Origin of the sequence: Radiobacillus sp. PE A8.2 (assembly GCF_045635475.1) — a bacterium.
In the GTDB taxonomy this organism is placed as follows: domain Bacteria; phylum Bacillota; class Bacilli; order Bacillales; family Amphibacillaceae; genus JBJGXI01.
The window spans coordinates 57,672-115,342 of sequence record NZ_JBJGXI010000003.1 but is presented as its reverse complement, the minus strand read 5'-3'; the positions used below and the strand labels follow the sequence as shown (position 1 = coordinate 115,342).

60 protein-coding genes, 1 tRNA gene, 1 pseudogene and 2 riboswitches (1 of these 64 only partly in view) are annotated in these 57,671 nt (G+C 37.5%); of the genes and pseudogenes, 47 read left to right on the top strand and 15 right to left on the bottom strand.

Going from position 1 to position 57,671, the window contains the following annotated elements; genetic code table 11:
* The first annotated feature begins 174 nt into the window (after positions 1-174).
* The gene (locus ACI6MV_RS02840; protein WP_407268384.1) at positions 175-2,064 is read left to right on the top strand and encodes an LTA synthase family protein; all 1,890 of its coding nucleotides are present in this window, start codon (positions 175-177) and stop codon (positions 2,062-2,064) included.
* 337 nt (positions 2,065-2,401) lie between these two features.
* Here ACI6MV_RS02840 and ACI6MV_RS02835 read toward each other — a convergent pair whose 3' ends face one another.
* Complete coding sequence (locus ACI6MV_RS02835) at positions 2,402-2,584, bottom strand: DUF2759 domain-containing protein (protein ID WP_407268383.1); 183 nt, start codon at positions 2,582-2,584, stop codon at positions 2,402-2,404.
* 148 nt (positions 2,585-2,732) lie between these two features.
* Between ACI6MV_RS02835 and ACI6MV_RS02830 the strand changes: the two genes are divergently transcribed.
* The gene (locus tag ACI6MV_RS02830; RefSeq protein WP_407268382.1) at positions 2,733-3,359 is read left to right on the top strand and encodes an MBL fold metallo-hydrolase; all 627 of its coding nucleotides are present in this window, start codon (positions 2,733-2,735) and stop codon (positions 3,357-3,359) included.
* Positions 3,360-3,632: 273 nt separating this feature from the next.
* Here ACI6MV_RS02830 and ACI6MV_RS02825 read toward each other — a convergent pair whose 3' ends face one another.
* The 9 genes from ACI6MV_RS02825 to comGA form a co-directional block, all read right to left on the bottom strand.
* Positions 3,633-3,875 carry a DUF2626 domain-containing protein gene (locus ACI6MV_RS02825; RefSeq protein WP_407268381.1) on the bottom strand — a complete coding sequence of 81 codons (243 nt, stop codon included), beginning with the start codon at positions 3,873-3,875 and terminating at the stop codon, positions 3,633-3,635.
* Between the two features lie 115 nt (positions 3,876-3,990).
* A tRNA-Gln gene (locus ACI6MV_RS02820) sits at positions 3,991-4,062 on the bottom strand.
* Between the two features lie 152 nt (positions 4,063-4,214).
* Positions 4,215-4,607, bottom strand: a complete 393-nt coding sequence (locus tag ACI6MV_RS02815; protein WP_407268380.1) for a hypothetical protein — start codon at positions 4,605-4,607, stop codon at positions 4,215-4,217.
* Positions 4,582-5,013 (bottom strand): competence type IV pilus minor pilin ComGF, encoded by a 432-nt coding sequence (locus ACI6MV_RS02810; protein ID WP_407268379.1) that lies wholly within the window; start codon positions 5,011-5,013, stop codon positions 4,582-4,584. The genes ACI6MV_RS02815 and ACI6MV_RS02810 overlap by 26 nt, the downstream gene beginning before the upstream one ends.
* Positions 4,979-5,335 carry a hypothetical protein gene (locus tag ACI6MV_RS02805; protein ID WP_407268378.1) on the bottom strand — a complete coding sequence of 119 codons (357 nt, stop codon included), beginning with the start codon at positions 5,333-5,335 and terminating at the stop codon, positions 4,979-4,981. The genes ACI6MV_RS02810 and ACI6MV_RS02805 overlap by 35 nt, the downstream gene beginning before the upstream one ends.
* Entirely contained in the window at positions 5,325-5,765 is a 441-nt protein-coding gene (gene comGD / locus ACI6MV_RS02800; protein ID WP_407268376.1) for a competence type IV pilus minor pilin ComGD, read from the bottom strand. Before comGD ends, ACI6MV_RS02805 begins: the two co-directional genes overlap by 11 nt.
* Positions 5,765-6,103: a competence type IV pilus major pilin ComGC gene (gene comGC / locus ACI6MV_RS02795; RefSeq protein WP_407268375.1), complete on the bottom strand. Its 339-nt coding sequence runs from the start codon at positions 6,101-6,103 to the stop codon at positions 5,765-5,767. Before comGC ends, comGD begins: the two co-directional genes overlap by 1 nt.
* A gap of 15 nt (positions 6,104-6,118) precedes the next feature.
* The gene (comGB, locus tag ACI6MV_RS02790) at positions 6,119-7,165 is read right to left on the bottom strand and encodes a competence type IV pilus assembly protein ComGB (RefSeq protein WP_407268374.1); all 1,047 of its coding nucleotides are present in this window, start codon (positions 7,163-7,165) and stop codon (positions 6,119-6,121) included.
* Complete coding sequence (gene comGA, locus ACI6MV_RS02785) at positions 7,149-8,150, bottom strand: competence type IV pilus ATPase ComGA (RefSeq protein WP_407268373.1); 1,002 nt, start codon at positions 8,148-8,150, stop codon at positions 7,149-7,151. Before comGA ends, comGB begins: the two co-directional genes overlap by 17 nt.
* Positions 8,151-8,267: 117 nt before the next feature.
* Here comGA and ACI6MV_RS02780 point away from each other — a divergent pair, with 117 nt between their 5' ends.
* Together ACI6MV_RS02780 and ACI6MV_RS02775 are read left to right on the top strand one after the other, a co-directional pair.
* Positions 8,268-8,765: a shikimate kinase gene (locus ACI6MV_RS02780; protein ID WP_407268372.1), complete on the top strand. Its 498-nt coding sequence runs from the start codon at positions 8,268-8,270 to the stop codon at positions 8,763-8,765.
* 44 nt (positions 8,766-8,809) lie between these two features.
* Positions 8,810-8,998 carry a YqzE family protein gene (locus ACI6MV_RS02775; RefSeq protein WP_407268371.1) on the top strand — a complete coding sequence of 63 codons (189 nt, stop codon included), beginning with the start codon at positions 8,810-8,812 and terminating at the stop codon, positions 8,996-8,998.
* A gap of 23 nt (positions 8,999-9,021) precedes the next feature.
* Here ACI6MV_RS02775 and ACI6MV_RS02770 read toward each other — a convergent pair whose 3' ends face one another.
* Positions 9,022-9,828: a YqhG family protein gene (locus tag ACI6MV_RS02770; RefSeq protein ID WP_407268369.1), complete on the bottom strand. Its 807-nt coding sequence runs from the start codon at positions 9,826-9,828 to the stop codon at positions 9,022-9,024.
* Complete coding sequence (locus tag ACI6MV_RS02765; RefSeq protein ID WP_407268368.1) at positions 9,806-11,476, bottom strand: DEAD/DEAH box helicase; 1,671 nt, start codon at positions 11,474-11,476, stop codon at positions 9,806-9,808. Before ACI6MV_RS02765 ends, ACI6MV_RS02770 begins: the two co-directional genes overlap by 23 nt.
* Positions 11,477-11,650: 174 nt before the next feature.
* Positions 11,651-11,740, top strand: a riboswitch (glycine riboswitch).
* A 3-nt stretch (positions 11,741-11,743) separates the two neighbouring features.
* Positions 11,744-11,831: riboswitch (glycine riboswitch) on the top strand.
* Positions 11,832-11,895: 64 nt separating this feature from the next.
* On the opposite strand from ACI6MV_RS02765, the gene gcvT reads away from it, so the two are divergent.
* The 4 genes from gcvT to ACI6MV_RS02745 all read left to right on the top strand — a co-directional run bounded on the left by gcvT (position 11,896) and on the right by ACI6MV_RS02745 (position 17,300).
* Positions 11,896-12,999, top strand: coding sequence for a glycine cleavage system aminomethyltransferase GcvT (gene gcvT / locus ACI6MV_RS02760; RefSeq protein ID WP_407268367.1), 1,104 nt, complete (start codon positions 11,896-11,898; stop codon positions 12,997-12,999).
* 27 nt (positions 13,000-13,026) lie between these two features.
* The gene (gcvPA, locus tag ACI6MV_RS02755; protein ID WP_407268366.1) at positions 13,027-14,376 is read left to right on the top strand and encodes an aminomethyl-transferring glycine dehydrogenase subunit GcvPA; all 1,350 of its coding nucleotides are present in this window, start codon (positions 13,027-13,029) and stop codon (positions 14,374-14,376) included.
* On the top strand, positions 14,369-15,829 hold the full coding sequence (gene gcvPB / locus ACI6MV_RS02750) for an aminomethyl-transferring glycine dehydrogenase subunit GcvPB (protein ID WP_407268364.1): 1,461 nt from the start codon (positions 14,369-14,371) through the stop codon (positions 15,827-15,829). The genes gcvPA and gcvPB overlap by 8 nt, the downstream gene beginning before the upstream one ends.
* 331 nt (positions 15,830-16,160) lie before the next feature.
* A complete protein-coding gene (locus tag ACI6MV_RS02745; RefSeq protein ID WP_407268362.1) occupies positions 16,161-17,300 on the top strand; it encodes an FtsW/RodA/SpoVE family cell cycle protein in 1,140 nt (379 codons plus the stop codon).
* A gap of 54 nt (positions 17,301-17,354) precedes the next feature.
* Here the strand turns inward: ACI6MV_RS02745 and ACI6MV_RS02740 are convergent, their stop codons facing one another.
* Entirely contained in the window at positions 17,355-17,747 is a 393-nt protein-coding gene (locus ACI6MV_RS02740) for a rhodanese-like domain-containing protein (RefSeq protein ID WP_407268361.1), read from the bottom strand.
* Positions 17,748-18,185: 438 nt separating this feature from the next.
* On the opposite strand from ACI6MV_RS02740, the pseudogene ACI6MV_RS02735 reads away from it, so the two are divergent.
* The 4 genes and pseudogenes from ACI6MV_RS02735 to ACI6MV_RS02720 all read left to right on the top strand — a co-directional run.
* Positions 18,186-18,980 (top strand): annotated as a pseudogene (locus tag ACI6MV_RS02735) (ribonucleotide reductase N-terminal alpha domain-containing protein); the annotation flags it as partial.
* 311 nt (positions 18,981-19,291) lie between these two features.
* Positions 19,292-21,070, top strand: coding sequence for a vitamin B12-dependent ribonucleotide reductase (locus tag ACI6MV_RS02730; RefSeq protein ID WP_407268456.1), 1,779 nt, complete (start codon positions 19,292-19,294; stop codon positions 21,068-21,070).
* A gap of 399 nt (positions 21,071-21,469) precedes the next feature.
* Entirely contained in the window at positions 21,470-21,886 is a 417-nt protein-coding gene (gene mntR / locus ACI6MV_RS02725; protein WP_407268359.1) for a transcriptional regulator MntR, read from the top strand.
* A gap of 110 nt (positions 21,887-21,996) precedes the next feature.
* On the top strand, positions 21,997-22,884 hold the full coding sequence (locus ACI6MV_RS02720) for a patatin-like phospholipase family protein (protein ID WP_407268358.1): 888 nt from the start codon (positions 21,997-21,999) through the stop codon (positions 22,882-22,884).
* Between the two features lie 323 nt (positions 22,885-23,207).
* Here the strand turns inward: ACI6MV_RS02720 and ACI6MV_RS02715 are convergent, their stop codons facing one another.
* Complete coding sequence (locus ACI6MV_RS02715) at positions 23,208-23,588, bottom strand: SA1362 family protein (protein ID WP_407268357.1); 381 nt, start codon at positions 23,586-23,588, stop codon at positions 23,208-23,210.
* A gap of 617 nt (positions 23,589-24,205) precedes the next feature.
* Between ACI6MV_RS02715 and ACI6MV_RS02710 the strand changes: the two genes are divergently transcribed.
* From ACI6MV_RS02710 to ACI6MV_RS02560, 31 genes are all read left to right on the top strand, one after another.
* Positions 24,206-24,700 (top strand): YqhR family membrane protein, encoded by a 495-nt coding sequence (locus tag ACI6MV_RS02710; RefSeq protein WP_407268355.1) that lies wholly within the window; start codon positions 24,206-24,208, stop codon positions 24,698-24,700.
* A 75-nt stretch (positions 24,701-24,775) separates the two neighbouring features.
* Entirely contained in the window at positions 24,776-25,207 is a 432-nt protein-coding gene (aroQ, locus tag ACI6MV_RS02705; RefSeq protein ID WP_407268354.1) for a type II 3-dehydroquinate dehydratase, read from the top strand.
* A gap of 21 nt (positions 25,208-25,228) precedes the next feature.
* On the top strand, positions 25,229-26,290 hold the full coding sequence (locus ACI6MV_RS02700) for a M24 family metallopeptidase (protein WP_407268353.1): 1,062 nt from the start codon (positions 25,229-25,231) through the stop codon (positions 26,288-26,290).
* Between the two features lie 50 nt (positions 26,291-26,340).
* A complete protein-coding gene (gene efp, locus ACI6MV_RS02695; protein ID WP_407268352.1) occupies positions 26,341-26,898 on the top strand; it encodes an elongation factor P in 558 nt (185 codons plus the stop codon).
* A 190-nt stretch (positions 26,899-27,088) separates the two neighbouring features.
* The gene (gene spoIIIAA, locus ACI6MV_RS02690; RefSeq protein WP_407268351.1) at positions 27,089-28,066 is read left to right on the top strand and encodes a stage III sporulation protein AA; all 978 of its coding nucleotides are present in this window, start codon (positions 27,089-27,091) and stop codon (positions 28,064-28,066) included.
* Positions 28,011-28,523: a stage III sporulation protein SpoIIIAB gene (gene spoIIIAB, locus ACI6MV_RS02685; protein WP_407268349.1), complete on the top strand. Its 513-nt coding sequence runs from the start codon at positions 28,011-28,013 to the stop codon at positions 28,521-28,523. Before spoIIIAA ends, spoIIIAB begins: the two co-directional genes overlap by 56 nt.
* Positions 28,524-28,544: 21 nt before the next feature.
* Positions 28,545-28,751, top strand: coding sequence for a stage III sporulation protein AC (gene spoIIIAC, locus ACI6MV_RS02680; RefSeq protein ID WP_407268348.1), 207 nt, complete (start codon positions 28,545-28,547; stop codon positions 28,749-28,751).
* 3 nt (positions 28,752-28,754) lie between these two features.
* The gene (spoIIIAD, locus tag ACI6MV_RS02675; RefSeq protein ID WP_407268347.1) at positions 28,755-29,144 is read left to right on the top strand and encodes a stage III sporulation protein AD; all 390 of its coding nucleotides are present in this window, start codon (positions 28,755-28,757) and stop codon (positions 29,142-29,144) included.
* Between the two features lie 26 nt (positions 29,145-29,170).
* Positions 29,171-30,355, top strand: a complete 1,185-nt coding sequence (spoIIIAE, locus tag ACI6MV_RS02670; protein ID WP_407268346.1) for a stage III sporulation protein AE — start codon at positions 29,171-29,173, stop codon at positions 30,353-30,355.
* 10 nt (positions 30,356-30,365) lie between these two features.
* Entirely contained in the window at positions 30,366-30,989 is a 624-nt protein-coding gene (gene spoIIIAF / locus ACI6MV_RS02665) for a stage III sporulation protein AF (protein WP_407268454.1), read from the top strand.
* The gene (spoIIIAG, locus tag ACI6MV_RS02660) at positions 30,989-31,636 is read left to right on the top strand and encodes a stage III sporulation protein AG (RefSeq protein ID WP_407268345.1); all 648 of its coding nucleotides are present in this window, start codon (positions 30,989-30,991) and stop codon (positions 31,634-31,636) included. Before spoIIIAF ends, spoIIIAG begins: the two co-directional genes overlap by 1 nt.
* A 12-nt stretch (positions 31,637-31,648) precedes the next feature.
* Entirely contained in the window at positions 31,649-32,263 is a 615-nt protein-coding gene (locus tag ACI6MV_RS02655) for a SpoIIIAH-like family protein (protein WP_407268344.1), read from the top strand.
* Between the two features lie 252 nt (positions 32,264-32,515).
* Entirely contained in the window at positions 32,516-32,998 is a 483-nt protein-coding gene (accB, locus tag ACI6MV_RS02650; RefSeq protein WP_407268343.1) for an acetyl-CoA carboxylase biotin carboxyl carrier protein, read from the top strand.
* A gap of 12 nt (positions 32,999-33,010) precedes the next feature.
* Positions 33,011-34,381, top strand: coding sequence for an acetyl-CoA carboxylase biotin carboxylase subunit (gene accC / locus ACI6MV_RS02645; protein WP_407268342.1), 1,371 nt, complete (start codon positions 33,011-33,013; stop codon positions 34,379-34,381).
* Positions 34,382-34,386: 5 nt separating this feature from the next.
* Entirely contained in the window at positions 34,387-34,785 is a 399-nt protein-coding gene (locus ACI6MV_RS02640; protein WP_407268341.1) for an Asp23/Gls24 family envelope stress response protein, read from the top strand.
* A 158-nt stretch (positions 34,786-34,943) separates the two neighbouring features.
* On the top strand, positions 34,944-35,324 hold the full coding sequence (nusB, locus tag ACI6MV_RS02635) for a transcription antitermination factor NusB (protein WP_407268340.1): 381 nt from the start codon (positions 34,944-34,946) through the stop codon (positions 35,322-35,324).
* A gap of 11 nt (positions 35,325-35,335) precedes the next feature.
* Positions 35,336-36,190, top strand: a complete 855-nt coding sequence (folD, locus tag ACI6MV_RS02630; RefSeq protein WP_407268339.1) for a bifunctional methylenetetrahydrofolate dehydrogenase/methenyltetrahydrofolate cyclohydrolase FolD — start codon at positions 35,336-35,338, stop codon at positions 36,188-36,190.
* 16 nt (positions 36,191-36,206) lie between these two features.
* Positions 36,207-37,550, top strand: a complete 1,344-nt coding sequence (xseA, locus tag ACI6MV_RS02625) for an exodeoxyribonuclease VII large subunit (protein ID WP_407268338.1) — start codon at positions 36,207-36,209, stop codon at positions 37,548-37,550.
* Between the two features lies 1 nt (position 37,551).
* Positions 37,552-37,782 (top strand): exodeoxyribonuclease VII small subunit, encoded by a 231-nt coding sequence (locus tag ACI6MV_RS02620; protein WP_407268336.1) that lies wholly within the window; start codon positions 37,552-37,554, stop codon positions 37,780-37,782.
* Positions 37,783-38,667, top strand: a complete 885-nt coding sequence (locus tag ACI6MV_RS02615) for a polyprenyl synthetase family protein (RefSeq protein WP_407268335.1) — start codon at positions 37,783-37,785, stop codon at positions 38,665-38,667.
* 686 nt (positions 38,668-39,353) lie between these two features.
* Complete coding sequence (locus tag ACI6MV_RS02610; protein ID WP_407268334.1) at positions 39,354-39,935, top strand: hypothetical protein; 582 nt, start codon at positions 39,354-39,356, stop codon at positions 39,933-39,935.
* A 34-nt stretch (positions 39,936-39,969) separates the two neighbouring features.
* On the top strand, positions 39,970-41,862 hold the full coding sequence (dxs, locus tag ACI6MV_RS02605; RefSeq protein WP_407268333.1) for a 1-deoxy-D-xylulose-5-phosphate synthase: 1,893 nt from the start codon (positions 39,970-39,972) through the stop codon (positions 41,860-41,862).
* A gap of 6 nt (positions 41,863-41,868) precedes the next feature.
* On the top strand, positions 41,869-42,693 hold the full coding sequence (locus tag ACI6MV_RS02600; protein WP_407268331.1) for a TlyA family RNA methyltransferase: 825 nt from the start codon (positions 41,869-41,871) through the stop codon (positions 42,691-42,693).
* 88 nt (positions 42,694-42,781) lie between these two features.
* The gene (gene ahrC, locus ACI6MV_RS02595) at positions 42,782-43,231 is read left to right on the top strand and encodes a transcriptional regulator AhrC/ArgR (protein ID WP_407268329.1); all 450 of its coding nucleotides are present in this window, start codon (positions 42,782-42,784) and stop codon (positions 43,229-43,231) included.
* A gap of 43 nt (positions 43,232-43,274) precedes the next feature.
* Positions 43,275-45,014 carry a DNA repair protein RecN gene (recN, locus tag ACI6MV_RS02590; RefSeq protein ID WP_407268327.1) on the top strand — a complete coding sequence of 580 codons (1,740 nt, stop codon included), beginning with the start codon at positions 43,275-43,277 and terminating at the stop codon, positions 45,012-45,014.
* 369 nt (positions 45,015-45,383) lie between these two features.
* Complete coding sequence (gene spoIVB, locus ACI6MV_RS02585; RefSeq protein WP_407268326.1) at positions 45,384-46,673, top strand: SpoIVB peptidase; 1,290 nt, start codon at positions 45,384-45,386, stop codon at positions 46,671-46,673.
* Between the two features lie 546 nt (positions 46,674-47,219).
* Positions 47,220-48,002: a sporulation transcription factor Spo0A gene (gene spo0A, locus ACI6MV_RS02580; RefSeq protein ID WP_407268324.1), complete on the top strand. Its 783-nt coding sequence runs from the start codon at positions 47,220-47,222 to the stop codon at positions 48,000-48,002.
* Between the two features lie 108 nt (positions 48,003-48,110).
* Positions 48,111-48,704: a SafA/ExsA family spore coat assembly protein gene (safA, locus tag ACI6MV_RS02575; RefSeq protein WP_407268321.1), complete on the top strand. Its 594-nt coding sequence runs from the start codon at positions 48,111-48,113 to the stop codon at positions 48,702-48,704.
* A 110-nt stretch (positions 48,705-48,814) separates the two neighbouring features.
* The gene (locus tag ACI6MV_RS02570; protein ID WP_407268319.1) at positions 48,815-50,161 is read left to right on the top strand and encodes an aspartate kinase; all 1,347 of its coding nucleotides are present in this window, start codon (positions 48,815-48,817) and stop codon (positions 50,159-50,161) included.
* Positions 50,162-50,405: 244 nt separating this feature from the next.
* Positions 50,406-50,645, top strand: a complete 240-nt coding sequence (locus ACI6MV_RS02565) for a hypothetical protein (RefSeq protein ID WP_407268317.1) — start codon at positions 50,406-50,408, stop codon at positions 50,643-50,645.
* Positions 50,646-51,033: 388 nt separating this feature from the next.
* On the top strand, positions 51,034-51,483 hold the full coding sequence (locus tag ACI6MV_RS02560; protein WP_407268314.1) for an NUDIX hydrolase: 450 nt from the start codon (positions 51,034-51,036) through the stop codon (positions 51,481-51,483).
* Between the two features lie 453 nt (positions 51,484-51,936).
* Here the strand turns inward: ACI6MV_RS02560 and ACI6MV_RS02555 are convergent, their stop codons facing one another.
* A complete protein-coding gene (locus ACI6MV_RS02555) occupies positions 51,937-52,170 on the bottom strand; it encodes a DUF2627 domain-containing protein (protein WP_407268312.1) in 234 nt (77 codons plus the stop codon).
* A gap of 134 nt (positions 52,171-52,304) precedes the next feature.
* On the opposite strand from ACI6MV_RS02555, the gene ACI6MV_RS02550 reads away from it, so the two are divergent.
* The 4 genes from ACI6MV_RS02550 to lpdA form a co-directional block, all read left to right on the top strand.
* A complete protein-coding gene (locus ACI6MV_RS02550) occupies positions 52,305-54,350 on the top strand; it encodes a sigma 54-interacting transcriptional regulator (RefSeq protein WP_407268453.1) in 2,046 nt (681 codons plus the stop codon).
* Positions 54,351-54,490: 140 nt separating this feature from the next.
* The gene (gene bcd, locus ACI6MV_RS02545; protein WP_407268309.1) at positions 54,491-55,585 is read left to right on the top strand and encodes a branched-chain amino acid dehydrogenase; all 1,095 of its coding nucleotides are present in this window, start codon (positions 54,491-54,493) and stop codon (positions 55,583-55,585) included.
* A 35-nt stretch (positions 55,586-55,620) separates the two neighbouring features.
* On the top strand, positions 55,621-56,739 hold the full coding sequence (gene buk / locus ACI6MV_RS02540; protein WP_407268308.1) for a butyrate kinase: 1,119 nt from the start codon (positions 55,621-55,623) through the stop codon (positions 56,737-56,739).
* On the top strand, positions 56,718-57,671 hold the 5' portion of the coding sequence (lpdA, locus tag ACI6MV_RS02535; protein ID WP_407268307.1) for a dihydrolipoyl dehydrogenase. 471 nt of this gene lie beyond the right edge of the window; the window shows 954 of its 1,425 coding nt (coding positions 1-954); the start codon lies at positions 56,718-56,720; its stop codon lies beyond the right edge, outside the window. Before buk ends, lpdA begins: the two co-directional genes overlap by 22 nt.

Below are 57,671 nucleotides of genomic sequence, written 5' to 3'. Positions count from 1 at the left end.
CTATTACAATAGAGCAATATTATAAACTACATGTAAATTATTTAAAGAAATTGTGAAACTTTTATTAAGCCTGTTACGTCATATTAGTAGTTAATTTAAATTAATTTATTGTAAATGTTGTTTGGTAGGAGTATAAATATATAGATAGTGTTTTATTTGGGGAGGATAAGAGTTATGTTAGCAAAGAAAATACATTTACCCTTGTATATAATAGCTAGTCTATTATTTGGGTTAAAAACGTATATTGTTTACCGATTTGTGTTTAATATTTCACTTGATAATGTTGTACAAGAGTTAATATTATTTATAAATCCTTTTGTATCAGCATTTCTTGTATTTGCTTTATGTGTATTGTTTAAAGAAAAGCGTCAGGCGAAATTTATACGCTATATCGCGCTGATTGGCTCAATTGTTATTTATTTTAATCTAGTATTCTATCGAAACTTTACCGATTTTATTACGATTCCTGTATTATTTCAAGGAAGTAATGCTGCCGATTTAGGCTCGAGTGTATTAGATTTAATAAGCATCACTGACATTTTGCTGTTTGCGGATGTAGCGATTATTTGGTATTTGAGCGTCAAGTTTAAATCGAAGTTAACCGTAAGTTACAATAAGCGTAATAAAGCTTTTGCAATTACGATGGCAATCACATTGTTAGTTGTCAATTATGCTTTAGCCGAAGCGGAGCGTCCACAGTTATTACAAAGAACATTTGATCGTGAATATTTAGTGAAAAATATTGGCTTGTTCAATTATCACATTTATGACATTGTCCTACATTCAAAAACAGAAGTTCAACGTGTTTTTGCAGACGGTAATGATGTGCCAGATATCAAAAATTATATTGATGAAAATATTAAAAGTGACGTACAATCGGATTTGTTTGGTGTAGCTAAAGGTAAAAACGTCATCTTCATCTCCTTAGAATCTTTGCAGAGCTTTGTTATTAATAATACAGTTAATGGGAAAGAAGTAACACCATTTTTGAATGACTTAATTGGTGATAGTTATTATTTTGAAAACTTCTACCATCAAACCGCTCAAGGGAAAACTTCTGATTCAGAGTTTCTAATCGAAAACTCTTTATATCCGTTGCCTAGAGGTGCAGTTTTCTTTACGCATGGTCAAAATGAATACAATGCAACTCCTGAATTACTAAAAGAAGAAGGATATTATTCATCGGTTTTCCATGCTAATAATAAAAGCTTCTGGAATCGGGATGTTATGTATCAATCGTTAGGTTATGATAATTTCTTTGATGTGGAATCGTATGAGGTCACTGAAGATAATTCGATTGGATGGGGACTAAAAGATAAACCATTCTTCGAGCAGTCGATTAAATATTTACAAACGATACCACAGCCTTTTTACTCTAAGTTTATTACACTTACGAACCATTATCCGTTCGAACTAGCGGAAGAAGATGCAACAATTGATCAATATGATTCAAATTCAAGAACATTAAATCAATATTTCCAAACAGCGCGTTACACAGATGAAGCTGTTGAACAATTTTTTGAACAGTTAAAGCAGTCTGGAATATATGAGGACTCTATTATTGTACTAATGGGTGATCACTACGGAATTAGTGAATTTCATAATAAAGCGATGAGTATGTATTTAGATAAAGATGAAATCAGCCCTTATGATCATATTCAGTTACAACGAGTTCCATTCTTTATTCATATCCCAGGCCAAGAAGGAAAAACTATTTCAGACATTGCCGGACAAATAGATGTGAAACCTACATTGTTACATTTGTTAGGGATAGAGGATAAGGGTGACATTACATTCGGTACCGATTTATTTTCGGATAATCAAAAGGATTTTATTGCTTTACGTAATGGTGATTTTGTAAGTGACAATTATATTTATAGTGATGGAATTTGTTATGATCGAGGGTCTGGAGAAGTACTTGAAGAATCATTAGATTCTGTTCCTGAAGATGAGTTAGAGGATAGTGTTTGTGAGCCAATCAAAGAACAGGTTAGAACAGAGCTATCTTATTCAGATCAAATAATTTATGGTGATTTATTACGTTTTTATGATTTTGGACAATAATCATTAACAAATACAGACGACTACTCATACAGATGAGTAGTCGTCTTTTTTGGAAGAAAGGATACAAATTTCCGGAAAGGATCCTAGCGTCTACTATAAATTGATTTATAGCCTTTGAATATAAAAATAGCATATCAGTGAATTATCCAAGAAAACAAAAAAATTGAATCCGAACTCTCACGTTCTGATCAAATAGTTTATGGCGATTTGTTACGTTTTCAAGGAGAAGATGATTAATACTAAATCTAAAGGCAGCTACTCATCCTTGAGAGTCGCTGCTTTTTAGACTCAAACAAAAAACCCTTGTATACCACAAGAGTTTTGTCATTTCGCTTATTTAAGCTTGTTGTGTAAACATTGCTACTATTTCTGAGTAGATAGTCGCAATAGAAAAGAACCCAAATACTAACGTGGAAATACCTGCAAAAGCAACGGCAAAGAAATTTTGTCTTTTGAATTCTCGAAGTACCGCAATCGCACAAAGGACTGCTACTACTAATAACATAATTGCTAATTCCATATTCCCAAACCTCCTTCTATTTCTCAACAGGGACTGTTATTATAATAATATGTAGAAGTTATATATTCCTCATACATTCTAAAACAAAAAAAGTGATTTGTCGAGATAAAATAGACAGTTTTATACTTTTTATAAGGGAGACAATAAGATGAATATTGCACAGCTTTCAGTTGGTCCATTAGGAACCAACTGCTATATTGTATCAAAAAATAATCAATCCGTTATCATTGACCCTGGTGGTGATAGCGATCAAATTGTACAGCTACTTGAAGCTAATCAATTCACACCACTAGCTATACTATTAACACATGCGCATTTTGATCATATTGGGGCTGTTGATGAGCTTCGTGGGCAGTATGGAATCCCAGTATATGTACATGAATTGGAGTCAGATTGGCTGCCGAATCCTAATTTGAACGGGTCATCGTTATTTCGTACCGGAGTTATTTCAGTCAAAGAAGCGGATCAATATATTGAAATAGGGAAGATGGAGATTGGGTCATTAGCATTTGAAGTTCGCCATACACCTGGACATTCACCAGGAAGTGTATCATATGTCTTTCATGAACAGCAGGTAGTAATTGATGGTGATACGTTATTTGACTCAGGAATTGGACGTACTGACCTACCAGGGGGAGAAACGGATCAATTATTAGCGAGCATCCGAACAGAATTGTTTTCATTAGCGGATGATTATGTAGTTTATCCCGGCCATGGACCATCTACTGAGATTGGTATAGAAAAACGAGACAATCCATTTTTAAAAACAAGATAAAAAGGTCCTTCCAATTGGAAAGACCTTTAGGTGCATGTGCTCTACTTAGTTAGATAGGGATTAAGTTAAGCTATTTCTATTATAGTCTGTGATAGCTTTTTGTTTGTTTAGTCAATTTCATAATAATTATTTTTAGCTATTTACATCTCGTTCCCAAACTGTATGTGGATGTAAATAGCTATGTAAGGAAATTATGAAATTGACTTCGTTATTAAGTATATGTTTGGCAATAAGGAAATTTATATGGGTGTCGTTCACAGCTTATCCTTTATGTTAATGTCCAAACCCTTGTACCATAATAAAGTTACTATAGTAAGTAAAGCCAACAAAGAATACAGTGCAATAGGCACCAAATAAGTACATGTACATTCGCTCAGATAAATTTAAGAAGCCAACTCCTAAGAAAAATACTGTTTGAGCTAAGAACAAGTAAGCCATATTTATCATATCCCCAGCGTAAAACATGACAGTGAAAATCCCTGTCCAAAACGCGAGTACTCGAAACATTCTGGCCATACTTTCCCCTCCTTCTAAAGTATGTATCATCGTTATTATATACGAGGTAAAAGAGAATGTAAATCCATGTAGTTACAGTAATTTTAGTCTATCTGTTTAACTGTAAAAATCAGAACTGGGCTAGCTGGATTCGAACCAACGAATAACGGTACCAAAAACCGCTGCCTTACCGCTTGGCTATAGCCCAAATTTATTACATGAACTAGTATAAGCTTTACGAGAGACATTATACGTAAAAAATTCAATTTCTCTCGCATGATGATTGTGCTTATTTGGTCGGATTTTGCGCTTTCCCGGGAAATAAAAGACTCTCACTATATCGCGAGAGTCTTTTACCGTTTAGTCACTTAAAATAAAGCGTAGTGGGATTGATGTTGTTTCCCGAGCACCATTATCAGTCAATGCTTGAAAATTAACAATTATCCACCCGATATCTTTTGGGAAATAGCTGACATAAACTATGCCATATGGATAATTGTAGCTGATTTCTCCAGATCGATCATTGTGTAGTAGATAGGGCTGCTCCTTCCTTACTTGCGTATAAGCCATTTGTATTAATGTTTCTAATTTTAGCTGCTCTTCTGTAAATGTGGTCATTTCGATATGATTTTGATATAGAGGTATACTGCTTAATACGATAATGAGCACAAGCGTTATAATAAATAGCATGTACGGAAAAAAGAAAGCCTGATCAGATCGCAGAGTTTTAATAGAAGCTAATTGTCTTTTCATAAATTTCTCCGTTACTCATTTTTAAAGCAATCTTAAAACCAAATGTAGTTTCAGTAATTTCAAGCTGCTTGACTCCTCGCAACAATATCTCATGACCTAATTCAAATACTTGTCTGCGAATAACATCCTTGTAAAGTTCAATTGTTACTTTTTCATCACTAATTGTTTCTATGGTTAATTGATTGTCCACTATCGAAAATGACGTTGCCCGATGTACTTCATCCGTTAACAAATAAAAAAATTGACTAGTTGAAAAATCGTCTTGATAGCTTTTTTGTTGCAATGATTGATAGATATAAGTTACAAACGGGAGCGTCATTAGTACAATCGAAAGGGAAAGCAATACAGACAATAAGCTATATCCTTTTTGGTTATGCAGGAAGTCCATAGAGACAAGGAAGTCCATAGAGACAAAATTTTTGCTGTTCATTTTTAACATCGCTCCATATTGCACATCCTTTAACAAGTTTTTGATGTTCTGTAAAAGTAAAAGTTATGCTGTTGTTTTCGATATATAGCTGATAGGAAACAGGAAGTGAATAATCAGATGTCCACAAATATGTTTGTAGGTTATCATGTAATTTCATTTCGATCACTCTTTGTTGATGGAGGAGATGTTCCTCTACTTTGATTTGATAGATAATTGGAATCAACGTTACCATGATCGTCATAAATACGCTAAAGGCGGCTATTACCTCGACAAACAAATACCCTTTTTCATTCGGCATTTTTAACATAGCACCTACCTTTACCTAATGGACAATAGATTGCATACAGTTTTGTTTTTGTTTCAAGCGTAAACATGCCAGGTTTTTTGATATTTCCATAGTAGCTGAAGGAAATTGGCATCGACAATGTATGCAGAATAATATTCCAATCATCAGGTATTTTTCTATTTCTCAATACTGTCCCAAATCCACCCTTTTTAATGGTGTAACTATTCTTCGTGGGAGAAATCGTCATATAAGCATATTCCTGATTCGTGACACTAAGCTGTTGAAGATAAAGCATGTCACTTTCAAACATTTCAAAGAACTTTTTCGTCTTGTACTCGTCTAGCACATGGATTTGAACGGAAAATCCAAGTGATAAGAGTGTGATGGTGATACTTAGGGTGATGAGTGTTTCTATGAGGGTGAAGCCGTGTTGGCTGGTCATTATTCGGTAGCTATGTCTTCACGTGAAACGGTAACTTCATCTGCATCTGCATCCACAGTAAGCTTTAACTGTTCATTTCCACCTGCACACTTTTTATCCTTAATATATTTTCCCACTAAGTCATCAATATTTGCAGGTTTTTTTCCTTCTTCAATCTCATATGCCATCACCTGACTCTCCGCAAGCGAGACGAGCGCTTCACACCCCTTATCCTGCGCAACTGTATTCTGAGTAGCCAAATTAGGTACAATCAAAATCAACAGCACACTAACAATCGTCAGCACGATTAACATTTCTATAAGCGTAAATCCTTTTTCGTTTTTACATTTTTTCATCATTTTGATTTCCTCTTTTCATATCGTATTTATTAACTGAAACGTTGGTAAAATTAGGGACAGGTAGACAAAAATGATTAATCCAGCCATTAATAGAAAAAATACTGGTTGAATCAGGGAAATTAATCTTTTTATGCGTTTTTGCAATTGCTCCATCAGACTTTCTGCATACATCTGTAAGTCTTTTTCCAATACTTCTGTGTTAGCATTTTTCTGGAAAATAAATGTTAGCTCTTTTTCAAACAGCAGTAAGCTAGGAAAAATCTTTGATAGGGCAACTCCACGTTCTAATTCTGAAATAATCACCGAAGCATAATACGATAAAATCGGCAATCTTGATTGATTCTTTACGGTGTGTAAAGATTCTTTTATCGGCATGCCGCTTGCTAGCAATGAACTTAAATGTACCGCGAACAAGCCAGAAATATGAAGTGACAGATAACGTCGGACGATGGGAAGCTTGTTAACAATTGCAATTTGTTTACTAATTTGGAAATAACGTGTGATCACCCACCATAGTCCAAACCCGACTGGAACACTAATTAGTAGAAATGTTAAGCCTTGAAACAACGTGTCAATTACCGTCATCGCCACCCTTGTAAATGCTGACTGTTCGGTAAATAGCATCGAAAATGATGGATACAAAGAGTTTTTCACAAAATATAACAGCACGCAAAATAAGATAAACAACACGAGCGGATAGCGTAAAGACTGTTTTATTTGGTTGGTATGGTCTGTTTGTCTTTGAATCATCGTGCTACAGTGCTTCAGGGAGGCTTCAAGATCACCGTTGTATCTAGCGAAAAATAGGTATGAGATGACTTTGTCATGAAAGCCAACATCAATTAAAGCTTGGTCCAAGGTGAAGCCTTCTTGAAGTTTCTGAGAAGTGAGGTTTGCGTGGTTTGCCCATCTTTTCTCCCATGCTAGCATGTGTAGGGCGTCTAACAAGGAATATCCGTTCTCAATAAAGCGTGCTAATCGTTGCAAAAATAATGCTTGGTCGTTCAGCGATAGGCGAGTGTTGCTAAAAAGGCTTCGAACGTTTTTACTCGATAAATCCATAGGTATATGCTTTCCTTCGCAATCGATCAAAGGAGAAGAATCCTGGTTGACTCTGAGGATCAGTTCCACGGATCGCATCATGCAATAATTGCTTATCAAGAAGCTCTAATATGGCAGCTCGTGCTGGAGTTTGGGTGTGAGTCTTCATTGGCAACAACTGCAAGGAAGCAACAGCTATTAATGTTTGCTCCAGATCCGTTTTTTGAATACCCATCTCCATCAATCTGTGAACCGTACCAAAAGCGTCCCTGGCATGTAACGTACTAAGTACTAAATGTCCTGTTAAAGCAGCTTGAAAGGCAAACTGCGCTGTTGACTTATCACGTATTTCACCAACCATTAAGATGTCTGGGTCATGGCGAAGTGCAGCCTTTAATCCGGTTTGATAGCTCATTCCTGCTTTTTCATTTACTTGTACTTGCAGGATGTGATCGATTTGTTTTTCAACCGGGTCTTCTAACGTAATCGTTTGATACGATTGTTCCAAGAGTAGCGCTTGCAATAGCGCATATAACGTTGTGGTCTTGCCACTGCCAGTTGGCCCTGTGAGTAAAATTAGCCCGGACTTACTAGAGATCCATTCTTTAATTGTCGTTAGTTGTGTAGGGAACAGAAATAATTTCTCTAATTGAAGTACGTCACTTTGGGGTAAAATACGGAGTGCAAGACTTTCAGAGGAGCTAACCGGAAGTGTAGAAAGCCGAAGTGCATAGGTTTTGTTTTCGGATTGAAAATTAATTTTTCCGTCTTGAGGCTTTCTAATTTCACCAATATCCATGCCTGCCGTGAATTTATAGTACGTAAGCAGCATATCGTATTGTGATTTAGCGATCGATTGATAAAAGATTCGGTTTCCTTGGATGCGAAAATAAATGTCTGTCTGATGAAGAAATGGACAGAAGTGAATATCCGAAGCTGCCCTCTGAATGGCAGAAAGAAGAAGGGTATTGGAAAAGCGTTCAGCAGGATTCAAACAATGTTTCACCTCACTTTCTCTTTGATATTATATTAATTGACAAAAAAATTCAATCATCAATGTCTAATTTGTCGAAATTTTTTGTTATAATTTATTTGCAAGGTTGAGAGCAGGGGAGAGATTTTTTTGAAAACAATATATTTAATTGGCTTTATGGGCAGTGGTAAGACGAGTGTTGCAAAATATGTGGCTGAAAAATTAAACTGTATTACAGTAGATACAGATCAGCTGATCGAAGAAAATTATCAAACGACAATTCCAGAAATCTTCTCCAATTATGGAGAAGCTACCTTCCGTAACTATGAAAAGCACATACTACAAACCTTACGCACAGAAAATTTGGTCGTTGCAACAGGTGGAGGTATTGTGGAAACCGAGGAAAATAGCGATTGGATGAAAAACCATGGTGTCGTGATTTATTTAGAAACTTCATGGGAACAAATTGTTGAGCGCTTGCAGGAGGATCAGTCGAGACCAATCTGGAACAATAGGCAAATCGATAAACAATTATTATTACAAAAAAGGAACGAAAAGTACCAAAAAGCGGCAACGCATCAAGTGATTACCGATGGAAAAATGCCCGATGAGCTCGCAGAGGAAATTCTAGAACTAATAAAACAGTAAACTTATGGGCAACCTATACTTATAAAGCAAAATGGGGTGAGCCTATGTCAGGAAATGACTATGTTAAGTATATGACGCAGGAAGTTGTTAAGTATATGGACACTCCGCAAGAGGAACGAAAGAAAAAACGACGAGAACGAAAGCAAGAAAGACGGGCAGATACGCCCCTTTCAAATCGTTGGTTTGGTTTACTTCCTTTCGCGTTTAAATTACTAATCAAAAAGAAAAAGTAGCAGGCTTCTATAAAGAATGCCTGCTACTTTTTTAACAAGTGCTGGGAAGTTTTTTGTGTAAAGTAAAACACCCCGCCATTGATAATATCGATCGAAATCCTAGGTTGATATCGATTTTCAATATCTAGCAGTTCTTGCTCTTTTAGTTTTGCTGCAGATTCATCTTCGTCATCTGTATAAAAATGTCCCAGTAGTTGCTTTTCTTCCTGTAAATGCTGCCATGATTCTTGTGCCCATTCATGTTGTTCGTTTTGCAGCTTTGTTTCAATATGTTGCAGAATTCTCCGGTAGCCACTAGCAACCTTAATCATAGGCGTAATCGTGTAACAGAAATCAGCAATTGAGTTTTGTAATTTAATCGATCGTAAATGATCCATCATGTCTAGCTTCATGGCGCCATTTATTAAATGTAACCCTATAGAAAGAATCTCATCCTTTTTATGTTTCCCCATATAGCTAATTTTTACATTAATGACTAGCCATGGGTCTAGCGGTGTTCGTTCTATATTTTCTACGTGCTCGAATAGACGCGTAAACTTACCTTTGGTTGTTAATGTACCAAAGATCTGATGTACTCTTGGGCTTCCAAAGTGAATCCATTCGCCTTTTTCTTCGCGTCGTTCTGGATTGGTAATAAAGCTAACTTGCATCGGTTCACCTGGATATCCGAGTTTTTTCACATATTGCCAGTAAAAAGGTCGGTTCATTAATAATTCATCCATCACATCTGTTAACTGGACCGTTAGCTTACCGTTGTTTTTTTCGACAATTTCGCATTGGTTTGCAGTAAAGTAATTCGTCATAAAGTTATGAAGATTCTCGATCGCCATCGTATTCCTCCTCTGCGTGTTGTTGTGCATAGGAAATCACGGAAGATAAATTTTCTAATTTGATTTTTGCTTCTCCGTCTGTAGCAGAGTCTTGGAAAATCGTTTGTATTTCTTTTTCAACATCATCAATCGCAAGTTCCGCCAAAATTTTATCTAAATTACCGATCACACGCTCGAATAAGTGGATCTTCTCATATAGTAAATTTAGCACATGCTCTTCAATCGTGTCTTTTATCGCTAAATTAAATATATTCACGTCTTGTTCTTGACCGAAACGGTGAATTCTGCCAATTCGTTGTTCTAGTCGCATCGGGTTCCATGGCAAGTCATAATTAATCATGTTATTACAAAATTGCAGATTAATTCCTTCACCGCCTGCTTCCGTTGCAATCAAGACTTGCGCTTTCGTTTCAAACAATTGTCGCATCCAATCTTTTTTTCCGCGTTTAAACCCACCTCTAAAAGGAACTGAAGTGATACCGTGTTGCTGTAAGTACCATTGTAAATATAATTGGCTTGCTCGGTATTCGGTGAAGACAATGAACTTTTCGTCTTTTTTGTTTTCAATGATTTCTATCATTTTTTTAGCTTTGGCATGATGTGGTAACTGTTCAATTTGTTTTAAAATTTGTTCATAGTTATCCCGATTTGCAATAGCTTTATCTTGCCCTAGCATTTTTTTCAATGAAAGATAACAGGCTTCTCGTGATGAACACAGTTCTCTTGTGTAAGTAAGCGTTGCAAAATGGTTTTCTGCTTTTGATATGGTTCTGAGTGTTTGATAGGCATCTTGTTCTTCTTCGGTAAAATCAACCCACACTGTCTCGACATGTCGTTTTGTCCAATCAATGCCTGTATCCTCACGTCGATTGCGCACCATCACTTTTTGAACGAGCTGTTTTAAATGAGCATCATTGAATAAATTTTTGTGATTATTACCGAAGCGGCTAGTAAAATCTTCATAGTTTCCAAGGTAGCCAGGTTTTAGGATCGATACCAGATTAAATATATCTGTTAGCTTATTTTGTACTGGTGTTGCTGTTAGTAATAAGCAATATTTCTTTTTTAAGGCACGGACAAATTCATAGTTTTTCGTTTTATGATTTTTGAGCTTATGTGCCTCGTCGATGAGTACAAAATCATAGTCTTGCTCCAAGATTTTCTCCCGATGCGGCGATCGTTTCGCAGTATCCATCGATGTTATAACGATATTTTGTTGATCCCAAACCGGTCTCCTTCGCTGTGACAAGGCAGGGATATAAAATTTCTGACTAAGCTCTAATACCCATTGATTAACAAGTGATGCCGGGACTAAGATGAGTGCTTTTTTAACTAAACCTCGTATCATATATTCTTTAAGAACGAGTCCTGCCTCTATCGTTTTTCCGAGTCCAACCTCATCAGCGAGAATTGCTCTTCCATGCATGTTTTCTACAACCTGCTGTGCACTTTCTAGTTGATGCTGCAGGAAGTTAACATGAGGAAGGTGTTTTGGTGCGGTCAATCCCTCAAATTCCGGTGTCATTGTCGCCACAGATGAATCGTATGCCATTTGGAATAAGTCCCACGAACAGAAAGGACCATCGCTATTCAGCTTACCATCCAATTGGTCGATAAATTCTTGGTCGCGATGAAGCTGAATGTTCATCGTTTTACCACCTCTCTGAAAAATAAAAATATATTAGTTTCGTTCACACAGCTTATAACTGATGTGATATAATGTTTTTAAATTTGTAACAATGTTTTTACTTTTTAAACAAATTCTATGAATAAATCGTAATCACTAGTATGTCCAACAATGTCTAATTTAATAATCTTGCGAATGATTACAAGAGGAGAGACTACTCACGTAGCGCCGAAGGAGCAAACAAAGATTTGTGAATCTCTCAGGCAAAAAGACTGTTGTAGGACGCAACTCTGGAGAGTGTTTACAATTCGTAAACTACCCAAGAAGCACGCCTATTCACTGTTGTTAGGCTAAACTTTCTGGTCAAAGGACAGAGATTTACTGAGAAATTCGGTAAATCTCTGTTTTTTTATGTGAACTTATTTAAAAGGGGTTGTATTATGGCTGAAGCAAAACGTACACCATTGTTTGATGAGTATCAAAAACATGGGGCAAAAACAATTGATTTCGGTGGCTGGGAAATGCCAGTTCAATTCTCAGGAATAAAAAAGGAACATGCTGCAACAAGAACGGCTGTTGGTTTGTTCGATGTTTCTCATATGGGAGAAATCGTAGTCGAAGGGCCAAATAGTCTTGCATTTTTACAAAAAATGCTAACGAATGATGTTTCGAAACTTGTACCGAAGAAAGCACAGTACACGATGATGTGTTATCCAAATGGTGGTACAGTTGATGATTTAATTGTTTACCAATTAGAAGCACAAAAATATCTACTTGTAGTAAATGCGGCAAATACCGAAAAAGACTTTGAGTGGATCGTTGAGCACAAAGAATCAGGTGTTTCGATTACTAACTGTTCAGATCAATATGTACAGCTTGCCGTGCAAGGTCCAAAGGCAGAACAAGTATTGCAAAAGCTAACTAAAACTGATTTGGCTACCATCGGCTTTTTCCGTTTTGAAACTCCTGTTTATTTCGCGAATATTGACAGTGAAGCGATTGTAGCTCGGACTGGTTACACAGGTGAAGACGGTTTTGAAATTTATATTGATGCAAGTGTTGGTAGCTTGTTGTGGCAGCAGTTACTAGAAGTTGGTCAAGAAGAAGGAATTGAACCAATTGGCCTTGGGGCAAGAGATACATTGCGCTTTGAAGCGAATTTAGCGCTTTATGGCCAAGAACTTAGCGCAACGATTACACCGATTGAAGTAGGACTAGGATTTGCGGTCAAGACAGACAAACAAGCTGATTTTATTGGTAAAGAAGTTTTGAAACAGCAAAAGCAAGCGGGAACAAAGCTAAAACTTGTTGGTATTGAAATGATCGACAAAGGCATACCACGTCATGATTATCCGGTATTTTTCGGAGAACAACAAATCGGCGTCGTTACCTCAGGCACACAATCACCAACGTTAGGTAAAAATGTTGGCTTAGCACTGGTTAACACAGAGCATTCACAACTCGGAACCGAATTGCATGTCCAAGTTAGAAATAAAAAGTTAAAAGCACAAGTCGTTGCAACACCATTTTACAAACGAACATAAACAGAGAATTTAGGGGGGGACTAGAAAGTGGAATTTCGCTATTTACCTATGACAAAACAAGATAAGCAGGATATGCTCGATAAGATTGGAATTGACTCCACAGAGGAGTTGTTTTCAGATATTCCAAAGCAGGTTCGGATGACAAGAGAGCTGGCACTTAAAAAGCCAACAAGTGAACCTGAATTAATGAAAGAGTTAACCGAGTTATCGAACAAAAATATTAACCTAAAAACACATACGTCTTTCCTTGGTGCTGGTGTGTATGACCACTACATACCTTCGATTGTCGACCATGTAATTTCGCGTTCAGAGTTTTATACTGCATATACCCCTTATCAGCCTGAGATTTCACAAGGGGAGCTACAAGCGATTTTTGAGTTTCAAACCATGATTTGCGAATTAACGGCAATGGATGTGGCCAATTCTTCTATGTATGACGGTGCAACTGCACTTGCAGAAGCGGTTAATCTAAGTGGTGCAACTACAAAAAGAAACAAAATTATCGTAAGTAAAACAGTACATCCAGAGTCACGTGCGGTTATTCAATCCTATGCCAAAGGTCAAGGCCTAGAGGTTGTTGAAATTGATCACAATCAGGGTATGACTGATTTAAATGCTCTTGAACAAGAATTGGATGAGAATACTGCTAGTGTTGTCATTCAGTATCCTAACTTTTTTGGACAAATTGAACCACTAGAAAAAGTACAACAGTTAATCGCAGCTCAAAAGAAAACGATGTTTATCGTATCTAGCAATCCACTTGCTCTCGGTTATTTAACACCACCAGGAGCATTTGGAGCTGATATTGTTGTAGGCGATACACAAGTATTTGGTATTCCCGCCCAATATGGTGGTCCGCATTGTGGTTATTTTGCAACAACGACCAAATTAATGCGTAAAGTGCCAGGACGTTTAGTTGGGCAAACGCTAGACGAAGAAGGTAGAAGAGGATTCGTGTTAACTTTGCAAGCACGCGAACAGCATATTCGTAGAGATAAGGCGACATCTAACATTTGCTCAAATCAAGCATTAAATGCACTTGCATCGTCTGTGGCGATGAGTTCCCTTGGTAAGCAAGGCGTGAAGCAAATGGCATGGTTAAATATGCAAAAAGCCTATTATACGAAAAAAAGGCTAGAAGAGCAGGGCATTACAGTTGCTTATCATGGACCTTTATTTAATGAACTTGTGATTGATGTAAAACAATCGGTGCCTGATGTTAACGATCAATTGCTCACAAAAGGAATGATTGGAGGCTATGACTTAGCAACAGTAGATGAGCGCTATCATGGTCAAATGCTTGTAGCTGTAACAGAGAAGCGAAGTAAACAAGAGATCGATACATTTATTCAGGAAGTGGGGGATATCGTTGGTTAATCAAGATTTTCCATTAATATTCGAAAATAGCCAATCAGGAAGAACGAGCTTTAGTTTGCCAGCTTTAGATGTACCAGAGACTGATTTAGGTGTGGAACTAGCAGATCAATATATCCGAAAAGATGCCCCTGAGTTGCCTGAAGTAAGTGAATTGCAAATTATTCGTCACTACACAGGTCTGTCTAAACGAAATTATGGCGTTGACTCTGGTTTTTACCCACTAGGATCTTGTACGATGAAATATAATCCGAAAATCAATGAAGATGTGGCTCGACTGGATGGGTTTAGTCATATTCACCCATATCAGGATACAAAAACAGTTCAAGGTGCACTGGAAATGATGTATGATTTACAAACTTCCTTAGCTGAAATTACAGGTATGCACGAGGTATCCTTACAACCAGCAGCAGGTGCGCACGGGGAATGGACGGGACTGATGATGATCCGTGCCTATCATGAAGCAAATGGCGATACGAAACGAACAAAGGTCATTGTTCCTGACTCTGCACATGGAACAAACCCGGCGTCAGCAACGGTAGCTGGCTTTGAATCAGTAACCGTAAAAACCAATGAACGAGGACTCGTTGACCTTGATGATTTGAAACGTGTGGTTGGTGAGGATACGGCTGCATTAATGCTGACAAATCCCAATACATTAGGGTTATTTGAAGAAGAAATTCTAGAAATGGCTAAAATTATCCATCAAGCAGGTGGAAAGCTATACTATGATGGAGCAAACTTAAATGCCATTATGGGCTATGTACGCCCGGGAGATATGGGCTTTGATGTGGTTCACCTTAATCTTCACAAAACATTCACTGGTCCGCACGGCGGTGGAGGCCCAGGTTCTGGTCCTGTAGGTGTAACTACAGAGATAGCTAAATATTTACCAAAACCAGTATTGACCAAACGTGAGGATCAATATGTATTTGATTATGATCGACCAGATTCAATTGGGCGCGTAAAACCGTACTATGGTAATTTTGGTATTAATTTACGTGCTTACACGTACATTCGCACAATGGGTGCAGAAGGGCTTAAAAAAGTAAGTGAATATGCTGTTTTAAATGCTAACTATATGATGAGAAGCCTGCAAGATGAATATGTACTACCATATCCGCAGCATTGTAAACACGAATTTGTGTTATCGGGTAAAAAGCAGAAAAAGCTCGGTGTACGTACACTTGATATTGCTAAACGTTTGCTCGACTTTGACTATCATCCACCGACAATTTATTTCCCATTAAATGTAGAAGAGGCATTAATGATTGAACCTACTGAGACAGAAGCGAAAGAAACGTTAGATGGTTTTATCGAAACAATGCTACACATTTCGAATGAAGCGAAGGAAAACCCGGAAATCGTTCAGGAATCACCGCATACGACAATTGTGAAGCGGATGGATGAAGCGACAGCGGCTAGGAAGCCAGTGTTAAAGTATAAACGAAATTAATAATAACTTAGTGAAAACCACCCAATGTATTTTGAGATTATGTTTCTCAAGTATAATGGGTGTTTTTCTTTGCCTCCTAACAAGAATCTTTCAAATAAAAGAAGTGTACTTTACAAATGCTATAAAAATTTGGAGTTATTTTCTAATTTCATGTTATTCTATTCTTAGACTTAGACTTAGACTTAGAGTTTACGTTGGAGAAGACAAGCGCATCAACCAGACTTTCATTCGTAAATGAAAATTGTGAAATCGGTTGTAATAGCTATTGTTGTTTTGAAGCTGTATATGTAGTTAAAATAATTTCTTATACTTAAATGGGGTAAATAGATTTATGGAACATTCAATAGCACGCAAATTTGATTACAATCTTTTATTGTTGATTATTTTATTTGCTATTATTAGTTTTATTTCGTTACATGAGGCACATGCATTAGGATTAACGAACGATAATTATGTAGTAACACAGGTTATTTATTATTGTGTTTCATTTGTATTGTTTTTTGGAATGATGTTTGTTGACTTAAGTGTTTATAAAAAGTTGTCAATGTTTATTTATTTTGCTTGTTTGTTGATGCTCGTTGGAATATTAATTTTGCCAGAAAGTATATCTCCAGTAATCAATGGTGCACAAGGTTGGTATCGTATTGGACCATTTTCTTTACAACCAGCAGAGTTTATGAAAATAGGGTATATTTTAATGACAAGCTACATTGTTGATAAGCATCGCGATCGAGAAAAAAGCTTACGTAATGAGTTCTACTTAGTAGGGAAGATGATACTTGTATTACTGCCAATTATTTTGATTTTAGTAGAATATCCAGACCTCGGTAGTATGCTCACTTTCCTGTTTATGTTTTGTTGTATACTAATTGTTTCTAAAATAAGATTAACAACGCTCATGTTGATTGTTTCCATTCCGACCGCATTTTTATCATCTTTAATATATATGTATTTCTATAAACCAGATTTTTTCTTTGATAAAATTGTCGGAGTGTTATCTGACTATCAGTCGGAACGAATTTACGGATGGTTAAAGCCTTACCAATACTTGGATGCAAGCTATCAACTAAGGCAGTCGATGACTAGTATTGGAGCGGGACAATTAGACGGTTTTCATACCATTACAGATGTTCCATATGCTTATTCTGATTTTATTTTTGCAGTTATTGGTTCCAGGTACGGTTTTATTGGTGCCAGCATAGTAATTTTGTTGTTTTTTCTATTAATAGCGAAGATTATAGTTACCTCACTAAATTATAATGAAGACTTTGGCAAATATTTTGGTGCTGGTGTTGTTGGATTTATTAGCTTTCATGTATTTCAGAACATAGGTATGAGCATTGGTTTATTGCCAATTACCGGAATTGGTCTTCCGTTTGTTAGTTACGGTGGTAGTTCGTTAATTACTTGTATGGTAGCAGTTGGTCTGATTATGAGCCTTAAAGTTCACACAGTAAAATATATGTTTTGATTGGAAATTTTCATAATAAAACCCGAATCCTGTAATAGCGATTCGGGTTTCTAATTAATATTGGCTCTTTTCTACTTTTTTAATTTTACCATTCCACTTTTTAAAACCGCCTTGCAAGTGGTTAAGGTCTTGATAGCCTTTTTTGTTTAGCAGCATTGCGGCACGAGCAGAACGGGCACCACTTTGGCAATATAAATAAACAGGCTTGTCTTTTCTTAACTCAATTAAACGTTGCTTCATTTGCGTTAACGGAATATTTCTGGCACCAAGGATATGGCCGCCTTCAAACTCTTTTGGTTCTCTAACGTCTATTAATTGAGCTTTGCGATAGCCTTCGCGAAACTGATCTTCTGTTAGTGTTTTTAGGACTTTTCTTTGCTTTAGATAACGAAATACTGAATATAAGATTAAACCTACCAATAGTACGAGTAAAATCCATAATTCCATCTGCATCTTCCCCCATTTATGTCTTGTCTCATTTTTGCTCATCATCTAGTATAGCATTTTTTAGCTAATTTATCTTCAAGAAAATATCCGTCTGCTACTTTTTACTCATTTTTTTTCGAAAAGTGATCATCATTGTTTTAGGAATCCTTTATTTATGCGGATTTCCTAACTTGTTTATAATGCAATCCACAAAATTATTGTTCCCACTCAAATACAATTGTTATATCTTTGATTTTCGTTGATTTTCACTTGCTCATGTAAAATTTCAACTTTGACAAATTTTGTTTGTAATGTTCTTTTTACAAGATATAGTATATATTTATATTTCCAAACACTATATGTTGTTTTATTTATACTGAAGTGTTAAATTAGATAATAAATCTACATATAGAGAAAAACAACATGATTCTATATATAAGGACAGGAGAGATGCTATTCATGGGTGCTGTTATTGAGAAAAATTTAGAGATTAATGTGGACAAGCTGAACAAGGATATTAGCTTATTTCCACAAGTACATCCAGTAACGAGTGATATGTCTATTTCGCATAAAGGGGTATCAAGGCTAGTAATGCTTGATCGTTATGCATTTAAGGACACAGAAAAGCTGACATTATCAGAAGGGGACTTTGTTGTTTTAACGGTAAAGTCAGATCCTAAATTCCCTGCTAGAGGGTTTGGGTTCGTAAAATCTGTTGATTGGCAGACCAAACAAGCAGACATTAAAGTTAACCAAGAGTTTGTGACGGTACTTGACAATGAACAAGAAGCTACAACAGGTGTTGTCACACGTTCGCTAGATGTGATCGATAAACCATTAGAAATCTATTATGAACAAATCGCACTGCGAAATGCGACTGGTTTAGCGGAAGTAGAAACGGATGAAGAAGCAAAACAAGCATGGTTCGAGAAATTTTACCACGAACTTTCTAACTTGAATTTTATTCCTGCAGGGCGTGTGCTTTATGGTGCCGGTGCTAAAACTGATGTTACTTATTTTAACTGTTATGTAATGCCTTATGTTAAGGATTCACGTGAAGGAATCTCTGATCACAGAAAACAAGTAATGGAAATAATGAGCCGTGGTGGTGGCGTTGGTACGAATGGATCTACATTGCGTCCACGAAATACTTTAGCACGCGGTGTTAATGGCAAGTCTTCCGGATCGGTATCTTGGTTAGATGATATTGCAAAATTAACACATTTAGTTGAGCAAGGCGGATCAAGACGTGGTAAAGGTAACGAGTGCCTCGTCTATAAAAAAACCTCGTGAATTGCTGGGAACTCTTTAATACTTGAGAGCTACAACGGAATCGGAAACGGTAAACGTGAGAGCTAAAAAATCTGAAGTAACAAGACAATCAGCAGCCAAGCCTCTAACTCTTATGGATATGGGGAAGGTTCAACGACCATCGAAACCACGCTAATTTAGCGGAAGGTAGTAGAGTAGGAACTAAGTAGTTCCGAAGTGCGAGGGCACGGGTAGTGCAAGATATGGTCTAACCTTTATGGAGACATAAAGAGTTGGTGTAACGAACCAACGCAATATACGTAGCTCAAATGATTATGCTTTCAGATTGGCATCCCGATATTATCGAATTTATTATTTCAAAAATGCAAAACCCAAGAATATTACGTTTTCTAATTGAAAATAGCGAAGACGAACAAATCAAATATTTGGCTAAGGAAAAATTAAAGTTTACACCGTTAACAGAGACAGAACGCGATATGTATCAAGGTATCGTTAATTATAAAACGATGCCAGGTCTTGGTGGTTTCCCGGAGCGAGCAATAAAAGAAGCAGAAGACAAGCTAATAACGGGTGGTACGTATAATGTTCACAATGCAGAATTTTTAACTGGGGCAAATATTTCTATTTGTTTGACAAAGGAATTTATGCTAGCTGTTGAAAATGATGATTATTATGATCTTCGTTTCCCGAACGTAGAAGGTTATTCAGCAGAACAAATGGAAGCTTACAATCAAACGTGGCATGAATATGGCGATGTTCGAAAATGGGAAGAACTGGGCTATGACATTCGTGTTTATCGCCGGATTAAGGCAAAGGAATTATGGAATTTAATTAATATTTGTGCAACATACTCGGCTGAACCAGGTATTTTCTTTATCGATAATGCCAATGACATGACAAATGCAAAAGCCTATGGACAGCAAGTCGTGGCAACGAATCCATGCGGAGAACAACCACTTGCGCCATTTTCTGTTTGTAATTTAGCTGCTGTGAATTTAGCTTCTGTTGCAGACAAAGCGAACAAAAAAGTAGATTTTGAAAAGTTGAAGCAAACCGTAAGAACAGGCGTGCGAATGCAAGATAACGTGATTGATGCTACGCCATACTTCTTAGAGGAAAACAAAAAACAAGCACTTGGCGAGCGACGTGTTGGCCTAGGTGTCATGGGTCTCCATGATTTACTGATTTATTGTGAAACAGAGTATGGTTCCCAAGCAGGAAATCAGCTTGTCGATCAAATATTTGAAACAATTGCAACGACAGCTTACAGGGAGTCTGTTGAGCTTGCAAAAGAGAAAGGTAGCTTTCCTTTCCTAATTGGTAGAACAGATGAAGAGACACAAGAACTACGCAATAATTTTATAAATACTGGTTATATGAAAAAAATGCCGGATGATCTACGTGAAGATATTTTAAAATACGGTATTAGAAATTCACACTTGCTTACCGTTGCACCTACTGGCAGCACGGGAACGATGGTAGGTGTTAGCACGGGACTTGAGCCATATTTCTCTTTTTCTTACTTTAGAAGTGGTAGATTAGGGAAATTTATCGAGGTCAAAGCAGATATCGTACAAGAATACTTGGATCAACATCCTGAAGCAGATCCGAATAATTTGCCAAAATGGTTTGTGGCAGCGATGGATTTAGCACCTGAAGCACATGCAGATACTCAATGTGTGATTCAAAACTGGGTTGACAGCTCTATTTCTAAAACAGTAAATGCACCAAGAGGCTATGCCGTAGAACAAGTAGAGGGTGTGTACCAACGATTGTATAAAGGTGGTGCCAAAGGTGGCACGGTTTATGTAGATGGAAGCCGTGATTCACAAGTTCTTACGTTAAAAGCAGAAGACAATAGCTTTGATGAGGACAATCATGATGCGCAAAATAACGGGCAAAAGCCACATGTTGTTCTGATGGATACGATTCATGAACTGAAGAAAACAAATGTTACAATTGGATCTGAGGTCGGCGATACTTGCCCTGTTTGCAGAAAAGGGACAGTGGAAGATATCGGTGGATGTAATACGTGTACGAATTGTAATGCCCAGTTAAAATGTGGTTTATAATATAGATTGAGCAAGGGAACCAGCGATTAATTCGGTGGTTCTTCTTGTTTCTCATACAAGATAGTATAAAATTCAGGGAAGTCTAGCTCCAGCGTCACCAATTAGCTAGACTTTCCTCACCTCTATAGGTCCGGGGTCTAGCAAATGTTTTCGCTGTGTGCGATTAATAGCACTAAGGAAAGCTCTTTCTGAACAGGCACCGCAGAAACAAGAAGGTTTTCTTGTTTTGAGTCCCAGTCCGTATGTCGGTAAAAGGGCCCCGCGCACTTTTCTCATCGATCATACACGTTTGTACTAGATAAATACTTGTCAGGTTCATAAACCGTTTATACCTTGTTTCGTAGTATAAACTGGTGTATCCTTTTATTGATAGGATAAATGCGAATTGGGAGGATCCATATGCCAACACCAAGCATGGAAGATTATATAGAGCAAATATACATACTGATTGATTCTAAAGGATATGCACGTGTTTCAGACATCGCTGAGGCGCTTCAAGTACACCCATCCTCCGTTACTAAAATGGTTCAAAAGCTTGATAAAGACGAATATTTAAATTATGAAAAATATAGAGGTCTTATCTTAACTTCAAAAGGTATGAAGATTGGCAAACGTCTTGTCTACAGGCACGAATTGTTAGAGCAATTTCTAGCGTTGATTGGTGTCGACAAAGACAAAATTTATCAAGATGTAGAGGGCATTGAGCATCACTTAAGTTGGAATTCGATTGATCGAATTGGTGATTTAGTTCAATACTTTGAAGAGAATCCAAAACGTGTCAAAGAATTGGAAGAGCTCCACAATAAAAGTGAATAACCGTTTTGTAGAAAAGCTTTGCTGAAATTTAGTAAAGCTTTTTGTTTTTAGTTCTAAGTTAAATAGATGACCCTTATATATGTAAGAAAAGTATATTAGGGTGAGCAAACATGAAAATTGATGGTGTTTTTTCAGGTGGTGGTGTTAAAGCTTTCGCATTTCTTGGAGCGCTGGATACAATTGAAGATAAGGGATTCGTCTTTGAAAGGTTAGCGGGAACTTCTGCAGGTTCCATATTAGCGAGTTTTTTAGCCGCCGGTTATACTTCATCTGAAATAAAAGAAGCCTTGGATGAAGTTGAATTGGAGAAGTTTTTAGACCCAACCAAGCTAGGGAAATATGTGCCCGTAATGAAATGGATTCAGCTTTATTTTACGATGGGATTGTATCAGGGAGATGTATTAGAAAAATGGCTATATGAAAAATTGGCTGCAAAGGGTGTTTATACATTTGCAGATCTACGAGAAGAAAAATTGAAAATTATAGTAACAGACTTATCTTTAGGTAGGTTAGTTGTTGTCCCTGATGATCTACAAAGGATTTATAATAAAGACCCAAGCGAATTTCTGATTTCAAAAGCAATCCGTATGAGTATTGGGCTTCCTTATTTTTTTATTCCGGTAAAGCTACCAAATAAAAAAATAGGCTACAGTGTAATGGTAGATGGAGGTTTGTTAAGTAATTTTCCAATGTGGGTGTTAGAGAAAGAGAACCATGAATTGATTCGTCCAATACTAGGGGTAAAGCTAAGTGAGCAGATAAATTCGATCCCAGAAAGAAAGATTAAAAATGCGTTCAGTTTCATTCATTCTATATTTTTAACAATGATGAATGCACATGACACGCGCTATATAGCAAAAAGAGATGCTGCTAATATTATTTTCATTCCAGTAAAAGAGGTCGAATCATCCGATTTCTCGCTTACAGAAGATGACAAAAAGAAATTAATTCAGTTAGGCAAAGAACGGGCAAAAGAATTCTTGAAAAGCTGGCCATAATCAAAAGCGTAGTGCGCCGATAAGCGACGTACGGAGGTGAGGGAAGTCACGCTAGTCGCTGGCCGAGATCAAAAGCGGAGGCGCCTGATCACCTCCGACAAGCTTAAGCAATCCTCGGCGTGGCGTACTATGCCACATAGGGGATTGCCTTAAGACCTCGAGGAGGTAGGCGCCGCAGCTGGCCGAGATCAAAAGCGGAGGCGCCTGATCACCTCCGACAAGCTTAAGGCAATTCTCGGCGTGGCGTACTATGCCACATAGAGGTAAGTTAACGCAGAGGCTACTTATACACTAATTTTATAATCAACAAAAAAAACGAGCTATTAAAATGCTCGTTTTTTACGTTTTTGTTTGTTTCCTTCAATGACACGAAGGTGTGGAGCGTTTGCCTTTGATTTACCGCTCTTTTTAAATAACGGTGACTGTTTTTTTGCTGCATTAGCATAGCTTTTTTGGGCTGGTTTTTCTAGTTTATACTTCATTTTCGATTGTTTTACGGCTTTTTTGTATTTTTTAATATCATTCGATGTACGTTTCCTAATCACAAAGTAATAAACAATTCCATAAACTAGGGCACCTACTGCTACCATTATTAATAAGTTTGTGACAAGGGAAGCAGTATTTGTGAATAGTTGTGTTCCCAGTCCAACTAGGGCAAGGGTGATAAGCAATAAAATGATCGGATTTAACTTATTGCGAAACATTCGACAAATCCTCCTTTCAAGTCAAATTCTTTACACTGGAAATCTTATTTTCATATATACCACTTATTATTTATTGTGATCAGTTTTCGACCCTTTTTATTAAAAAATGAATAGAATGTCTAGTATTTGTGATGCTAGGCTAGTTATTTATAGGTTATTACAATTATAGTCCAATAGTTCCAATTAATGAAGTACTCCGTTAAAAGGTTGTTCAATATTTCGAACCCTACTTTTAAGAAAGCTTATTAATTATTGTAATACTTGGAATGATAGTCCTATGACAATAGATGAGGAAAAAATTGATATACAACTTGTCCTTTATCTACAAGACAACCGCTAATGTGAGTAAATCTGACAAACAGCTTATACAACACAAAATCAATTGCGTTGTAGCAAACCTTGATTTTAAATTAACCAATAAATTCTTAGACAACAACAAGGATCGATTCTATTCAATCGTGGTATGGTAATCATCAAATATTTTCCGTTATCTTAAATTCTTTCCTGTAAGAGGAAAAATATTCATGAAAATACTACTTTAGTTTACTAGGATATACAAAAAAAATATGGATGGAATAAAAGATAATTGGTGAAGATAATAATTGGAGGTGTATAAGATGGAAGATAAAAAATTAGAACAAAACAAACAAGAAAAGCCGATGTCATTTTTAAGTAAATCGTTACTCACGGGTTTTGTTGGGGGGGTCTTGTGGAGTTTTATAGGTGTGATTGCCTCTTACTTTAATTTCAGCTCTGTATCACCAGCAACCTTTATTTTACGCTCTTGGCTACAAACAGATTGGTCGGATGGCTGGTTAGGAGAGCTTATTGCTGTCACTGTGATCGGAATCATCTCAATTATAACCGCTATTGTTTATTATGGGTTATTAAAAAAGTATCCTGGAATAATGGTCAGTGGGATTTATGGCATTGCGCTATGGTTTATCATCTTTTATCTCTTACAACCGGTATTCCCGAATGTACCCGCGATGACTGAATTAGATAGTAATACGATCGTAACTACATTATGTTTATTTTTACTTTATGGAATCTTTATTGGTTATAGCATTTCATATGAATATCAAGACAATCAAGCTAATCAACCTAATTAAAACATTATTCAAATCTGCATAGATTGTGATAAACTAGTAAGGGCGATATTCTAATAGGGGATGGAGCGATTAGTTATGAAACAATTACTATTATTAAATGGACCGAACCTGAATCGTTTGGGGAAAAGGGAACCGGACATTTATGGTGCAGAGACGTTAGCGGATTTGGAAAATAGTATGAAGGAATTGGTCAAATCCTTTGGATACGGATTAGATGCTTTTCAATCCAACGAAGAAGGAAAGCTAATCGACTATATACATGAAGCGGACGGACAATACGAAGGGATCATATTTAATGCAGGGGCCTATACACATACTAGTATTGCATTGAGAGATGCAATTAGTTCTGTTTCTGTTCCTGTTATAGAAGTGCATATTTCTAACGTGCACCAGCGCGAATCCTTTCGCCACCACAGCATGATATCTCCTGTTTGTATCGGACAAATTGTCGGCTTTGGCTTTAAAGGGTACAAGCTAGCTGCGTTAGCATTTATGGAGCAAGACTAAGCTATAGAAAGGAAGAGGGAAATGGAGAAACTTACGAAACTCAGGCAAGCATTACGTGACAACAACTTAGATGGTATGCTAATTACCAATGGAAAAAATCGTCGCTATATGACTGGGTTCACTGGTACAGCTGGTGTTGTATTAGTCAGTCAAGATGATGCGATGTTAATTACCGATTTTCGATACATAGAACAAGCAAATGACCAAACAGAAGACCTTAAAATTGTTGAGCATAAGCAACCGATTAATAAGGAAATCGCTGTTCAAATTAAGAGCTTAAATTTAAAATCTATTGGCTTTGAAAAAGACGACATTACTTATGGTGTTTTCGAACAATATAAAGAAGCCATTGATGCAGAACTTGTGCCCACAAATGGATTGGTCGAAAAACTTCGATTAATTAAAACAGAAGATGAGATTCGTATTATTCAAACCGCAGCGAATATTGCCGATGCGGCTTTTGAACATATCCTCACCTTTATTAAGCCTGGTGTTAAAGAGATTGATGTTGCCAATGAATTGGAGTTTTTCATGAGGAAAGAAGGAGCTACATCCTCTAGCTTCGATATTATCGTAGCATCTGGATATCGTTCTGCATTACCACACGGTGTGGCTTCAACAAAGGAAATAGCTTCTGGCGAATTAGTTACGCTTGATTTCGGCGCACTCTATAATGGCTATATTTCTGATATCACACGCACGGTAGCTGTTGGACAAATTAATGATGAATTAAAAGCAATTTATGATACGGTTCTTGAAGCACAATTAAAAGGAATGGCTGGTCTAAAAGCAGGGATCACTGCAAAACAGGCTGACGCATTAACGAGAGATCATATCGATGAAAAAGGATATGGAAAATATTTTGGTCACTCTACTGGTCATGGGATTGGCTTGGATGTTCATGAGGGACCCGGATTATCTTTCCGTTCTGAGCTTGTATTAGAAGAAGGAATGGTTGTTACAGTAGAACCAGGTATTTACGTACCGAATGTTGGTGGATGTCGGATTGAAGATGATACAGTTGTGAAGCAAGATGGCAACCAATGTCTTACAAATTCAACAAAAGAATTAATTATTTTATAGAGGTTGTTGAACACGAACATATAAAGACAACTGAGGAGGAATTATATTTTATGATATCTGTTAATGATTTTAAAACTGGATTAACAATCGAAGTCGATAATGGCATTTGGCAAGTGGTAGATTTCCAGCATGTGAAACCGGGTAAAGGAGCGGCTTTTGTTCGTTCCAAACTTCGTAATCTAAGAAACGGTAGTATTCAAGAGAAAACATTTCGTGCTGGTGAAAAAGTTAACCGTGCACATATCGAAAATCGTAAAATGCAATATTTATATGCTTCAGGCGATGTCCATGCATTTATGGATACGAGCACATACGAACAGATTGAATTACAGACGAATCAAATTGAACATGAATTAAAATTTTTAAAAGAAAACATGGAAGTTTTTATTATGACCTACCAAAGTGAAACAATTGGTTTAGAGCTTCCAAATAACGTTGAATTAACCGTTACCGAAACAGAACCTGGTATTAAAGGTGATACAGCAAGTGGCGGAACAAAACCAGCTACAGTAGAAACGGGATTAATAGTACAAGTACCATTCTTTGTAAACGAAGGTGATGTACTGGTGATCAGTACATCTGATGGTAAGTACGTATCTCGCGGTTAAATAATAGAATATGTGTAAACAAAGAACCACTGTCCTAGTAAGGGCAGTGGTTCTTTCTGTTCACAAGGATAGTCAATCAAGGGGTTCTATTATATAAAATCATTTAATATAAGGTAGTCATAAAAGGTACAGACAGGCATACATTTACAATAAGGAAAATCTATTAGGAGATAAAAAGCGGGGTCAGTATATGCAAGAAATTATTCGTTTGTTCCCCAAGACTATAAAGGAAGAACTAGTAAAACGTATAGCCAATCGTTGGCCGACACTTCAAGAAATTAGAATTCGTATTGGACGTCCGGTCGAGCTCATCTTTGATCAACGAGAAGAATGGTTGAAATCAGTTATACCAAGCACAGAAGATGGGATGCACATATTAAATCAGCTGAGTCAGTTTTCTTTATATCGTATGGAAGACGAGTTAAGAGAGGGCTTTATAACGATAGAAGGTGGTCATCGTGTCGGGCTTGCAGGAAGAGTAAATACGATTGATGGTAACGTAAAAGCAATCAAGCATATAGCATCGTTTAATATCCGAATTGCCAAGCAAAAAATTGGTGCTGCTTCCGCTTATATTCGTCACTTATACGACGGGAATTATCATAATACACTCATTATCGGACCACCTCAGACAGGCAAAACAACCTTATTAAGAGATGTTGCGCGCTTCATATCTACTGGCTGGGGGCAGGTTAGGCCATACAAAATAGGGGTTATTGATGAGAGGTCTGAGATTGCAGGCAGTGTGAATGGGATCCCGCAGCACGAGTTAGGTCCTAGGTCAGATGTTATGGACGCATGTCCAAAAGCGGAAGGCATGATGATGATGATCCGATCGATGTCACCTGAGGTAATTATCGTTGATGAGATTGGGAGCGGTAAGGATGTACAAGCATTAATGGAGGCGATACACGCCGGTGTCCGGATTGTTTGCTCCATACATGGACAATCCTTCGCTGACCTTCGTGATCGTCCTTCCTTACAACCACTGTTTAAACAACATGCATTTGATCGCTATTTGATACTTTCGCGGGGTACAAAGCCAGGGATGGTTGAAACAATTTTAGATCGTGAAGGTAACCACATTTTAAAGAAACCGAGGTGCACAGAAGATGAAATGGATAGGGGCACTTCTTCTGCTCAGCGCTACCACATGGGTAGGTTTTGAATTTGCAAAAAAACTTACGGATCGTCCAAAGCAAATAAGGCAGCTTAAAAACGCCTTGCAAATATTAGAGGCGGAGATTCTTTATAGCCAATCTCCAATAATTGAGGCATGTCGCAATATATCAAAACAATTACCAGAGCCTATAGCATGGTTCTTTAAAGGTATTACAGACGATTTGAGCAAAAACACAGGTGATTTATATACGATATGGCAACGGAATTTAGATGAATTTTGGCACTATGTTTCGCTAGGTAAAAATGAAAAAGAGATTCTGCGTCAATTTGGCAGGACATTAGGTCAACATGATTTTACCCAACAACAAAAACACATACATTTGGCAATGACGCATTTAGAAAGAGAATTACAGGAAGCAATAGACTATCAAACGAGGTACAGTAAAATGATGAAAAGTCTTGGTTTCTTAACAGGGCTACTCGTTATTTTACTTCTGATATAGACGGAAAGGAGTAAATGGCTCATGCTCGGTGATGCTTCACTATTATTTCAAATTGCTGGTATCGGGATTATCGTTGCGTTAATTCATACCATTTTAAAACAAATGGGAAACGAAGAAATAGCTAAATTAGCAGCGCTTTTCGGCTTTGTGATTGTATTGATTTTTGTGATCGATGGTATTGCAGATTTATTCCAACAAATAAAATCGGTATTTCTGTTCCAGGGGTAGTCTATGGAGATTCTACAAATTGTCAGTCTAGGTATTGTTGCTAGCTTATTAACTGTGCTGCTCAAGGAACAGATGCCATCGTTTGCATTTTTTCTGCTTTTAGTTACAGGTGTATTTATTTTCATTGTTGTTATCCAACATATTTCGGAGATCTTTAAGTTAATTCATTACCTAGGTGACAGAGCAAATGTGAATGGGATGTATTTAGAAACGATTCTACAAATTATCGGAATAGCCTACATTGCCGAATTTGGTGCACATATAACACGTGATGCTGGGCTTAGTTCTGTAGCAGCTAAGATTGAACTTGCAGGAAAAGTATTTATTCTAGTCTTAGCAGTTCCTATTTTAACTGCAGTGATAGAAACGATAATTGGTTTTATACCGGCGTAACCTGAGAAGGGAGCAGGATTTGGTGAATGAAGCAAAGCATACAACTACTCGTATCCAGTTTTTTTGTGATTCTACTCATAGGTTTGTTTGCAACAGAGACATCAGCAGCTCCTGATCAAAGCCAAACCGATGTTCAAGCATTTGATTTGAATACTATTTCTTTTGAAGAAGTGAAGCGTTATTGGGATCAAGTTGTCGATGAATATGGTGGTTACTTGCCTGGTATTCAGAAGACTAACTTTTTAGAATATATAGAAAATCAGGAAAGTTTATCTGTAAAAACATGGATCTCAGGTTTAGTTCAATTTTTATTTCACGAAGTAATAGTGAACGGTAAGCTGTTAGGTACATTAATTATGCTGACTTTGTTTTGTATGGTATTACAAACTTTCCAAACAGCACTGGAAAGTCAGACAGTAAGCAAGGTCGCTTATGCCATAGTATATCTAGTTTTAATCGTGCTCGCGCTTAGTAGCTTTCAACTGGCAGCCTCCTATGCAAAAGATACAATTGATATGATGAGTGGCTTTATGATGGCTCTGCTCCCACTAATGCTCGGCCTGATGGCTACGTTTGGTAGTTTGATATCGGTGTCTTTTTTTCAACCTGTTATTGTATTCTTAATTCATATTAGTGTTGTACTCGTATCTAAAATCGTTATTCCGTTATTCTTTTTATCCGCGTTACTTCATATCGTTAGTACTTTAAATGAAAATTATAAGGTTACACAGCTTGCTGATTTACTCAAAAATACAGGTCTTGGCTTATTGGGTATCTTCTTGTCTATATTCTTAGGTGTTATGTCAGTCCAAGGTGCAGCTAGTGCGATTCAAGACGGTGTCGTTATGAAAACGACTAAATTCGTGACAGGAAATTTTATACCTGTTGTTGGCCGCATGTTCACAGATGCTACGGATACCGTCTTGAGTGCCTCTTTACTATTGAAAAACGCGGTCGGCATAGTAGGCGTGATTATTTTACTCGCACTCGTATTATTTCCTGCACTGAAAATTTTTGTGATTGCTCTCATCTATAAGGTAACGTCTGCCTTATTGCAGCCAATTGGTAATGGTCCTGTGGTTGCTTGCATGAACATTATCAGTAAACATATTTTATACATTTTTGCAGCCTTAATAGTCGTCTCATTTATGTTCTTTTTAGCAATTGTGATCATTGTTGCATCAAGTAACTTAACGCTTATGCTCAGGTGAGGAGGGGGTTATCATCGACCTACTTATTGACTGGATTACAAAAATCATTTTGTTTTTGTTACTGGCAATGATCATTGAATTAGTATTGCCGAGCTCCTCCATGAAAAAGTATATTAATATGGTCGTAGGTTTGTTATTGTTATTAATTTTCTTACAGCCTTTATTTCAGCTGTTTCATATAGATTCAGAGGACATTTTAAGCAGGGCATTACCCGCATTAGATACAACAGCGGAAGATGAAAATATGAAAAATTCAATAGAAATGAAGAAAACAGAAATACAAGCCTCACAAGATGCATATGTTTTAGAAGAGATGGCTGTCCAAATGAAAGATCAAGCGAAAGAGGAGTTGAACAACACATATGGTGTAGCAATCACCGATATCCTTTATGGCTTTGAAAAAGAAGACGAGCTGGATATCGACAAGCTAAATCAAGTAACCGTCTCGATTGTGGAAGAAGAACATGTGACGACAAGTGATGGGGAAGTCGATGACGTTGTTATTGACCTCAACAAAAATGAAGAAAAGACAACAGATGATTCATCAAAAACGGATCAAGTTAGGACCTACCTAGCTGAATTATGGCAGCTAGAGGAGAACATCATACAGGTTCAGTGGGAGGGAGGAGTATAGTGCAAAATCCATTGAGTAAGTTAATTTCCAATTTAAAGCTTAAAACGGGCGATGGTAAAAAGCCTACTAAGCTAGGATACGTGCTTATTGTAGCCCTTATCGGTTTATTACTCTTAATCGTAGGCAATATGTTCCAGTCAGCTAACAAAGATCAAAATCTTGCTCAATTAGATACTCAAACAGAAAATCTACCAAGTCAAGAGGAAGAAACCTTTATGCAAAAGGATGAAGAAACAAAAACAGATGTCGTTGACGATATTGAAACAAGCTATGAGAAGGATTTGACTGAGTTATTAGAGCAAATACAAGGTGTTTCAGAAGTTGAGGTAATGGTAAATCTCAATTCTACGCATAAAAAAGTCTATGAAAAAAATCTAGTCATCGGTACACAGACAACCGAGGAAATAGACCAAAATGGCGGAGAAAGAGTAATAAAAGATAATTCAGAGGAACAACAAGTGGTTATTGTAAGGCAAGGTGATAAAGAAGTTCCGTTACTAGTCCAAACAACTAAACCGGAAGTAAGAGGGGTGCTTGTTGTGGCTAAGGGTGCTGATCATTTGGAGGTAAAAGGCTGGGTGATTGAAGCGGTATCAAGAGTGCTAGATGTTCCAACACATAAAATTTCTGTTATGCCTAAAAATTAAGGAGGAATTTAAATGTTAAAAAAACAAACGGTATGGTTGCTTACAATGCTAAGCTTAATGATTGTATTGAGTGTCTATTATATGAGTTCACCAACAGGAGACGATCTCGCTTATACGAATCAAGACGAAGAGGTAGGCGATCAAACAGCTGTAGCTGATTCAGATAGTGAGGATCTAACAACCGAGGGGGAGGGTCAAACCGGTACCGAAGCTGATAGCGAAAGCGATATGGAAGGACAAGATACTGCAGGGAATTCTCCTATGGATGATGTTGATGAGTTGTTTACGATGACACGCCTCGAGCTTGCAGACGAACGCAGTAAGATGATTGATTATTATAAAGATGTTGTTGCTTCAAGTACAGCTTCTACGGATGAAATCAACGCTGCTTGGGAGGAAATTAAAGATATTGAACAGCTTTCTACAAAAGAAAGAATTCTAGAAGAAACAATAAAAACAGAAAAACAATATGAAGATGTTCTAGTTCGCGCTGATGAAAAAAATGTAGTTATTACAGTAAAAGCGGATGAAATGTCCAAAAAAGAGGCTCAGTCAATTATGATGATGGCAAGTCAAGAGTTTGGCAACGTTGATGATATTAATGTAAAATATCAACCATCAAGTTAACTTAAAAATTTATGAATACATCGAACTGACGCTGTAGGTAAAACCTATGTCGTCAGTTTTTAATTTGAAAATTTAGTATGCTAAAATGGAAGTATACGTTTTATTAATTAGAACATCATGTTTCGTGGTATGATAATGTTACTATATTATTTTGCAATCTATAGTTGCAGTTTTTCAATCGTTTTCGTAAAATGTTAAGAGGAGTTATTAGTACCTGTTATTAATTGTGTAAAGATAAAGGAGTGCCTAAAGATGCTAAATATTCAAGAAATCCGAGAACTGGTTAGCCTAATTGATCAGTCATCTATTAATGAGTTTACTTATGAAACAAGTGGTGCAAAGGTAACAATGAAGAAACAAAACGGTGAGGTAGTCACTGCCCGACCTGTTGCTGTTTCTACACCTCAGCAGCCTGTTGCAAAAACTGAGGAGCCAGTAGTGCAGACTGCAGTCAATACCGAGACGGCACCTGAAGCACCAGCAGCTAAAGACTATGACCATGAGATTGTATCTCCTATGGTAGGAACATTTTATAGTTCACCGTCTCCGGATAAAGAAGCTTTTGTACAAACCGGAGATAAAGTGAAAAGTGATTCTGTCGTATGTATCGTTGAAGCAATGAAGTTATTTAATGAAATTGAAGCCGATGTGAGCGGTGAAATTGTAGAAATTTTAGTAGGAAATGGAGAACTCGTTGAATACGGACAACCATTATTTAGAGTAAAGACAGTGTAAGGGGATGACATAGTGATTAAAAAGCTCTTAATAGCTAATAGAGGAGAAATAGCCGTTCGTATTATTCGTGCATGTAAAGAAATGGGCATTGAAACTGTAGCTGTTTATTCGGTTGCAGATAAAGAATCCTTGCACGTACAATTAGCGGATGAAGCTTACTGTATTGGTCCTACCAACAGCAAAGAAAGCTATCTTAATTTCATGAACATTATGAGTGTAGCAACCCTTACGGATGTGGATGCGATTCATCCAGGTTATGGTTTCTTAGCCGAAAATGCGGATTTCGCTGAAATCTGTAAAGCTTGCAACATTATTTTTGTAGGTCCAAGTCCGTATGCAATCCAGAAAATGGGGACTAAGGACGTAGCAAGAGAAACAATGGCACAAGCAGGAGTTCCAATTGTACCAGGTTCAGATGGTATTATTGATGGCGAAGAAGATGGAATCAAAGTTGCAGAGCAGATTGGTTATCCAGTAATTATTAAAGCAACTGCTGGTGGAGGCGGTAAAGGGATCCGCGTAGCGAGAACAAAGGAAGAATTAGTAAAAGGAATTCGAGTAACACAGAAGGAAGCGGAAACAGCATTTGGTAATCCCGGTGTGTACATAGAAAAGTTCATTGAGGATTTCCGCCATGTTGAGATCCAGGTACTTGCTGATAATTTTGGGAATGTTGTACATCTAGGTGAGAGAGATTGTACCGTGCAACGGCGTTTACAAAAATTAATCGAAGAGACACCTTCGCCTGCCATTTCTCCTGAGATGCGTAAAAAAATGGGTGATGCAGCCGTAAAAGCTGCTAAGGCAGTTGAATATTCGGGTGCAGGTACGATCGAATTCATCTTTGATAAAAATGAACAAAGCTTTTACTTTATGGAAATGAATACACGCATTCAAGTGGAACATCCTGTTACGGAAATGGTAACTGGCGTTGATTTGATTAAAGAACAGATTAACGTTGCGAATGATATGCGATTATCCTTTAAACAGGAAGACATTACATTTACCGGTTGGGCAATTGAATGTCGAATTAATGCAGAAAACCCGTATAAGCAATTTATGCCATCACCTGGGAAGATAAACATGTATTTACCACCAGGAGGATTAGGCGTTCGAGTTGATTCAGCAGCATATCCTGGTTATTCAATTCCTCCGTACTATGATTCCATGATTGCCAAGCTGATCACTTACGGTGCAACAAGGCAAGAAGCGGTCACTCGTATGAAACGCGCTTTAGACGAATTCGTAATTGAAGGTATTTCAACAACGATTCCCTTCCATAGTAAAATGATGGATCATCCTGTTTTTGTAAATGGAGACTTTAACACGAAATTCCTTGAGAAATATACTATAATGGAAAGTGAAGAGACGAAGAAGGAGTGAACGGTATGAGCGAAAATTCTTTGTTAAGTGTTGGTGAAGATTCAAGGTTAGGGAAAGTGGAAATCGCACCAGAGGTTATTGAAGTAATTGCCGGTATTGCAGCTACGGAAGTAAGTGGTGTATTTGCAATGCGAGGTAATTTTGCCAGTGGGGTTGCAGAGAGATTTGGTAAGAAATCTCATGGTAAAGGAATCAAAGTTGAGCTTACAGAAACAGGTGTCTTGATTGATGTATACGTAGTTATCGACTACGGTTCAAAAATTCCTGATGTTGCTCAAAAAATTCAAACAAATATTCGTCAAGCGTTGAAAAATATGACGGCATTAGAGATTGAAGAAATTAATATCCATATCGTTGGAGTTCAAATGGACCACAAAGAAGAAATAGAGGAAGCAAAAGAGTAAGGAAAAAAGGCCCAAGAGACCCTCATCGTCTCTTTTTGAGGCCTTTTTTTCTTCGGGAATAAAGACAAACTTCTTAAGAGGGGTGTCATCTTGTAGCATTACCTTGCCTAAACATGATATGATTTGAACCAGACAAGGTTTAAAAGGAGAATGAATCAATGAAACGCCGTACAGCGAGAGAAAAAGCATTCCAAATCCTATTTCAAATGGATGTAAACGATATTGCCCCACAGGAAGCGATTGAGCACGTGCTTGAAGAGGAAGCGATTGATGCATTTTTAAGTGAGTTAGTTTATGGAGTGAATAAGAATAAACAAGCGATTGATGAAAAGATTACTGCTAATTTAGAAAAATGGACGCTTGAACGATTAGCTACAGTTGAAAAAACAGTATTACGTATTGCTGCATTTGAATTGATGTTTGAATCAGAAACACCACAAGGGGTAGTGATCAACGAGGCAGTCGAGTTAGCAAAACTATATGGAGATGACAAATCGGGGAAGTTCGTTAATGGTGTGCTTTCCAAGGTGATTTCATAGGGGGAAATAATATGTCTGCAGAAGTAATTTACGGGAAAGAGTTAGCTGCTGATCTGCGTGAAAATATGAAAAAAGAAGTATTTGAATTGAGCAAAAAAGGAATCACACCGAGTTTAACTGTTGTTTTAATTGGTCATGATCCTGCTTCTGAATCATATGTGAAGGGAAAGCAAAAGGCATCAGAAGAGGTTGGAGTCGACTCAAATTTAATCAAGCTACCAGATACAACGACAGAGCAAGAACTATTAGAATTAATAACTGATTTAAATGAAGATGGAAAAATACATGGAATTCTCGTGCAACTGCCATTACCAAATCATATTAATGAGCAAGCTGTAATTGAAGCAATTGATCCTAAAAAGGACGTAGATGGCTTTCATCCAGTAAATATAGGCAGAATGATGACGGGAAAAGATACTTTTTATCCTTGTACGCCTTATGGGATTGTAACGATGCTGCGATCGAAAAACATTACTATTGAGGGAAAGCATGTAGTTATCGTAGGACGTAGTAATATTGTTGGTAAACCAGTAGGACAGCTTTTGCTTAATGAAAATGCTACGGTAACGTATTGTCATTCTAAAACGAAAAATATAAAGCAATTTACACAAGCAGCTGATATTTTGATTGTTGCTGTTGGACGAGCACACTTCATTACGGGTGACGATATGAAGGAAGGGGCAGTTGTTGTCGATGTTGGTGTTAACCGTCTAGACAATGGCAAATTAACTGGAGATGTCGATTTTGAATCTGCCCTTGAAAAAGCTTCCTACATAACACCAGTACCGCGTGGTGTAGGACCAATGACAATTACGATGCTATTACATAACACGATTAAATCTGCGAAACAATTTAACAACCTTTAATAATGGGGTTATTACAATGAATCACAATTATTTAACAGTTAGTGCGCTTACAAAATATATTAAGCGAAAGTTTGAAATGGACAAGCACTTGCAAGAGGTTTGGTTAAAAGGAGAAATCTCCAACTTTAATTTCCATAGCAGGGGACATATGTATTTGACGATCAAGGACGAAGCTTCTCGTGTGCAAGCAGTTATGTTTGCAGGGAATAACCGCACGTTAAAATTCAAACCCGAAAATGGAATGCATGTTTTGATTAGAGGGGAAATAAGTGTTTACGAGCCTCAAGGTCAATACCAGCTTTATATAAAGCAAATGGAACCGGATGGGATCGGTGCACTATACGTTGCATATGAGCAACTAAAAGCTAAGTTAAGCCAAGAAGGTTTGTTTGACCAGGATAAAAAACTACCTATCCCGAAATATCCAAAACATATCGGTGTAATCACATCACCAACGGGGGCAGCAGTGCGCGATATTATTACAACGATTCGCAGAAGATATCCTATCGTGCAAGTTAGTATTTATCCAGTTTCAGTACAAGGAGAACATGCTGCACCATCAGTCGTTAAAGCGATTGAGTTAGCAAATCGCTTAGGCAGAAATGATGTTTTAATCGTTGGTCGTGGAGGTGGATCGATTGAGGAGCTATGGGGCTTCAATGAAGAAATTGTAGCAAGAGCAATTTCTTCCTCCACGATTCCGATTATTTCAGCTGTTGGACATGAAACTGATTTTACAATTAGTGACCTTGTCGCTGACTTACGTGCAGCAACACCAACAGGTGCAGCCGAATTAGCAGTACCATCAAAAGAAGAACTAATCGAACGTATTCATAGCTTAACGAGATCTCTGCAACGAGTTGCTCATACACAAGTTTATACTTCGCGAGAGAAGCTTATAAATTTACAAAAATCTTATGCGTTCCGTTATCCGGAACAACTTCTGAGGCAAAAAGAACAGGAACTAGATAAAATAATTGATAAGCTTAACAGAGCATCAAAATCATCGTTACAACAAAAAAATGAACAGCTTAATTATTTGCAAAAAAGACTAGTGCAGCAACGTCCTGATAAACAGATGGTCCGGTTAAAGGAGCAATTGCGACAATGGAACACAAGAAATCATCAAGCCTTTGCAAGGATTATTCGGGAAAAACAAAAGCAATTTGATAGCAACATCGATAAATTGAACTTGCTAAATCCATTAAATACAATGAAACGTGGCTATTCTGTATCTTATACGGATACAGGTGCAGTAATTCAATCAACGAAGCAAGTGCAGGCTGGAGATCAAATTTCTGTTAAAATTGTTGATGGTTTGCTCGATTGTAAAGTTAGGGGAATAGAGGAGGACAAATAAAATGGCTGAAAAAAAATTGTCTTTTGAAGAAGCAATGACAAAATTAGAAGAAATTGTTGAGAAGTTAGAAGAAGGCGATGTCCCATTGGAAAAGGCAATTACCTATTACCAAAAAGGGATGGAGTTATCAAAGCATTGTAGTGAGAAGTTATCACACGTGGAAAAACAAATGGAGCAAATTGTCAATGAACAAGGTGACACATCTCCATTCACTGTGCAGGAGGAACAATAGGTGGCAGAATTGTTATCGGATTATATTGCTGAGCGGCAACGTAGTATTAATAAAGCTTTGACCGATGAAATCGAAACACTCCAAATAACGAGTCGGCTAAAAGAATCAATGCTCTACTCTGTTCAAGCTGGTGGTAAACGACTTCGACCTATTCTTATGATGGCAAGTTGTGAATCGTTTGTTGGTAGTTATACTTCTGTAGTACCAGTTGCAGTTGCATTAGAAATGATTCATACATATTCATTAATACATGATGACCTGCCGGCGATGGATGATGACCATCTTAGACGTGGAAAACCTACAAATCATCGTCAATTCGATGAAGCAACAGCCATCCTAGCTGGAGACGCACTACTTACATATAGTTTTGAAGTGATAACAAAAGCTGAAAGTTTAACAGAAGAGCAAAAGATATACCTGATCACAAGGTTAGCACAAGCGAGTGGACCCAAAGGCATGGTCGGCGGGCAAATGCTCGACATGATTGCAGAAGATCAGGAGGTTGATCTAAGTGCGCTCGAGCAAATACATACATTAAAAACAGGCCAGCTTCTTACTTTTGCAATTATTAGTGGAGCCTATATAGCTGGCGCTTCTAGTGAACAGCTGCAAGCTATAGAAAAATTTAGCTATTACTTGGGTTTAATCTTCCAGGTTCAGGATGATATCTTGGATGTAACAGGCGATCCGGAATTAATTGGTAAGCCAATTGGAAGTGATGAAACGAACAACAAAAGTACATATCCTAGATTATTAGGGCTGAACGGTGCAATAAACAAGAAGCAGGAATATGTAAACAAAGCAAAACAAGCATTAAAGCAAGCAGGCGTTAATCAGACAGTACTAGAGTCTTTAACCGATTATCTCAGTAATCGTGATCATTAATTGCCAACAAATTCAATTGAGATTATTTTCACTTTGTGTTATATTAATATTACTTAAGGGATGGTGCAGTATTCTAGTCAGTCCTCCGTTCCTGAAGGCGGGCCTAAAAATCCGCCAAAGGGCACATCGATGAAGTTCCTTGTGCCGGCTTGAGGCGCCCAGCCTTGGGTCGGTGCTGGGAGTTAAGGTTGTAGGGCGATCCACAAAGGCATGTGGGCGAGGACCCTGCTTCCGCGGAGGCCCATCTCTGTGGTAATTGCTTAGCCAAGGAATTACTATGGAATGGGGTATGAACCTACGTAATTGGGATGGGGAATCCTTGTTCGTAGCGTAGCCTGCCTTGAGTGGTACGTAGGGGATTATGGTCATAGGTAACGAGATGGGTGGCCACCGTCTCCGTTACTTTCATCCATATGAAATCCGTACTGCAAAAGAGGCTAGGGAGCGGTCAAAGGCTGTGGAGGAAATCTCCTAGACTGTTCTGTCGGACATTTAAAAGGGATTATAGTGTGGACTAAGTGGTAATCCAGTCTAGCTGTTGGTGACAACGCTAAGATGGGTTTAAAGGGGAACCGCCAGGATGGCAACATTCGGTACCTGTCTGGGAAAACCTACTGGACCTAAGCCGCAGTTTTTACCTTTTGAATGACCATTCCTTTACATAATTTTTTATTAAGAGGTTACTCATGAAATCACACTTACAAAAATCAATTAAATTTAGTATAAGTATCGCCGTTATCACGTTTGTGTTAGCGGCTATTTTTTCAGTTATATCATCCTCCGTATTAGGAGAAGTAGCATGGGTATTCGGTCTAATAATTGTGTTAGTAATCGTATTAATGGGTGTGTTTTTTGACATGCTTGGTATTGCCGCAACTGCTGCGGACGAAGTTCCCTTTCATGCAATGGCAGCAGAAAAGGTAAGCGGTTCCAAACATGCAATTCTCATCGTTCGTAATGCAGACCGGTTTGCAAGCTTTTGTAATGACGTAATTGGTGATATTTCGGGAATAGTAAGTGGAACAGCATCCGCTATCGTTGTATTACAAATTGCAACGGGCTTTGGATATCCAGAGGGGACTAGCTTTCAAATCATTATTTCTGTTATTTTAACAAGCTTAGTGGCCGCCTTAACCGTTGGTGGTAAGGCAATCGGTAAGTATTTTGCGATTCATTCATCCACCTCAATAATATTTTTTGCAGGTAAAATCATTGCTTTTATTGAGGATAAATTTAAAATAAAGGTATTACCGCAAGATAAGAAATAATCTAAGAAATTTGAAGAAGGGGAGGAATCCCGCAATGGACCTTTACAGTATAAAGGATCCTTCGTTTTTAAATGACATGAATAACGAAGAGCTAGAAGTACTAGCAGCTGAGATAAGACAATTTCTAATTAATAAGCTTTCCGTAACTGGAGGACATCTAGGGGCAAACCTAGGTGTTGTAGAATTAACGTTGGCACTACACAAACATTTTGATAGTCCAAATGACAAATTTATTTTTGATGTAGGTCATCAGTCCTATATTCATAAAATATTAACAGGACGTACCGATCGCTTTGAAACATTGCGACAGTATAAAGGGATGTGTGGTTTTCCAAAGATGAGTGAAAGTGAGCATGATGTCTGGGAAACAGGGCATAGCTCTACTAGTTTGTCAGCAGCAATGGGTATGGCGATTGCACGCGATTTGAAGAAAGAAACACACGCTATTGTTCCTATTATTGGAGATGGTGCGCTTACAGGTGGTATGGCTCTAGAAGCATTGAATCACATTGGACATGAGAAAAAGAACCTGACAGTGATTTTAAACGATAATGAAATGTCAATCGCCAACAATGTTGGTGCGCTTCATAATGCACTAGGACGTATGAGAAGTGCTGGAAAATATCACCGTGTCAAAGATGAGCTAGAATGGTTGATGAAAAAAATCCCTGCAGTTGGTGGAAAACTAGCACAAACGGCAGAGCGTGTGAAAGACAGCATGAAGTACTTTATGGTACCAGGTATGCTGTTTGAGGAGTTTGGATTCACTTATTTTGGTCCTGTCGATGGGCACGATTTTCATGCATTACAAGAAAATTTACAATACGCGAAGAAAACGAATGGACCTGTACTCGTTCATGTAATCACGCAAAAAGGTAAAGGTTACTTACCTGCAGAGTCAGATGTGAAAGACAAATGGCATGGTGTTGGGCCATATAAAATTGAATCTGGTAAGAAAATAACATCTGCCAATACCGCACCTGCATGGAGTCAAGTAGTTAGTGATACATTGCAACAAAAGGCAAGAACTGATGAACGTATCGTAGCAATTACACCTGCGATGATTCTTGGTTCTAAATTGGACAAGTTTCAAGAAGAATTTCCAGAACGATTGTTTGATGTTGGTATTGCCGAGCAACATGCGGTCACTTTATCAGCGGGGATGGCAACACAAGGTATGAAACCGTTTTTAGCTATCTACTCGACCTTCCTGCAACGGGCGTATGATCAGTTAGTACACGATGTTACTAGACAAAATCTTAATGTTGCATTTGGGATTGATCGATCAGGATTAGTTGGTGCTGATGGAGAAACACACCAAGGTGTATTTGACATTGCTTTCTTGAGACATTTACCTAATATGGTAGTGATGATGCCGAAGGATGAAAATGAATGTCAGCATATGGTTCATACTGCCATTGAATATGATGATGGTCCGATTGCGGTTCGTTTTCCTAGAGGTAACGGTTTAGGCGTGAAGATGGATGAAACGTTAACAACGATTCCAATTGGAACGTGGGAAGTGTTAAGAGAAGGAACGGATGCGGCTATTTTAACATTTGGTACAACAATTGACCTAGCAATGAAAGCTAGTGAAGACCTGGGGAACATGGGGCTATCCGTAAGAGTCATCAATGCTCGTTTTATTAAGCCATTAGACGAAAATATGTTGCATGCATTAATGGCAGCAAACATGCCGATCTTAACAGTTGAAGAAGCAGTGTTACAAGGAGGCTTCGGAAGTGCTGTATTAGAGTTTGCAGAGGAACATGATTATAGAGAACAAGACATCAAACGAATCGGTATACCTGACCGTTTTATTGAGCATGGAAAAGTGGAACAGCTATGGGAAGAGATTGGACTTACGAAAGAAGCAATCGTGCACAAAATGCAGCAAATGCTTCCTAGTAAACAACAGAGGGCTTGAGTTAACATGAGTAAAAAAGTTAGGTTAGATACATTATTAGTCGACAGAGGTTTAATAGAGACGAGAGAGAAAGCAAAACGTACAATCATGGCTGGTTTAGTTTTCTCGGAAGGAACACGACTCGATAAGCCTGGCGTTAAGGTGAGCGAAGATATCGTCTTAAATGTGAAAGGCAAAGCGATTCCTTATGTCGGTCGTGGTGGTTTGAAGCTAGAAAAAGCGCTACAGCATTTTCAACTTGATATAACAGGTAAAACAATGATGGACGTTGGCTCTTCAACAGGAGGTTTTACCGATTGTGCCTTGCAACATGGCGCGCAAAAAAGCTATGCAATTGATGTTGGGTACAATCAATTAGACTGGAAATTACGCACCGATGAGCGTGTAATCGTTATGGAACGTACTAATTTTCGCTATGTAACACCAGACATGCTAACTGAAGGATTACCAAACTTTGTATCTGTAGATGTTTCATTTATCTCGCTCAAATTAATCTTGCCAGTGATTACGAAAGTAACTCAAAGTGGTACAGATGTCGTAACACTGATTAAGCCGCAATTTGAAGCAGGGCGTGAATCTGTTGGTAAAAAAGGGATTGTCCGTGATGCAAAGGTGCACAAACAAGTGTTAGCAGAAATTATAACTTTTGCCAATAATCTTGGGTATGTATTAAAAGGCCTAACCTTTTCTCCAATTACAGGTGGCGATGGAAATATCGAATTTTTAGCGCACTTTTATTGGAATCAGGCAAAAAAAGAAGGAAATCCTATAAATAATGTCGAAATTGATTGTGTAGTCGATAAAGCACATGAAACACACAATCAAGCATAGTTGATTGGGCTACAATTTTGTAGCCCATTTCGCATGATTATGATAGGCTTTTTGTAGTGCCCTTATTGTGGCAGATGGAGGGAAAAAAGTGAGCAAAAGTCAGCGTCACATTAAAATCAGGGAATTAATTACCGAGCATGATATCGAAACACAAGATGAACTTGTTGAGCTACTACGTAATCTCGGTTACAATGTCACTCAAGCTACGGTGTCGCGCGATATCAAAGAATTGCATCTTGTAAAGGTGCCGGCAATAGATGGCAATTATAAATACAGTTTGCCTGCAGATCAGCGGTTTAATCCACTTGAAAAATTAAATCGTCTAATGATTGATGCATTTGTAAAAGTGGATACGGCAGGGTATTTTATTGTCGTTAAAACACTACCAGGTAATGCAAATGCCGTAGGTGCTTTAATTGATCATTTAGATTGGAATGAAATATTAGGCACAATTTGTGGTGATGATACGATTTTAATTATTTGTCGTACAGAGAAAGATACGGAACTTATAAAAGAACAATTGTTAGAAATGTTATAATATTGATACAATTTTTTACTATAAAAAATGGGGTGTCATCTTCATGTTAACGGAATTATCCATTAAAGACTTTGCGATTATCGATAGTATTACGATTACCTTTTCTGACGGGCTAACGGTGTTAACTGGTGAAACGGGTGCGGGGAAATCGATTATCATTGATGCTGTTCAGCTGCTTGCTGGTGGACGAGGATCAGTAGAGTTCGTGCGACATGGTTCAGATAAAGCTGACATCGAAGGCTTATTTATTATTCCTAATATAAAGCATCCAATATACAGAACAGCCAGTGATTATGGAATTGAAATTGGTACAGATGGAATGATTATTTTAAACCGAATCATTACCTCTAATGGGAAAAGCATATGTCGGATAAACGGTAAGCTAGTAACGTTAGCAATATTGAAAGAATTTGGCAAAACCCTTATTGATATACATAGCCAAAATGAAACCCAATCCTTAATGGATGTAGATCGACATATCGAGCTTTTAGATTTATATAAACAAAATGAATTGAATAGCGTCATGACTGATTATACAGAAATATATACAAAGATGAAAAATTTGAAAAAGCGCTATCAAAAACTTAGTGAGAATGAGCAAGAGATGGCACAACGTCTTGATTTATTAGAGTTTCAGTTAAAAGAAATTGAAGAAGCCAACCTGCAACCAGATGAGGACGAGCAATTAACAGAAAAACGTAGAAAACTTCTGAATTTCGAAAAAATTTATCAAGGTGTAAACCAAGCCTATGATGCACTTTATGGTGAACAAAAGGGACTTGATTGGTTATCATTAGCAATGCAAGGTTTAGAAGATGCAGGTGAACATGATCAAGAAATAGCAGGTAAGAAAGAAGAAATTACCAACCATTATTATATGGTGGAAGAATTAACTTTTTATTTGCGCAACCATTTAGATTCACTGGAATTTGACCCAGATCATTTAAATACAATTGAGTCTAGGTTGAATGAAATTAATCGATTAAAGAAAAAATATGGACAAACGGTTAATGATATGCTCGAGTACGCTTCAAAAATTGAAGAGGAAATAGACGAGATTAAAAATAAAGATTCCCACTTGTTAAATATGCAAGAAGAATTAGCTGAAATAGGGGAAGATGCGCTTGTCGAAGCAAAACACATCCATGACCTCCGTAAAGAAGCAGCTAAGTCATTAAAACATGCTATTCAATTGGAATTGAAGGACCTTTACCTAGAAAAAGCATCGTTTGATGTAGATTTTTCAATGAAAAAAGGCAAAGATGGGGATCCAGAAATAAATGGTGTGCCAATACAACTGCAAACGAACGGATTTGATACCTTGAAATTTATGATTTCAACGAATCCAGGTGAGCCTCTAAAGGAAATCCATAAAGTAGCATCTGGAGGAGAATTGTCTAGGATTATGTTGGCTTTGAAAAAAGTATTTGCTAGCCATCAAGGTGTAACAAGCGTCATTTTTGATGAAGTAGATACTGGTGTTAGTGGAAGAGTCGCGCAATCAATTGCAGAGAAAATTTATGGCATCTCAAATGGATCACAGGTATTATGTATCACCCATTTACCTCAAGTAGCGTCCATGGCTGATACCCACCTTCAAATTGAGAAGCATACAACCAATGACAGAACAACAACATCAGTTAAAGGATTGCCTAAAGAAGAGCGTGTGGAAGAGATTAGCCGAATGATGACAGGTACTGAAATAACGTTCACTTCGATGGAACATGCGCGAGAATTAATTTTATTAGCTGATCGTTTTAAATCTAATCTTATTATGAAATAATCCTTTGCCACCTGTTGGCAAAGGGTTTTTAATAAGATAAGAATTAGGCGACTTCACGAATCTCCTAACGATAAGTCATCATCGATTCAAGTGTTGTGGCAGGTCGACGTTGGACTTGTCGTCCAACGTCGACCTGCCTCATTGCGGGGCATGATTCCTTTATCTCAGTCGATTCGCTCCAGACGCTACGTTTCTAAGCGACGCTCTGCGCTTTTCTTGATTATTCACTATTCCTTCGTTTTAATTGCATACAGTTTAGGAAAGATTAACCCTTTTTTCTCATCTTTACAGGGTTTAAAAATTAGCATGTAAGGTCAAATTAGAAGTACAGAGAAAAAGATATGGGTTAGGAACGAGGAGAGTGAAAGAATGAAATTTAACAGTATCCGTAATGGAATAGGAATTATGCTCCTTGTTGCTTTCCTTAGCATTCCATTTTTAACACCATTTCAGACCTATTTATCAATCCCAAATCAAATTACAACTTTTCACAATCAGGACAACATTGATGTTCCGACTCTAGGGACAAGTGTTGCGGTTAGTAGTACGGATGATAATCAGGTTATTCAAGCTTTAGGTGATACCGAATTTACAACGGTTAGTCCTGGGCAAAGTGAGATTGTATATGAACTCGCTGGACTTCCAATTAAAAAAGTAAATGTAGATATACTTGATGATTTTAAAGTGATACCTAGTGGTCATAGTATTGGTGTCAACTTACAAACACTAGGTGTGTTAGTCGTAGGTCATCATGTTATCGATTCGAAAAATGGAAAGAAATCACCAGCTGAAGAAGCGAATATCCAAGTTGGTGACACGATTCTTAAAATTAATGGAAAAGATATTAGCAGCATGAAAGATGTTGCTCCATTTGTAGAACAAGCCGGCGATGATGGAAAAGCGTTAAATGTTACCATAAAAAGGAACGAAGAAACGTTTGAAACAAAGCTAAAGCCAACAATGGACGAAAAAACAAATGAATATAAAATTGGATTATATATCCGCGATTCAGCCGCGGGTATTGGTACAATGACGTTTTACGATCCGAAGTCTAAAAAATATGGAGCCTTAGGTCACGTTATTTCTGATATGGATACAAAAAAACCAATTGAAATAAATGATGGCACGATTGTTTATTCTTCAATAAAATCAATTGAAAAAGGAAACAATGGCGTACCAGGAGAAAAACATGCAGAGTTCTCTACAGCAGATGGAGAGCTTGGGACGATTACAAAAAATAGTCCATTTGGTGTGTTTGGTAAACTCAACAAAGATTTGAATAACGGTGAATTCAATGAGCCAATGCCAATTGCATTGTCAAGTGAAGTAAAAGAGGGACCAGCAAAAATATTGACTGTTATAGAAGGTAGCAAGGTAGAGGAATTTGACGTCGACATTGTGAACAGTGTGCCACAGAAATTTCCTGCTACAAAGGGTATGATTCTGAAAATTACCGATCCAGAACTACTCGATGCTACTGGTGGCATAGTACAAGGGATGAGTGGTAGCCCAATTATTCAAAATGGAAAGGTAATCGGCGCAGTTACACACGTTTTCGTTAATGATCCAACGTCCGGATACGGCGTCCACATCGAATGGATGCTGAATGAAGCTGGAATTGATATTTATGAAAAAAGCAACGATAAAAAAGCCAGCTAACAGAACAAAACGAACTCTTACCAATTAATGATTGGTAAGAGTTTTTTTTGCGGGAAGGTTGGTAGTTAGGAACTGAGGTGCGGTGGAGTATAGATAACGTTAAAAGTATTTAATCGAGTAAGTTTAGGGATGAAGAAGGAAAAGGCATGTCTGATTAGCATTTAATTGAGTAAGTTTAAGGATGAAAATAGGAAAAACATGTCTGATTAGCATCTAATCGAGTAGGTTCAAGGATAACAGAAATACATAATAATTCATCGAAAGATCAAGTATGTCTAAGGATGAATGCGGCAAAAACATACTTGTCGATCACTTAACCTTAGTAGCTATTTAGAGTCAATTCCTTTTGTGTTACAATAAAATAAAGATTATTCGACAAATATATCTTTATTTTTGTCGGTATATATCGAAAATAAGAGAAAACATAAGTAAATTAAAGCATAACGAAAAAAAATAAAAGTTTTTCCGTTAAAAGAAGGAATTTTAAAACTTGTGTCGAAAATGTAATGTGGAACTAGATGAGGACTACGTGAAGGAGGAACAATTTTGGAAAAAGTAAAGGTATGTTTAGTTGATGACAATCGAGAGTTAATACAACTTATGGAAGATTTCTTTGAGGACCAGGCCGATATAGAGGTGATCGGGACAGCTAATAATGGTAAGGAATGTTTAGAGATGCTTGAGGACTTAAATCCGGATGTATTAGTGCTTGATATTATCATGCCACACATGGATGGTTTAGCTGTTCTAGGTAAATTAAGAGAATCTGAAAAAGAGAAATCTCCGAGTGTTATCATGTTAACTGCATTTGGACAGGAAGAGGTTACTAAAAAAGCAGTTGATCTTGGTGCATCTTATTTTATTTTAAAACCATTTGATTTAGGTAACTTAGCAGATCAAATCAGACAAATGCATGGTGTTAACTCTGGAATGGATTCAAAACTTTTAAAAACAAAAGCAAAAGATAATAAGAAGAAAGACCTAGAAACAAGCATTACGCATATTATACATGAAATTGGTGTACCGGCCCACATTAAGGGTTACATGTACTTAAGAGAAGCAATTACAATGGTTTATAAGGATATTGAACTACTTGGATCAATTACAAAGGTACTTTACCCTGATATCGCTAAAAAATTTAACACGACCGCTTCACGTGTGGAACGTGCCATACGTCATGCGATAGAGGTAGCATGGAGCCGCGGTAACATGGACTCAATTTCGTCTTTATTCGGTTATACTGTTAGTGTTTCAAAAGCAAAACCTACAAATAGTGAATTTATCGCGATGGTCGCTGATCGCTTGCGTTTAGAGAATCGTGCTAGTTAAACAAAATTCAAATCCCTTTGATCATAAACAAAATGATTAAAGGGATTTTTCGTGTGCATAAAACCTTCACTTTAGAGGAAATTTATTACTAAAAGGAGGGAACATCACTTGAAAAAAATTCTATACTTAGCTTTGTTTTTATTTATTGCAGTTCCATTGTCCGTATCGGCACAAGGTTCGTACACCGTTCAACCCGGAGACAGCATGTGGAAAATCGCGGTTCGTTACCAAATTGGAGTAACGGAAATTATTGAGGCTAATCCGCAGGTGAAAAATCCAAATTTGATTTATCCAAAGCAGAAATTAAACATTCCTAACATTGATTCGGCTAAGCAAATTGAGCATCAAGTCATTCAATTGACGAATCAAGAACGAGCGAAACAAGGTCTACCTGCACTAACACCAGATTGGGAGCTGTCACGTGTCGCGAGATATAAATCACAAGATATGCATGATAAAGGATATTTCTCTCACAATAGTCCAACCTATGGTTCACCGTTTACGATGATGCAAAACTTTGGTGTCAACTATAGGAGTGCTGCAGAAAATATTGCAAGAGGTCAACGTACCCCACAAGAAGTTGTTCGAGCATGGATGAATAGCCCAGGCCATCGAAAAAATATATTGGGAAGCTACACCCATATTGGCGTAGGGTATGTAAAAGATGGTAACTATTGGACGCAAATGTTTATCACGAAATAAATTTTAAAGACCTTGATATTAAATCAAGGTCTTTTCTATAACAATTGCTTACAAAGTGTGTTATTATTTTGAATTAGACAGATTACAAAAAGTTAAGTGGGGAGATTTAAATGAAAGTAGCAAAGTTTGGTGGAAGTTCAGTCGCAAGTGCAAGTCAATTAAGAAAGGTTGCCGATATTATTAAGTCTGATCCAGACCGCAGAGCAGTTGTTGTATCTGCCCCTGGAAAAAGAAGCGGTGATGATACGAAGGTAACCGACATGTTAATTGCGCTTGGGGAAGCGTACATTCGTGGAGAATCATATCAAATCCCTTTAGAAAATGTAATTGATCGTTTTAAATCGATTACGCAAGAATTGCAATTATCTGATCAAATATTATTGGAAATTGAACAAGAGGTTGAGCTTGTTTTATCTAAAGACTATGAAAATGAATTCAAAATTGATGCCATTAAGGCAATTGGCGAGGATTCCCTTGCTAAAGTGTTAAGCGCATATTTACAATCGATTGGTATAGACGCGACTTACTTAAATCCAAAGGAAGCAGGCATTATTGTTAGTGATGAGCCTGGCAGTGCGCAAATTGAAGAGGAAAGCTTTGAACAGCTGTATAAAATAAGAGAACGTAAAGAAATCGTAGTAATTCCAGGATTTTTTGGTTATACAAAGGATGGAAAGTTAGTAACATTTTCACGTGGTGGTTCTGATATCACTGGATCAATTGTAGCAGCAGGCTTACAAGCTGACATTTATGAGAACTTTACTGATGTAGATTCTGTATTTTGTGTCAATCCAACAATTGTTGATAATCCAAAAGAGATTACAGCTCTAACCTACAAAGAAATGCGAGAGCTTTCCTATGCAGGTTTTACCGTTTTCCATGATGAAGCATTAATACCTGCGTTTAAAGCAAGTATCCCGGTTTGTATAAAGAATACAAACAACCCGAATGGATTAGGAACGATCATTGTCGCACAAAAAGAGACAGGTGATAACCCGGTTGTAGGGATTGCAAGTGATTCAGGATTCGTTAGTCTTTATGTAGGTAAATATTTAATGAATAGGGAGCTAGGCTTTGGGCGTCGCTTGTTGAATATTTTAGAAGACGAGCATATTTCCTTTGAACACACACCATCAGGGATTGATGATATTTCTGTTATCATCCGAGAAAGTCAGCTAACCCCAGCAAAAGAAGAGAAAATTATGCAACGTATTAAGGAAGAATTAAAGCCGGATACTGTATACATTGAACGTGATTTATGTCTCGTCATGGTTGTTGGTGAGGGCATGGATAGTACAGTCGGTGTGGCTCATAAAGCAACAGAGGCTTTCTCGAAAAATGGAATTAACTTAGAAATGATCAACCAGGGATCATCAGAAGTATCGATGATGTTTGGAATTAAAGCAGCAGATGAAAAGAAAGCAGTTCAAAGCCTGTATCGTGCGTTTTTTGAATAAAGATGTCTGTTTTGATTAAGAAGTTTGTATAGTTTCATAAGGTTTCATAAGAAATAACTTTAAAAAGCATGTGAATCCATAACAAGATTCGCATGCTTTTTATTATTGATTAGAAACATTCAATAATTATAGGTCATACGTTTAATTGGGATATTGAGGGAATTGAATGTTAAATTCAGATAATTATGTTACGCTTAAAAAAAATTATTAAAAATATTCGCGATTTAAGTAACGTGGTACATTAGTGAAACAACTTATACAAAGGGAGAGGGTTGTAATCGGAATTATCATTGCTATTATCGTAATTGGTGCTATTTTTTGCTCAATTGCTGCTTGGGTGAATACTAAGACAATTATAGATGAACTAAGAATAATAAAAGAACATCTGGGTATTGTCGAGGAGGAAGAAGATATATCGGTTTTTTCCGTAGATAAAGAAAAAAGTAATGAATATTATTTCTTTTGCATTAATTCACAAGCATAAATAAGATACGGTAGTAATAATCGTTATTTATGTCTCGTCATGGTTGTTGGTGAGGGCATGGATAGTTCAGTGGTGTTGCACACAAAGCAATCGAGACTTTTTCAAAAAAAGGCATCAGCTTAGATCGTTAACTAAGGATCATGAGAAGTATCAATAATGTTCGGAAATAGAGTTAAAGCAGTGGATGAAAAGAAAGCAAATCAACATGAGAATTGAAATGTAGAAGAGGAAATAGCATCCTATTATCATTGACGAATAATATCGTCGTGCTTATAAAGGGTGCTATTTTAGTGGTATTCTTTAGAAAATGCAGGCAATATTATTATGGTAAAATATAGTTATACAAAGTAAATATTATTGTTGGAAATCAACCTTTTGGAGGAACAAAATGGAGTACTATAAATATCTTAGGCGCTATGTTGGTAGTAGACCAATTATTTTACCAGGTTCTGTTGTTATTATTTTAAATGAACAAAACCAAGTATTGTTGCAAAAAAGGAAAGATGGGAACTGGGGATTACCAGGTGGTTTAATGGATTTAGGAGAAAGTTTTGAAGAAGTAGCAAAAAGAGAGGTATTTGAGGAAACAGGATTAATAGTTAAAAATTTAAGATTACTTAGTGTATTCTCGGGTGCTGACTATTATTTTAGAGTTTCAAATGGTGATGAATTATATTCGGTGACAGCTGTTTATTATACTAAGGATATAAGTGGAGATATGAAGATAGATTATAGTGAATCGGAAAAAATGCAGTACTTTTCAATAAATAGCTTGCCTGATAAATTAACTGATGAGTATAGAGGATTTATAGAGCAATACATTAAATGTAATAAATGAACTCAAAGGAACTGGTAGATAGGTACTCTGGCATCATTGCCGGTGTATAATTACTTGAAAAGCAGGCAGTAGGGATACAAAAAAAGCTTGAGTTATGAAAGATTACCACAAGCTTTTTTGTTGTCTAGGGAATTATAAAATTAAACAACAGTGGATATCTTACTAAGTTATTTAGCCACATCCAGCTCCAGCGCTAAAGCTGTAGTGAGACAACACCCGCCTCCGTACGATAAGTCAACATCGGTTCAGGTTTTATTGAAGGTCGACTAAAAGCGGACTTGTCGTCCAAAGTCGACATACCCCTTATGCAGGGGCATGTTTCCTTACTCCATCGAAAATATAGAACAATTTTCTTCGTGCGAGGTAAAGCTTCGAAGCCTACTCTGGTCCTACGGTTCAGTCCAGTCCATACGTCGCTAAAGGGGCGCTTGCGCTTTTGTTCTATGCTTTATATTATTTTCGATTAAATCGCCCTTTTGTTAAATTTCTTTTTCGATCTCGGTGCAAAATAAAACCACCAATAAAAATAAGGCCTGCGACAAAAAATATAAGTCCAGCTACAAATTGGATGCCGACGTGAAAGAAAATAGGGAACAAAACGCCAAATAAGGAATCTCTCATTAGTTTAACACCAAGTGTAGCGAGTATTCCGGGTATTACTAAGGTGAATAAGGCAACAATACGCATGGTTATACTCCTTCGTTATTCTCTCTATGGAAGTAGTATAGCATGTTCGACTATCAAACGAAATAACCTTGCTAAATTATGCAGGAAAGTCTAAAATGATAGTATGCAAAAAAATGCAGAGGCGTGGTTATATGATGAAGCGAATTGCTATCATTGGTGCAGGTCAACAAGGCAATGCATTACTTAAATTACTGCTAACATTGAAACACATACATATTGTTGCCGTTATTGATCAGGATCTAGATGCACCTGGTATCCAAATGGCCAGCAGACACGCTATCTTTACTACGAAAGATTGGCGAGAAATATTAAGTGAAAAGATTGATCTTGTTTTTGAAACAACAGGATCATCAGAATTATATGAGAATTTGCTCGAGGAGCTATTAGACAATACTACTGTAATTACACAAGTGAATGCTACATCTTATGGAGAAATGCTGGCTGAAACAGAGGAATTACAACAACAAGCCTTTTATCAAGCATTAATACTAAGCAACATTCACGAAGGATTAATCGTAGTAGATATTGATGAATCTGTTAAGTTTGTTAACCAGAGAGCAGCCGAAATCATAGGAATAGAAAAACAACAATTAGTAAAAAAGCCAATTCGATCTCTAATCGAAGAGTCTAGATTTCCACAGGTGTTGCGTTCAAGGAAGAGTGTAATTAATTACGAGCTAACCCTGGGCAATGGAAAACCAATTGTATCAACAATCAGTCCGATTATCGATGGAGAATATAACTTAAAAGGTGCGTTTGCTATATTTCGAGAAGTTTCAGAGGTTGTTGAAGTAGCTGAAAGAATAAGCGGCCTAAATGAAGTTAAAAAAATGCTTGAAGCTATTTTCGAATCTTCAGAAGAGGCCATTTCTGTCGTTGATGAACAAGGTAAAGGGATTATGATCAACCCTGCCTATACAAACCTTACTGGATTAACGAAGCAAGAGGTGATCGGAAAACCAGCGACCGTTGATATTTCTGAGGGAGATAGCATGCATATGCGGGTGTTACAATCGCGCAGAGCTGTCAAAGGTGTGCGTATGAAGGTAGGACCGCAAAATAAAGATGTAATTGTTAATGTTTCTCCGATTATTGTAGAAGGTAAATTAAAAGGTAGTGTTGGTGTTTTGCACGATGTCTCCGGGATTCAAGTCTTAACGAATGAGTTGAAGCGAGCAAGACAAATCATTCGAAATCTAGAAGCAAAGTATACATTTGATGACATTATTTGTTCCTCAGGAGAAATTAAACTAGCATTGGAACAGGCGAAGGTTGGTGCTATTACGCCAGTTTCGGTATTGCTACGAGGCGAAATAGGGACAGGAAAAGAACTGTTTGCTCATGCTATTCATAATGAAAGTAATCGCAAGTACAATAAATTTATCCGTGTTAATTGTGCTGCTAAAAGCGAATCAGAGTTGGATAATGAATTATTCGGTTATGAAGACGGCAACGAGACAGAAGGTAATAATCACATCATCAAAGGATGTTTGGAAGAAGCAAATCACGGAAGCATTTTCTTAGATGATATTGCGTCGTTGCCAATAGCCTTGCAGGACAAATTAATTCGGGTGCTCAAAGAACAAAAAATCGTTCGCGTAGGTGGTCGAAAGGCGATCGAGATTGATGTAAGAATGATTACAAGTACAGATGCTAACTTAGAGAAAGCAGTCACAAACGGAACATTTAGTGAAGAACTTTACTATCGTTTAAATCGTCTTCCAATTTATATCCCGCCACTAAGAGAAAGGCTACATGATTTGGAAGATCTTATTTACCAGCTCATACATAAGGTCAATCAATATTATGGTCATTCGATTGTAGCGATTGACGAGCAGGCATTGCGTTGCTTAAAACACTATGATTGGCCAGGTAATATAAGAGAATTGGAAAATGTGATTAGCAGGGCAGCGATTTTTATGAAAATGAATGAAGCTGTTATTACAATTAAGCATTTACCTGAATTTGTTTTAAGAAGAGATGAGCAACCTACAGAAGCAATTCCTGCTGTTGAAGATTGGCAGCAGCAATCCTTACAAGAAGCAATGGATGGTTTCGAGAAAAAAATGATCGCGTCCGCTTATCGGGCAAATCGGAACAATAAAACGAAAACGGCCGAAGCCTTAGGAATATCGATACGTAACTTGTATTATAAAATGGATAAATATAAAATCGAATAAATTAACCTGCAAGAAATTGCATGGTATAAAATACGCTTATAAACTCGCATGCAGTAAATCGTGCTTTTAGAATGCTTCATAAATGCAATACTAAATAACAATATGTTTTGAAGCGAACAACTATTAGGAGGACCACATCAATGGAAATTTTTAATTATATGGAAAGCTATGATTATGAACAACTTGTATTTTGTCAAGACAAGCAATCTGGATTGAAAGCTATTATAGCCATTCATGATACAACATTAGGACCGGCATTAGGTGGGACGAGGATGTGGACCTATGCATCAGAGGGAGCTGCAATTGAGGATGCGCTTCGACTAGCAAAAGGAATGACATATAAAAATGCCGCTGCTGGATTAAATTTAGGCGGAGGAAAAACGGTCATTATCGGGGATCCGAGAAAAGATAAAAATGAAGCTATGTTCCGTGCTTTTGGCAGGTACATTCAAGGGCTTAATGGAAGATATATTACGGCAGAGGATGTTGGCACAACCGTAGCAGACATGGACATCATTCATGAAGAAACAAATTTTGTGACGGGGATATCACCAACGTATGGTTCATCAGGAAACCCTTCTCCAGTAACTGCTTATGGTGTGTATCAAGGTATAAAAGCAGCGGCACGAGAAGCGTTTGGTTCAGATGTGTTAGAAGGTAAAAAGATTGCTGTTCAAGGAGTTGGAAGTGTTGCTTATACACTTTGTGAACATTTACATCAAGAAGGTGCACAGCTAATCGTTACCGATATCAATGAAGAGGCTGTTAAGCGTGCGGTGGAGGCTTTTGGAGCGAAAGCAGTTGACCCGAATGATATTTATGCTGTCGAGTGTGATATTTATGCACCGTGTGCGCTAGGGGCAACGATAAATGACGACACGATTCCACAGCTAAAAGCAAAAGTTATTGCTGGAGCAGCAAATAATCAATTGAAAGAAACCAAACATGGAGACATCCTACATGAAAAGGGTATTGTTTACGCACCAGATTATGTTATTAATGCAGGTGGTGTGATTAATATTGCTGACGAACTTAGCGGTTACAATAAGGAACGTGCCTTAAAACGTGTCGAAACAATATATAACAATCTTGCAAAAGTGTTTGATATTTCTAAACGAGATAATATACCGACTTACTTGGCTGCTGATCGAATGGCAGAACAAAGAATTGAAGCCTTAAAACAGTCAAGAAGCCAGTTTTTACTGAACAACAATCATATTTTATCCAATCGGTAATCGATTGAATGGAGCGACAAGGAGGTGGATGTTAAGTGGAAAAGATAACCCGTATACTGGTTATTAATCCCATTTCTATTTCAACAAAAATTGCACTATATGATGACGAACATTGCATATTTGAGAGAAGCATTTTCCATCCATCAATAGAATTAGCTAATTTTAATCGTGTTATTGATCAATTACATTATCGTAAAAAAGCTGTATTGGAAGAACTAGATCAGCAAGGAATCAACATTTCGAAGCTTCGTGCTGTTTGCGGTCGAGGTGGATTACTTAAACCGATTACTGGTGGCACATACCAAGTTAATAATGAAATGCTGCAGGATTTACGAATGGGGTATAATGGAGAGCACATTTCAAATTTGGGAGGAATTTTATCTTTTGAGATTGCCAATGGGCTAAACATTCCTGCTTTCATAGTAGATCCTGTCGTTGTTGACGAACTGGACGAAATTGCGAGGGTAACAGGTGTACCGGAGATTCGTCGAAAAAGTATTTTTCATGCGCTCAATCATAAAGCTGTCGCTAGGGAAATTGCGACAGCTTTAGGAAAAGCGTATTCTGAAACAAATTTAATTGTCGCCCATTTAGGTGGAGGAATAACGGTAGGTGCACATCGTCACGGTCAGGTTATTGACGTTAATAACGGGCTCGATGGCGATGGGCCATTTTCTCCAGAAAGAGCAGGCACAGTCCCGGCAGGTGATTTAATTGAGATGTGTTACTCAGGGCAGTACAGTCGTGATAATATGTTAAAAAAGATTGCTGGAACCGGTGGCTTACAAGCTTATTTTCAAAAAGCAGATTTAACCGATATTAATGCCCATTTACAAGCAGGAAATAAACACGATCAGTTAATCTGTGAAGCGATGGCGTATCAGGTAGCGAAACAAATTGGTGCCATGAGTGTTGTGCTACAAGGACAAGTGGATGCGATTGCGATTACTGGAGATTTGGCATATTCCAAACCGTTCGTGCGGTTAATTTCAAGTAAGATAGATTGGATTTCGGATGTATTTATTTATCCGGGCCAGAATGAAATGCAGTCGTTAGCATTAGGAACGCTTCGTGTATTAAGAAACCAGGAAGAGGTAAAGCAATACCCGCAAAATCGAAAGGAGGAAGCGTTATGGCACGAGAATATGACCTAGTTATTTTAGGTGGGGGAACAGGCGGTTATGTAGCTGCGATTCGCGCTTCGCAATTGGGGTTAAAGACGGCAATTGTAGAGGCAGACAAATTAGGTGGTACATGTTTACATAAAGGCTGTATCCCATCAAAAGCATTACTTCGTAGTGCCGAGGTTTATCGCCAAGTGAAAAAGAGTGCAATGTACGGTGTTGAAATAACTGATGCTACGTTAAATTTTCGCAAAATTCAATCACGAAAAAATGATATTATTGATACGTTATATAGCGGTGTACAAGGTTTAATGAAAAAAGGAAAAATCGACATCTTTGAGGGGTTTGGCCGTATCTTGGGTCCATCGATCTTTTCACCAACTGCCGGGTCAATTTCTGTAGAAATGAACAATGGGGAAGAAAACGAGATCCTTATTCCTAAAAATGTGATTATTGCGACTGGTTCACGACCAAGGACATTGCCAGAAGTAGAGATAGATGGCACGTCGATATTAACTTCTGATCAAGCACTGGAAATGGAAGAGCTTCCTAAATCAATCATCATTGTTGGTGGTGGTGTGATTGGTATTGAGTGGGCATCAATGCTCGCTGACTTCGGTGTAGAGGTAACCGTGGTTGAATATGCTGATCGGATTTTGCCAACAGAGGATGTGGACGTTTCCAAAGAAATGAAACGTCTGTTAAAGAAAAAAGGTATTAACATTCTCACTTCAGCAAGCTTACTACCAGAGACTATACATAAACAAGAGCTAGTTGAAGTAGAAATTGACCATAATCAAACAAAAACTAAATATAGTGCTGAGAAGCTACTCGTTTCTATTGGTAGAAAAGCGAATACAGAAAATATTGGCTTGCAAAATACAGATATACAAACAAATCAAGACGGGTCGATTGCTACCAACCAATTTTATCAAACCAAAGAATCACATATTTACGCAATT

Excerpts from the sequence above, each read along its gene's own strand:
- ACI6MV_RS02840 (WP_407268384.1), top strand. The coding sequence starts at position 175 with ATGTTAGCAAAGAAAATACATTTACCCTTGTATATAATAGCTAGTCTA.
- ACI6MV_RS02835 (WP_407268383.1), bottom strand. The coding sequence starts at position 2,584 with ATGGAATTAGCAATTATGTTATTAGTAGTAGCAGTCCTTTGTGCGATT.
- ACI6MV_RS02830 (WP_407268382.1), top strand. The coding sequence starts at position 2,733 with ATGAATATTGCACAGCTTTCAGTTGGTCCATTAGGAACCAACTGCTAT.
- ACI6MV_RS02825 (WP_407268381.1), bottom strand. The coding sequence starts at position 3,875 with ATGGCCAGAATGTTTCGAGTACTCGCGTTTTGGACAGGGATTTTCACT.
- ACI6MV_RS02815 (WP_407268380.1), bottom strand. The coding sequence starts at position 4,607 with ATGAAAAGACAATTAGCTTCTATTAAAACTCTGCGATCTGATCAGGCT.
- ACI6MV_RS02810 (WP_407268379.1), bottom strand. The coding sequence starts at position 5,013 with ATGGACTTCCTTGTCTCTATGGACTTCCTGCATAACCAAAAAGGATAT.
- ACI6MV_RS02805 (WP_407268378.1), bottom strand. The coding sequence starts at position 5,335 with ATGCCGAATGAAAAAGGGTATTTGTTTGTCGAGGTAATAGCCGCCTTT.
- comGD (WP_407268376.1), bottom strand. The coding sequence starts at position 5,765 with ATGACCAGCCAACACGGCTTCACCCTCATAGAAACACTCATCACCCTA.
- comGC (WP_407268375.1), bottom strand. The coding sequence starts at position 6,103 with ATGATGAAAAAATGTAAAAACGAAAAAGGATTTACGCTTATAGAAATG.
- comGB (WP_407268374.1), bottom strand. The coding sequence starts at position 7,165 with ATGGATTTATCGAGTAAAAACGTTCGAAGCCTTTTTAGCAACACTCGC.
- ACI6MV_RS02775 (WP_407268371.1), top strand. The coding sequence starts at position 8,810 with ATGTCAGGAAATGACTATGTTAAGTATATGACGCAGGAAGTTGTTAAG.
- ACI6MV_RS02770 (WP_407268369.1), bottom strand. The coding sequence starts at position 9,828 with ATGGCGATCGAGAATCTTCATAACTTTATGACGAATTACTTTACTGCA.
- ACI6MV_RS02765 (WP_407268368.1), bottom strand. The coding sequence starts at position 11,476 with ATGAACATTCAGCTTCATCGCGACCAAGAATTTATCGACCAATTGGAT.
- gcvT (WP_407268367.1), top strand. The coding sequence starts at position 11,896 with ATGGCTGAAGCAAAACGTACACCATTGTTTGATGAGTATCAAAAACAT.
- ACI6MV_RS02745 (WP_407268362.1), top strand. The coding sequence starts at position 16,161 with ATGGAACATTCAATAGCACGCAAATTTGATTACAATCTTTTATTGTTG.
- ACI6MV_RS02740 (WP_407268361.1), bottom strand. The coding sequence starts at position 17,747 with ATGGAATTATGGATTTTACTCGTACTATTGGTAGGTTTAATCTTATAT.
- mntR (WP_407268359.1), top strand. The coding sequence starts at position 21,470 with ATGCCAACACCAAGCATGGAAGATTATATAGAGCAAATATACATACTG.
- ACI6MV_RS02720 (WP_407268358.1), top strand. The coding sequence starts at position 21,997 with ATGAAAATTGATGGTGTTTTTTCAGGTGGTGGTGTTAAAGCTTTCGCA.
- ACI6MV_RS02715 (WP_407268357.1), bottom strand. The coding sequence starts at position 23,588 with ATGTTTCGCAATAAGTTAAATCCGATCATTTTATTGCTTATCACCCTT.
- ACI6MV_RS02710 (WP_407268355.1), top strand. The coding sequence starts at position 24,206 with ATGGAAGATAAAAAATTAGAACAAAACAAACAAGAAAAGCCGATGTCA.
- aroQ (WP_407268354.1), top strand. The coding sequence starts at position 24,776 with ATGAAACAATTACTATTATTAAATGGACCGAACCTGAATCGTTTGGGG.
- ACI6MV_RS02700 (WP_407268353.1), top strand. The coding sequence starts at position 25,229 with ATGGAGAAACTTACGAAACTCAGGCAAGCATTACGTGACAACAACTTA.
- efp (WP_407268352.1), top strand. The coding sequence starts at position 26,341 with ATGATATCTGTTAATGATTTTAAAACTGGATTAACAATCGAAGTCGAT.
- spoIIIAA (WP_407268351.1), top strand. The coding sequence starts at position 27,089 with ATGCAAGAAATTATTCGTTTGTTCCCCAAGACTATAAAGGAAGAACTA.
- spoIIIAB (WP_407268349.1), top strand. The coding sequence starts at position 28,011 with ATGAAATGGATAGGGGCACTTCTTCTGCTCAGCGCTACCACATGGGTA.
- spoIIIAC (WP_407268348.1), top strand. The coding sequence starts at position 28,545 with ATGCTCGGTGATGCTTCACTATTATTTCAAATTGCTGGTATCGGGATT.
- spoIIIAD (WP_407268347.1), top strand. The coding sequence starts at position 28,755 with ATGGAGATTCTACAAATTGTCAGTCTAGGTATTGTTGCTAGCTTATTA.
- spoIIIAE (WP_407268346.1), top strand. The coding sequence starts at position 29,171 with ATGAAGCAAAGCATACAACTACTCGTATCCAGTTTTTTTGTGATTCTA.
- ACI6MV_RS02655 (WP_407268344.1), top strand. The coding sequence starts at position 31,649 with ATGTTAAAAAAACAAACGGTATGGTTGCTTACAATGCTAAGCTTAATG.
- accB (WP_407268343.1), top strand. The coding sequence starts at position 32,516 with ATGCTAAATATTCAAGAAATCCGAGAACTGGTTAGCCTAATTGATCAG.
- ACI6MV_RS02640 (WP_407268341.1), top strand. The coding sequence starts at position 34,387 with ATGAGCGAAAATTCTTTGTTAAGTGTTGGTGAAGATTCAAGGTTAGGG.
- nusB (WP_407268340.1), top strand. The coding sequence starts at position 34,944 with ATGAAACGCCGTACAGCGAGAGAAAAAGCATTCCAAATCCTATTTCAA.
- folD (WP_407268339.1), top strand. The coding sequence starts at position 35,336 with ATGTCTGCAGAAGTAATTTACGGGAAAGAGTTAGCTGCTGATCTGCGT.
- xseA (WP_407268338.1), top strand. The coding sequence starts at position 36,207 with ATGAATCACAATTATTTAACAGTTAGTGCGCTTACAAAATATATTAAG.
- ACI6MV_RS02620 (WP_407268336.1), top strand. The coding sequence starts at position 37,552 with ATGGCTGAAAAAAAATTGTCTTTTGAAGAAGCAATGACAAAATTAGAA.
- ACI6MV_RS02610 (WP_407268334.1), top strand. The coding sequence starts at position 39,354 with ATGAAATCACACTTACAAAAATCAATTAAATTTAGTATAAGTATCGCC.
- dxs (WP_407268333.1), top strand. The coding sequence starts at position 39,970 with ATGGACCTTTACAGTATAAAGGATCCTTCGTTTTTAAATGACATGAAT.
- ACI6MV_RS02600 (WP_407268331.1), top strand. The coding sequence starts at position 41,869 with ATGAGTAAAAAAGTTAGGTTAGATACATTATTAGTCGACAGAGGTTTA.
- recN (WP_407268327.1), top strand. The coding sequence starts at position 43,275 with ATGTTAACGGAATTATCCATTAAAGACTTTGCGATTATCGATAGTATT.
- spoIVB (WP_407268326.1), top strand. The coding sequence starts at position 45,384 with ATGAAATTTAACAGTATCCGTAATGGAATAGGAATTATGCTCCTTGTT.
- ACI6MV_RS02570 (WP_407268319.1), top strand. The coding sequence starts at position 48,815 with ATGAAAGTAGCAAAGTTTGGTGGAAGTTCAGTCGCAAGTGCAAGTCAA.
- ACI6MV_RS02560 (WP_407268314.1), top strand. The coding sequence starts at position 51,034 with ATGGAGTACTATAAATATCTTAGGCGCTATGTTGGTAGTAGACCAATT.
- ACI6MV_RS02555 (WP_407268312.1), bottom strand. The coding sequence starts at position 52,170 with ATGCGTATTGTTGCCTTATTCACCTTAGTAATACCCGGAATACTCGCT.
- ACI6MV_RS02550 (WP_407268453.1), top strand. The coding sequence starts at position 52,305 with ATGAAGCGAATTGCTATCATTGGTGCAGGTCAACAAGGCAATGCATTA.
- bcd (WP_407268309.1), top strand. The coding sequence starts at position 54,491 with ATGGAAATTTTTAATTATATGGAAAGCTATGATTATGAACAACTTGTA.